This window comes from Nocardia puris (assembly GCF_003315035.1).
Lineage (GTDB): Bacteria > Actinomycetota > Actinomycetes > Mycobacteriales > Mycobacteriaceae > Nocardia > Nocardia puris.
In genome coordinates this window covers 1-45,360 of the sequence record NZ_QNRE01000025.1, presented here as the reverse complement: position 1 = coordinate 45,360, position 45,360 = coordinate 1, and the positions used below count along the sequence as shown (strand labels likewise).

The following is a 45,360-nucleotide window of genomic DNA, read 5'->3' as shown; positions in this document are numbered from 1 at the left end:
CAGAAGGTTGGGAGTTCGAGTCTCTCCGGGCGCACTTCACCCTCAGACCCCCCGTTCGGACCTCCCGGACGGGGGGTTTCGTCGTGTATGCCCAAGATCCAGGTGGCGGGGATGCGGGTCAGCATCTCGACTCGCTTGGCGAGTGCGATCGGGTCGCGCGGCTTGCTGCGGCCGGCCTCCCATCCCGCGTATGAGCCTGCGGTGACGCCGATCTTCTCGGCGAATGTCTTCTGGTCCATCCCCGTGGTCTGCCTCGCCTTGCGAAGGGTGTCGTGAAGCTCCCACGTGGGGATGAACTTCGCGCCGTCCACACGGTCTGCTGTAGCAGTCATGGGCAAAGTATGGCAGACCCACGCAAACCCAGCAACAGTGGCGAAGACCACATATTACCGACTAGTACAGGTTGACTGGGTTAATCCCAGCATGCTTGACTTGCTGCCATGAGAAACAAGCATACTGGGAGTAGTTACGAGGACACGGAAGTGCTGAGTGTCGGTCCGGCGGCCGCGATCCTCGGCGTCTCCCCCGACACCCTCAAGCGATACGAGCGCGACGGACTGATCGCCTCGCGCCGAACCCCCACCGGCCACCGCCGCTTCCTGCGCGCCGATGTGGAACAGCTCCGCGACTCCGCCGACCGGGCGTCCGCATAGAACAGCCCCCACCTGGTGCAACAGGTGAGGGCCTCGAACGAAAGGAAGCTCGTCGTGACCGACGATACCGTACCCGACCTCACTTCCGCCGCCGCGCGGTCGCAGCGCGACGCGCTGGCCGCCCGGGTCGACGTGCTCGACAAGCTAGGTGTGCTGCGAACACTGCCCGACGACATGCACGTCACCACCGACATGGTGGCCGAGTTCTACGAGGTGCCGAAAGAGACGGTCTTCACTCTGGTGCGGAACAACCGCGACGAGATTGAAGCCGACGGCTACCAAGTTCTCACACGCTCGGCATTCGAGGAGACTTTCGACACCAAAGTCCCCTCCTCGGCGAGCCGCATCGCCCTCTTCCCCCGCCGCGCGGTCCTCCGCGTCGGGATGCTACTGCGCGATTCCGCAGTCGCTCGCCGGGTACGGGACATGCTGCTCGACACCGAGACATCCGGCGTGCCGATGCCGACCGGGCCTGAGCTGCTGGCGCACGCCGTCCTCGAAGCGCAGAAAATGCTGAGCGACCGGGACCGCCAGATCGCGCAGCTCACCGAGAAGGTCGCCGAGGACGCACCGAAGGTGAACTACGTCGAGCTGTACGTGGCCGACTCCGATCTCCTGAAGCTGCGCACCGTCGCATCCGCCAACGAGGTGGGCGAGGAGTGGTTGCGAGACCTCCTCTTGGCGAAGGGCTGGATCTACGTCGAGACCGAGTCCCGGTGGTCGAACACCAAGGGCTGCATGGAGATTCGCCGCCGCTACTCCGCGTACTCGCATAAGCGGCAGTACTTCCGGCCCGTCGAGGTGCACGAGGCCCCGCGCTTCAAGGGCGAGGTCATGCACACCCTGAAGGCCACGCCCGCTGGCGCCGAGGCGATCGCGCGGCTCGTGAACCGGGAGCGTGTCGCATGAGCACGCCCGAGCTTCCGGCCGCGATTGAGGGCTACGACCAGCAAAGTCTCGACGCGATCGTGTGGCCGCGCATCGGCAAGCGCTTTCGCGAATGCACGCCAGCCGAACTAGATCGCGTCCTCGCGAAGATTCATGAGGAGATCGCGGAGGATCGCCGCGCTTCGCGCGCCGCCGAACTCAGGATCGCAGCGGGTCAGGCGGCGATCGATCAGTATCTCGCGGCGGTCGCCGACGGCATCCGCCGGGCCGAGAAGTGGGCGAATGGCGGTGTCGCATGAGCACTGCGTCCGCGAGCCAGTTCCTGTACTGGGGCGAGCCCACCCTGATCGACACCTACACCTCGTCCGTGGTCTCGGTCGGCGCGGGCGAGGTCCGCGCCCCCGACTCGCTTTCCCGCTGTCACCTGGTGGCGCTGACGGTCCACTGGGCGTTCACGTCCACACAGGTGCTGCTGACCTCCGAGCAGGCGGAGGCGCTGATCGCCGCGCTGACGCACGCGCAGTCGGAGCTGCCGGAATGACTTCCACAACCCCCCGTAAGAAGGCCCGCCGAGCAGCATCTCGACGGGCCACGAACACCCCAACAACAGGAGATATCAGGATGTTCACCCGCAAGAATACCGTCGCCGCCCTGGCCGCCATCGCGTTCGCGGTGCTCGGCGCGACCGCGTGCGAGCCCGTGGAGGGCAAGCCCACCCCCTCGACCACGACGGGGATCGACGCGCCCGGTCTGTGGATCGCGCCGACCACAACGCCGGTGGCGCCCAAGCCGACGCTGGACCCGTACTCGTCGAACGGCATGTGGACCGTGCCCGGCGACATCGGCTACGGCACCTACCGGGCGTACCCGACGGGTTACCTGGGGTCGGGCTACTACGAGCTGTGCCTGGACGTGGCCTGCTCGATCGGCGCCGGGATGATCGACAACAACTTCTTCGACGGCCCGGTGTTCGTGGAGATCACCACCGACGCGGCGTTCATCCGGCTCGACGACGTGCGGCTGGAGCCGGTCGGATGAGCGGCACGGAGGAGCAGTGGCGGCCGGCCGTCGGGTGGGAAGGCCTGTACGAGGTCTCAAACGTTGGCCACGTCCGGTCCGTGGCCAGGACGATAGTCCGGTCGAACGGCGCGCCTCAGTCGATTCGCGGGGGAGTCAAGGCGCAGTACCCCGATTCGGCGGGCTACATGCAGGTGACGCTGACGCGGGATTGCATCTCGCGCCGCAGCCGGGTGCATCGCCTTGTCGCCGAAGCTTTTCTGGATGGGTCTGGCCCAGTGGTCCGGCATTGGCCGGAACCGCAACGCGGCGAAGACGCACTGCCCTCGTGGCCACAGGCTCGCAGAGCCGAACCTGTCCTACGCCAATGGCTATCGCACGTGCCGATCGTGCACGTACGCCCGCGTTCATATCCACAAGGGTCGCGCCGGGGACATGCAGACCGTATCGGACGCGCAATACCTGCGATTCAGTCCCGACGCGGAGACGGCTCGAGGTGGTGCCGCATGACCGGATTCCTGGCGTTCGCTCTCGTGTGGACGATCGGCGCTGCGATCCTCTCCCCGCTGCTGGCGTGGCTGCTGTGGGGGTGGCGGCGATGAGCGAGAAGAAGCCGCCCGCGGCGCGCTGGAAGAACGGCGAACCGATCGGCGAGATCGAGGCCGACATGATCGCCAAGGCGTTCGGTTTCACCGGCGCTCAGCACATGAACGACGTGTCGGCGGGGCGGGTCCCGACCGCGTTCGGCCGGATCGTGAGGCGGTCGTGATGGCCTCCCTGCGTGCCCGTCAGCGCGCCTATCACGCCTCGGCGGGGTGGTGGCCGTTCCTGGCCGACCTGGTGCCGCCCGCGCTCGTCCTGCTGCTGATGCTCGCGCCGGCTGTGGGGTGGGTGCGGTGACGGCCGCCCTGCCGGAGCTGGCCGGCATCGAGCACCTGGACCACGAGCCCGCGTGCGAGCGCTCGGAGTACGGACGCCGCGTGCACGCCGATCCGCCGCGCGCGGACTACTGGGTGGTCATACATGGGTGCTGGGAGCGGTTCTGGTGCGCCAAGTGCCTGGAGTTCATGCGGGCATGCGAGAAGCGTTTTCTGTGCCTGGTCTGCTGGAAGACGTTCGCCGCGTTCGACCACGCCATCACCCGGGTGGTGCCGCTGCGATGACCGAAATCGTCCTGACCCCTGCCGATCTGGCACAGATCCTGTCCGGAGCGCTGAAGGCGGTGCTGCTCGCGGCCGCCGACGCGGATCCGGCGCACCAGACCGCGCTGACGCTGGCGGCGGTGGAGATCGAGACCGTCACGGATCTGCTGCCGCTGCTGTCGGGGGTCGCGACCCTGCCCATACCCGTCCCCGAGGGGACCTGAGCCCGCCCGGCCAGCGGTGCCCCTAGAGACCTGCTGGCCGGGCGTCACCAAACCCAATAGCCATCCCCGCCGAGTCGGTACTTCGGCGGGAACAGAGAAGGAGTCTACCTGTGACCGACACGAATCGGGCGATCGGTGAGTGGGCGGAGGGCCTGCGGGCCGCCACCACTCCCGCCGACGCCATCACCCCGCCGAACCCGGAGGCCGTGCAGGCGCGGCTGCTGGACCTGGCCCGCCAGCTGGAGTGGATGGGCGCGACCGAGCAGGCCGCCTCCGCCCGGTCCGTCGCCTCGGACCTGACCGAGCTGTTCGACAGCTACTCCCACCTGCGTGCCGACCTGGAGGTGATCGCCTCCTACGCGCCGGGGATCTCCGAGTTCGTGCGCACCGAGGCCGATCGGCACCTGAGGCGGTGGACCGCGTGATCGCCCTGGGCCACATCCTCCAGATCGTCTACGTCGGCATCCTGGGCGCGATCGCGTTCGGGATCTCCATCCACCACCGGCCCGACGACCCGGTCGCCGCCGCCTGCCCGTTCTGCGCCGCCGAGGGCTGCGAGCACTGCGCCTGGTCCGGGGAGATCGACGCCGCCGAGCTGGAGCACGAGGAGGCCGCATGACGGCGGAGTTCGTGGACGAGCTGCCGCCCACATCGGGCAGGCGACGGCTGGCCGAGTTCGCGACCGAGTTGCGTGAGCAGCCGGGCCGGTGGGCGCGTTGGCCGAACCCGATCTACGAGACCTCGGCAATCTCGATCGCGTCGAAGGTGCGGCGCGGCCAGTACCGGGCGTTCCCGGGCGGTGAGTTCGAGGCCGAGCACCGCGACGGCGTGGTGTACGCCCGCTATGTCGGGGGCGAGTCGTGAGCCGCTGCATCAGGACACAGCAGGAACTGGAGGCGCTGCCGCAGGGGACGGTGATCCACACCGGTGACGCGGTGTTCGAGCTGTGGTCGGTCGCTCGCGCGGGCGCGCCGATCCTGCGGTGGAAAACACCGGGGTCGGATCACGACTACGACGCCGTGTCGGTGGCGGCATATCTTCCCGGGCACGTGATTTGGGAGCCGCTGGCATGAGCGAAACGAAATGGTGGGAGCCGTACGAGCGTCCGGGCCGGTCGGGCCGCCTCGCGGAGATGACGGTGAAGCGGCCGCCGCGTGAGACCGCGATCGGCCGCGCCCTCGACGGTGACGAGGGCGACGAGGCGGTGCCGTTCGACCCGGACGCCGCGCGGGACCGGGATATCGCTGAGGGGGTGGGCGCATGGTGAGCGTGCGGGTGGCGGCGTGCGTGGAGTGCGGCGTCGAGTTCGGGCCGGCGGTGCGGCATTCGGGGCGTGGCCGCTGCAACGCCTGCTATCTGCGCCTCCGCCGCGCTTGCCGTGGCAGCGACGCGCCCTCGGACGGGCCGTGGGAGCAGCGCGGCGAGTGCCTGAAGTGGGAGCCGCACCTGTGGCACCCGGACGGACGCGCGTCGACCGAGGCGGAGAAGGCGGCCAAGGCAGAGCAGGAGAGGCTCGCCAAGGCGATCTGCCAGCGCTGCCCGGTGCTGGAGAAGTGCGGGCGGGCGGCGGCGCGCACGCGGGACGAGTTCGGCATCCGGGCCGGGTATCGGCTCGATGTCCCTGCCGAGCGTCGCGCGCTGCGCCGCGTGTACGGCGAGCCGACAGCGCCCAAGGTGTTCCAGGCGCCCACGCCGCGCGAATGCACGGCGTGCGGGACCGAGTTCGAGGCCGTAAAGGCGACGCGCTGCCAGCTGTGCCGCCGTGACTTGGTCTCCGCTGCGGCGGCACGCGCGGAGATAGAACGCCTCCTCGCGGCGGGGTGGGGTCTGACGCGGATCGCGGCGGCGTGCGGGTCGAACACGACCACGCTGGCGGGCATCCGGTCCGGGCAGTTGGTGAGGGTGCGGCGGGTCACCGAGCGCCGCATCCTCGGCGCGGCCGCCCAGCTCGAGGCGGTGAGCGCGTGATCCGCAACCTCGACGACCTGCGCCTGACGTTGCGGGATGGCCTGTCCTCCACACAGTTCCATCTCGACTTCAACCGGCGCTTGTACCTGACGGGCTACGACGGCGCGGACCCGATGCACTGCACGACCCACGGCCTGGAGCAGATCCGCCAGATCCATGACCTGACGGGCGCGATCATCGCCGCCCTGGAAGGGGAGAAATGACCGACATCGAGGCGTACACGAACGCCGACCTCGCCTACAAGATCGTGATGCTGAAGACGCTCGCCGATCTGGTGCTGGAGGAGTTCAAGCGGTCCAAGCAGGTGATGGGCGAGCAGATCGCGCGCGGTGACAGCGTGGCCGCGCGCACCGCCGATGACCGCAAGCTCGGGCGGGTCACCAAGTCCGATCCGAAACCCGAAGCGACCGTGACCGATCCGGACGCCTTGGATGATTGGCTGCGCACCGAGTACCCCGACAAGATCGAATCCCGCGTGGAACTGGGGCGCGTGGACGAGATCCTGCCGATCCTGATCGACGCCGGACGCAGCGACCTGTTCACCGAGGTGCATGTGGTTCCCGCCTACCTGGTCGGGCAGGCGAAAGCCGCCGCGGCGAGGGGACGCCCGATTCCCGGCATCACCGTGGCGCCCGGCAAGCCGGTGGTGTCGGCGACGAAGGAGATCACCGCCGAGTACGCGGTGCGCGAGCTGCTGGCGGGGGCGCGGGTACCGCTGCTGGGAATCGAGGCGTGAGCATGGAATTCGAGGACGCGACGAAGGAAGCAGCGAAGGCGCGGATCGCGCTCACCGGACCCGCGGGGGCGGGCAAGACGTACACCGCGCTGATGCTGGCGTTCGGCCTCGGTGAACAGGTCGCGGTGATCGATACCGAGCGCGGGTCCGCGTCGAAGTACGTGGGCCGCAACGGGTGGCGCTTCCAGACGATGAAGCCCGCGTCGTTCGCGCCGCTGTCGCTGGTGGAGCACCTCGGCAAAGCGGCCGGCCGGTTCGACGTGGTCGTGATCGACTCCCTGTCGCACTACTGGTCGGGCACCGACGGCATGTTGGAGCAGGTCGACCGCCGCTCCGGCGCGAACAAATTCGCCTCCGGCTGGAAGGTCGTCGGCCCGGAGGAGAAGAAGATGATCGACGCCATCCTCGCCTTCCCCGGCCACGTGATCGCCACCCTGCGCGTGAAGACCGAGTACGTGCTCGAAACCAACGACCGTGGCAAGCAGGAGCCCCGCCGAGTCGGGCTCAAACCGATTCAGCGCGACGGGATCGAGCACGAGTTCGACCTCGTCGGCGACCTGGACCTGTCCAACACACTGACGGTCAGCAAGTCCCGCATCGAGGGCGTGGACATCGGTGCCGCCTACACCAAGCCCGGCGTGGAGCTGGCGGTGAAGGTCGCCGAGTTCCTCGCTGACGGCGCACAGATCCCGCCGGTGATGGAGTACCGAGAGCGCGCGATCGAACTCGACTCCGTCGAGGCGCTCAAGGAGCTGTTCGACGAAGTGTCGGGCCATCAGCTCGACGGTGCGCCGATGCTGGACGAATCCGGATTCCCCACGGTGCTGGGCGATTTCATCCGCAAGCGCGCCACCCAGGTGAAGATGCGCACCCCGGAGGCCGGGAAGTGACCGACTACAACCCGGCCGATGTCGAAGCTGCTATCCGCCAGTGCGCCAACCAGATCGCCGAAGGAGTGCGGGTGTGCGGGGAGCGCTACGCCGCGTTCCTCGACGCGGACCGCCTGTACGACGCCGCCTACGCCCGTGCCTATCTCGACACCACCGGGCCGGTGCACGAACGCAAGTACGGCGCTGAACTGGTGACCCAGGATGAGCGCGCGGCGCGCGACGCCGCCGACGCGGCGTACAAGTACGCGGACCGCCGCGCCCGCGCGCTGGAGGCCGAACTCCGGGCGCTCCAGTCCGTGGGCGCCAGCATCCGCAGCATGTACGGGGTCGCTGGGCGTGGGGAGGGCGCATGACCTACTGGCCGAAATCCCGCCGTCGCTACACGGGTCCGTCCGCCGCGGTGCTGGATCTGGTGCGCGCCCGTTGCGGCGGCCGCTGCGAACGCTGCGCGACGCCGGTGACGAATGCTGATGTGCACCACCGCATCCCGCGCGGGATGGGCGGCACCCGCGAGCCACGCGTCAACCAGGCGTGCTCGCTGGTCGTCATCTGCCGCCCGTGTCACGACTGGATCGAGTCCCGTCGTGACGCCGCGCGGGTGGATGGGTGGCTGGTGTCTCGCGGCACCGACCCGGCCTCGGTGCCGGTGCGGTCCCGGCTGCACGGGCTGGTGCTGCTCGGCGAGGACGGCACCGTCACCGCGGTCGTGGCGACGGTGCTGGACACGGTGGCCGAGGCCACCCGCCTGAGTCGGGGGACCAATACGCACGGGAGGTGCCCTGATGGCACGTGAATACGCGCAGATCCGGCTGGCGATCTGGAACGACGACGACTTCCGAGCGCTGTCACCGGCCGCTCAGCACCTGTACTTCATGCTGCTCACCTCGCCGACGATGACGTATTGCGGTGTGGCGGACTGGCGTCCGGGCCGCATGGTGGCCAACGCCGGAGCGTGGACGGTGGGTCAGTTGCGCGCCGCCGCGGAGGAGTTGGCGTCGGGCTTGTACGTAGTGATCGACGAGAGCACCGAGGAGGTGCTGGTGCGCTCCTACATCCGGCACGACGGGCTGATGAAGAACCCGAAGACGGCGGTGTCGATGACGATCGCGTTCGCGGGCACGGCGTCGCCTGTGCTGCGCGGGGTGATCGTGCACGAGTTGCATCGGCTGCGGGATCGGGAGCCGAATCTGGGTAGCTGGGCGCTGGAGAAGGTCGGGGAGGTGATGGCGCGCAAGGCCATCGACCCCAAGGGTTTTCCCCTGCCTTTCGAGGTGGGTTACGGGGTGGATCAGGGCGCGGATCACCCCCTGGATTACCCCCAAGGTTTACCCGTGGATCACCCCGTAGCTTTCGGTGAAACCCAGGGGGTGGGTTTACCCCAGGGTTTCCTACCTGCTCCTGCTCCAGCTCCATTAACCAGCTCCATAGGTGGTTACGTAACTGGGGTACGTCACGTGCCCGAACCGGCCCCGGCGGCAGACGCCCCACCCCCGAAGTTCCATCCCGAGCACCCCGACGCTCACGTCGCCGACTGCGCCGACTGCGGCGCCACCGCCGAGCGGTACGAGGCATGGCTGCGCGGGCGCCTGGCCGCCACCGAGCCGCCCCGGTTCTGCCCCCGCCATCCCGGCGGCACCAGCGACCCGTGCCACGACTGCCGGACGCTCCGCGAGCTGCACGAGCGCTGGACCGCGAGCCGCAAGCGCGCCGCCGAAGTGGCGCACGCCGCCGAGCGCAAGGCGAAATCCGAAATCGAGCGCCGAGCCGTCGAGGCGTGCTCGCTGTGCGACGACGACGGCTACCGCGGCACGACGCTCTGCACGCACGAACCGCCGCGAACTCGCCCGACGCTGCGCGAGCAGTTCGAGGCCCTGCGCGCCGAAACCGCCCAGCCCGCAACCGAACCCGAGGACTCTCATGCCTGAGCACCGGCCGGTGATCCTGACCGACAACGAACGCGCCCTTCTCCGCGCCCGCCACCACGACCTCGGCGAGCTGCTCGCCGCGCCCGAGTTCGCGCTCGAACGCTGGCGCCAGGCCACCTACTCCGGAGGCGGAGGCGGGTTTTGGTACGACTTCACCAGAACCGCCCTCGTCGGCACCTGGCACGAATGGCACGTCATCGAGACATGGCCCGACGGCAGCGCCAAGCTCTGCAAGCCTGGCGCCCTCATCCGCGAAGTGCGGATCACCTACCGCCGCCTGCACGCCTGGCGCGACTCCCTGCCGCCCGAGGTGCTCGCGCAGGCCCGCACATGGTGGGCGACCTGGCCGCAGAACACCCGCCGCCTCGACCGCCTGGACGCTCTCGTCCTCGCGCAACTCGCCGACCCCGCCCCGCCAACCGAGCCGACCCTGTTCGACCTCCCGCAGGAGCCCGCCCATGCCTGAGATCACCGTCTACGGCCGCCCCGGCTGCGGCCAGTGCCTGGCCACTACCCGCGATTCCCTGCGCGAGGTGCGTGAGCGGCTCGCCGCACTCGAGGGCCGGGTGTGGTCGGATCTGGCCCCGCCCGGCGGGTGGGTGTGCGCGGTGTGCGGTGTGCCGGTGGAGTCCGAGCCGTGCTCCGAGCACGAGCCGCCCGCAGTCCGGCTCGAGCTGGCCGAGGCGTGGATCGCGCACCTGGAGAGCGCCTACGGCATCCCCGCCGACGCGCGAGAGCGGTGGATGCTCCAGCGGCGCGCTGGAGCCCTCGAAACCCCCTCTCCCTCACCCGAACCCACACCCGACCCCGAAAGTCGCTCCACGGGGCAGCTGGGCGGCAAAGCCGACGCCCCTGTGCTGACCGTCGCCGAGCTGGAACGGCTCCGGCGGGTGATGCTCGCCTCGTACGGCGGGATCGAACCCGGTCCGGACCCCGAACCGCGCCTCGCGCACTACGCGCTCGAGCCGGACGGCGGGCTGATCGACGTGATCGACCTCGCCACCACCCTGGCGCGCCGCGTCGAGGAGCTGGAGCAGCGGGCCCTGGACTCGATGCCCGCGGGCGTCGACCAGGCAGGCGAGCCGGAGGGGTGCAGCGGGTGCGCGCCCGCGCCGCTGCCGCCCGACATCGAGTCCGCGAAAGCCCGCATCGCCGAGCTGGAGGCGGCCTTGCGGGACTTCGCCGAGCACGGCACCCGCCATGACCTCACCCCGACCAACATCAGCAGCAGCCCGGAGCAGCGGCGGGCGCAGCTGGAGGGATACATCCGGTCGATGGACGCCTCGGTGCGGACCCGCGCACGCACGGCGCTGACCCAGGCTGGCGAGACAACCGCGCCGAAGGGCGAGCTGGGGGAGGTGCGCGGATGAGCTGGGCAGTCGGATACGACACCAACTGGCGCCGTGACATCGGCTACGGCGTACCTGCTACCTGTGATCACCCCGGGTGCGGCGAGGGGATCAATCGCGGCCTCTACTTCGTGTGCTGCGGCGAGGAGCCGCGCGGCGGTGAGCACGGCTGCGGCCTGTACTTCTGCGGACAGCATCTGCGCTACGGCGACGACGACTTGCCAGCGAGGTGTGAGCGGTGCCAGGCCGGTGCGGACCCCTTCGCACCGACACCCGACGTGCCGGAGTGGATCAACCACAAGCTCACCGACCCGTCATGGCAGCGGTGGCGCGACGAGCACCCCGACGAGGTTGCCGCGCTGGACGAGCGGGTTTGGCCGGACGCCGAGATCGCGGGCGACGCCGCAGACCGATCCGGTGGCACCGTCTACGAGCTGCGTGAGGTGGACGGCCGTGGCTGACACCTCTCCCGCGCCGCGTCGCGCCTATCACGCCGAGATCACCATCGGCGCTGACACCCTCACCGACCTGATCTACGAGCTGGAGGATCTGGCGAACCGCCTCCGTGACGGCTACACGAGCGGCGACCTCCTGTCCGGTAGCCCGTCGAGCGGGGCGGTCGCGCGGATCGCCCATAACCCGGATATGACCCACGACCGATATATGGCAGACACCCTGGCGTGGCTGCGCCGAGGAGACGAAACCCCATGAGTGACAACACCGATGCCGCGCATCACCCCGCCCGCGAGATCACCGATCAAGCAGGGGTCGATGCCCTGCCGATTGGTTCGGTCGTACTCGACGCCTTCGCAGCCGCGTGCACGCGTGTCCACTCCGATCCGCTCATGGGCTGGGTTCGGGCTACCAGCGCGGTCCCGATGGGGCGTCACTGTCACCGGCCGTACCTGCCGGTCACCGTCCTGTACGTCCCCACCGAGGAGGCCCGCAATGCCTGAGATCAACCCGCTCGATCGGCTCACGGTGACGATCGCCGACCTGAGCCGCGAGCCCGGCGAGAGCGGCGACGGTGCGACAACGCGAGAGGTCGCCGCGTCAATCCTCGCCGCCGGATGGCGTCCACCAGCCCGCGTGATCGCTGACCCGGCCGACCTGGATGCGCTGCCGGTCGGGTCGGTGATCCTGGCCGGAACGTGGGCGGCACAGTCCACTCGGGTGGACGACAGCGGGCACGTGGTCTGGTGCATCTCTGGGAGCGGGGCGCAGCGGTGGAGCGCCGAGCTGCTCCGCCTGCACCGCGACGTCACCGTTCTGTGGACACCCAAGGAGGTGGACTGATGCGCCCGCCGTTCCCGTACTTCGGCGGCAAGATGTCCACCGCGGCGCGCATCGTCGAACTGCTGCCCGCTCACCGGCACTACGTCGAGCCGTTCGCTGGGAGCCTGAGCGTGCTGCTCGCGAAGTCGCCAGCACGGTTCGAGACTGTCAACGACCTCCACCAGGAGCTGATGACGTTCTGGCGGGTGCTGCGCGACCGCCCGGCCGAACTCGCGCGCGCGTGTGCGCTGACCCCGCATTCGCGCGCCGAGTACGCCGCCGCGGCCGACCTCGACGTGCCAGACGAGCTGGAGGTTGCCCGGCGGGTATGGGTGCGGCTCAGCCAATCCCGATCCGGGGCGCTGCGCCGGACCGGGTGGCGGCACTACATCGACCCCGGCGGTAGCTCGTCGTCGATGCCGGACTACCTCGCCGGATACGTGCAGCGCCTCGGCGCTGCTGCGGAGCGCCTGCACGCGGTGAGCTTGGAGTGCCGCCCGGCGCTGGAGGTGATCGCCGCGTACGGCGCGCACCCGGCGGTGTGCCTGTACGTCGACCCGCCCTACCTCGGATCGACCCGCAACGGCACCAACTACGCCCACGAGATGGCCAGCGACGCCGATCACGAGGAACTGCTCGAGGCGCTGCTACGCGCCCGGGCCGGTGTAGCGGTGTCCGGATACGCCAGCGACCTGTACGACGGCGCGTTGACCGGATGGGCGCGGGTCGAGATTCCGACGTTCAACGGCAACGCGGTCGACGGCGCCCGGACCGAGATCGTGTGGACCAACCGGGAACTGCCGGATCAAGGCCTCGATTTCGGGGAGGCGTCATGACCCTCGACCGCACCGGCGACGACATCCCAGACCGCTGCCCGTACGACTGCCGCCGTGGCTGGCTCACCCCCGACGACGCCGACGTGATGCGCGCCTGCCCCATCCACCGGCCCCGCCCCGCCCAGGCCGACACCAGCACCGGCCACATCAGCGCACGCGCCGCCGAGGCGATCGCGCGCGCCGACCGAGAGGACGACCATGCCTGAGATCCCACCCGCCCGCATCACCATCGACCGGTACACCGCGTCCTGCCTGCCCGAGGACCACCCCGAGCACCGGCACTTCAGCATCCTCGTCATGCGCCGCCGACGCCGCGACACCACCGGCTACGCCGTCACCGACGGCACATGGTGGTACGGCGACACCGACGGCCCCGCCCACACCGAACCCGTGCTGCTGGCCGAGTCCACTGCACTGACCATCGCGCAGGCCCGCGCACCACGCGTCCAGGTCAACGGCTTCACAGTCGCCGACGTGCTGGGAGGTGGCAATGCCTGATCAGACCCCCGCCCGCTGCACCTGCACGCACCGCCGCGCCGCGCACCTCCACCGCATCGGAGCCTGCCAGGGCCGAGGACTGCTCGGCGGACAGTGCCGGTGCGAGGTGTACGAGCCCGCCGACCGCGAGGAGGCCGACCGGTGACCCGCTCCATCGTCGGCCTGGACCTGTCGCTCACCTCCACCGGCATCGCCGTCCTCCACCCCGGCCGGCCACCGTGGTGCGGCACCATCGAAACCCGAGGGAAGGCCGACGACACGTGGCCGGTCCGCTACCAGCGGCTCACCGACCTCGCCCGCCGCATCCTCCCGCCCATCCCGGACTGTGCGCTCGTCGTGATGGAAGGACCCGCCTACTCCCGCACCACCGGCTCCCAGTGGGATCGCGCGGGCTTGTGGTGGCTGATGTACGACCTGCTCGCCGGAACCACGCGGCAGGTCCTGGTCGTCCCGCCGAACACGCGCGCCATGTACGGCACCGGCCGAGGCAACGCGGGCAAAGACACCGTTCTCGCCGCGGCCGTCCGCCGCTACCCGGACATCGACATCGCCGGCCACGACACCGCCGACGCCGTCCTGCTCATGGCCATCGGCGCCCGCATGACCGGCGCGCCGATCGACGACCCCATGCCCGCCACCCACCTGCGGGCGCTGGCGAAACTCGCACTGCCTGGGGAGGAGTGACCGTGCACGAACCCTGGTTCCTGGCATACGAGCGGGCTGAGGCGCAACCTGGAACTGCCCGGCCGACGGCACAGCCGCGAGGATGGCCGCCACAGCCCGCTCAACCACCACCGGATCGGCTACCTCGTACTCGAAATCGACGTCGACGTATTCGCGCTCGCTCATCGGGCAGACGGTAGCGAACATCACCATTCTGCGGGCCGGTTCGGCGGCTCGAGATCGTTGCGGGACCGGCATAGACTCGTTACTCATGAGCTACCGGGAGGCTGGTCCCGAGCACGAATGCCGCGCGGCGCGGCGGTGCAAGGCCCGTGTACGAGACGACGAAGGCGCCTGGCACGGCGTCGGCGTCGAACGCCCGAACACCCTATGCCGGGCGTGCGAGGCCGACGCGTTCGCCGCGATTCGCGACCTCCCCGACGACTACCGGCTGCTCTCGGCGGCCCGGACGGGGCCACGGTCACGGCAGTTGCAGCAGCGGGTCGCGGGCACGATGGAACGACCGATCCCGATCCGCCTCCCCATCGACACCCTCCAATCGGATATCGACGTGGAGGCCACCCGGTGGGCTGCGCGGCTGCCTGGTGATGACCCGGCCGGGGTACTGGAGTGCCTGGCTCTGGTCGGGCGGACTTTGGGGACGTTGGTGGACCTGCCGCCGCAGGAGGTGACGGTGTGGGTTCCGCATCCTGATGGTGGGGATTCGTGGGGGCGGACCGTGCTGGACGGGGTGGACGCCGTCCAGCGCCTCGCCGCGCTGCATCGGCGGGCCGTGCGGCTGCTCGGCCTGGAACCCGACCGTGATGAGCGCCTGCATGACGCCTGCCACGTGTGCGGGTTGCAGGCGTTGACGGTGTCGGTGAGGACGAGGTTGATCACGTGTAGAGCGTGCCGGAACGTGTGGGACGAGACCGTGTTCGCGCGGCTGAACGATCCGCTGGCGGCATGAGGACCGGCACCGGCGGGCGCCCCTGGGTCGCCCTGGAGCAGCCGAAGCCCGCGCCGGTGGATGACCGTTACGCGTACTGGCTGAACGCCCCGCCCGAGCTGTCGGCGGCGTGTGTGTATTGGGTGCGTCAGATCGAGCGGGGGTGGCTGCCGAACCGCCGCATCTCCCAGCAGGGCTACGACAACTCGGCGGATTGGTACGGCGTGTGGATCTGGGAGTACCTGCATGTCCTGGCGCCGCTCATCGCGGCCGAGCGTGAGAGAGGATCGGGAGCATGAGCGACATCGAAGAAGCGGAACGCCGCCTCGCCGCCGCAAAGGAGGAACTGCGCGCTGCCGAATTGGCGCATCGGCAGGTCGTTCCGTGCCAGCACCCCAGTATGGTGATCACCTCCGGCGACCCGCAGTTCCGTTGCGGCGACTGCCACGCCGACCTCCCCGACCCGCGCGGCTGCCAGCACCAGCACATCGACAACGACACCGAGCGATGCTCGAGCTGCGGGGAGAAGATGGTCCAGTCTCACCGCCACGAGCGGAGGGTGCTCACCGCGCCGAACAAAGCGGCCTGCACCAGACCGGACTGTGGTGGCACGGACGATCCCAACTGCGAGAACCCGTCCGGCTTGTACATCCCGGACGTGAGCCAGCAGCGTGAGGTGGTGATCCAGGTGGACTGGACCTACGACTGCTCCCGCTGTCGGCACGACGGCGACATCTTCGTATCGGGCGAGGAGCCGATCTGGAGTTGCGGGCGGGATCACCGTGGTGGCAGCGTCCCCGTGCGGGAAGGTGTGCCAGCGTGACCGCGATCGAGGAGTTCATCCGCGCTCGACTCGACGAGGACGAGCAGATCGCGAGGGCGGCGGCCGAGCGCCGCGGCCAGTGGTGGACGGCGGTCGATCCGTTCTCCGGTGACGATCCCGACCGGGTAGAAGGATCAGGGTCGAGTGCGGTCGCCTACGACTCGGCTGCCGAACCTGCCCGGCACATCGCCCGCCACGACCCCGCCCGCGTGCTGCGGCAGGCGCCGGTCCTGCGGGCCGTGGTGGAGCTAATAGAGGGCATGGTGAGCGCGACTAAGCAGATCGAGGCCGAGGACGCGGTGCTGTACCCGCTCGCCGCGATCTGGGACCAGCACCCCGACTACCTAGAGGAGTGGAAGCCGTGACCATCGAGGAGTTCATCAAGGCCAGGCGATGAGTGGCGCGCAGCGGACGAGTCTGGAGTGGGCGCGGCAGATCGCTCACGCCTATCGCAACGCGCTCCGCGCTGTCGACCCGGACCGCTGCGCGAAACTCGACGCCCTCGCCCGTAAACGGGGGCAGCGCTGGATCGCCCCCACGAGCATCCCTGCGGCCGCCGCCGAGCATGGCCTTGACTCCGTCCTCCCGCCGAAGCTGATCGAGCAGACGTGGGGTATCCCAGCAGCGACCTTATACGGCTGGAAATCGAAAGGGCTGCTGGTCGACAGGGGGGAACGGCGCGCCCCCCGCTTCCTGGTTCGGGATGTGCTGGAGGTTCAGGCCCGCCGCCGCACCGCATAGCGTGGCGGCTGGACAACAGATGATCTTCCCGGAAGACTGGTCGAAGTGGCACACGTGTGCCCATTCCCCGGATGGACGTTCCGGCCCCCGAAACCTCGGTGAGGAGTCCATCCCATGCAGAACATCACCATCGGCCGATACCGCCACGACACCGTCATCCAGTGGGCCGGGTGGATCGAGGGAACCCGCGAGGACGGGTCGACCTGGATTCTGTGGCTGGACGACAACGGCAACCCGTGCGTGTACTTCCCGCACCGGGAACCGGACGGCGCGGTGACCGGTGAGCCTGTCCGGCTCGCCCCCTGATCTCGCAGCGTGCCGCTGTACCCCAGCCGGGCACGAGCACGCTGCGACCCTTCCCCCTCCGGAGGTTGTGATGGACCTGCTGGTGTTCGTGGCCGGTCTGCTGCGCTGCCAGGCCCCGGCTCGCACACTGGAGTGGCGCTACGACACCCCGATCGGGGTGTGGACGTGGTGACCGCCGCACTCATCGCGCTCTTGGCCGTGCAGTTCGTGGCCCTGGCCGCCACAATCCGGCATCGACCATGCCGCCGCCACCGTTGACCTGGTACGGCCGCGTCCGTCAGCGCGTCTCTGATCGCGCTGACACCGCCACCGTTGCCTTGGTTCGGCTGATACTTCGTGTGATCGGCTGGACCCCGTAAGCCTCGTAGCGCGTCAAACCGGCCCCGTACGACAGCCGTCCGGCAAGCGCCCCAACGCACCTCGAACCCTTCGGGAATTCCGGTAGGTTCGCGTGCCGCAAGCCCGGCCCGACCTTCTTCCGGGTGGTCACGCTGCGCGCTACGACACCCCTCATGTCTCACGAAAACGCTGGTCGCATCGAAAACGCCGGTATGTTTCGTCCGATTCGCCCGAATTTAGGAGCCTGCCATGCTGTCCACCCTGTCCGCCATCGCGAACGCCGTCGACCTCGGTGAGGTCGCCCGCGGCGTGCTCATCATCCTCGGCGCGATCGTCGACGGCCTGCTCTGATGCCTCCCCGCCCGGCCGAACGGGTCACCGTCGACCTGGCCACACGGAGGCTCCTCGTCGACGGCGAGGAGTTCCCGTACGCCATCACCGAGGATGATCTCGATGTCCTTGGTGAAGAACGTGAGGGTCACCGATCGCAGCTCGTTCCGCGCGATCAGGTTGTTGATCTGCGGACCGTCCCCGAACGCGCGGGCCTAATGCGACAGACCACCCTCGCCGACCTCGGCCTCGGCGACATAACACCCGAGGTGATGCCGTGCTCTACGTCGTCATCGGACCCCCAGCGGCCGGCAAGTCCACCTGGTGCCGCGAGCACGCCCGACCCGGCGACATCGTCATCGACTACGACCGCATCGCCCTCGCGCTGAACCCCGACCGCGACCCCGACAGCCACGACCACCCCAACACCATCAAGACGGTCACCAAGGCCGCACGACAGGCCGCGATCGACAAGGCGCTGACCCTCGCCCACCAGTGCGACGTGTTCATCATCCACTCCACCCCCTCGGCCCAGCTCCTGGCCCGCTACCGCACGGCTGGAGCGGACATCGTCACCATCGACCCCGGCAAGGCTGTGGTCATGGAGCGAGCCAAGGCCGAGCGGCCCTGGTGGATGCACGGAGCCATCAAGAAGTGGTACGACCAGCAGGACGACCAACCGCAGCAAACCCGCAGGTCAGAGCCTCGCACGGCGAAACGTCGGAGGACCACCGTCGAACGTGGGTACGGACAGCAACACCGCAAGCTCCGTGAAGCGCTCGCCCCAACGGTCCGAGCAGGCAAAGCGGTGTGCTGGCGATGCCAGGAACGTATCCACCCCACCGAGCCGTGGGACCTCGGCCACGACGACCACGACCGCAGGAAGTACCGCGGACCCGAGCACGTCACCTGCAACCGCGCGGCCGGCGCAAGATCTTCCGGCCGCCACCGTAAATCTTCCGGTCCCAAGCCGCGGTCGCGGGAGTGGTGAACACGGCCGATCGGGACCGGAAAATCTACGGCCGAGGCATCGGAAATTTTCCGGTGACCCCGGAAGTTTTACGGTCGCTAATTCATTGAAGTCCGACACCGGCTCATTAGGGCGCTCACTAATTGGTCGAAGTCAGACTTTGGCACGCTAAGGGGGGGAGGGGGGCCGCGCGGGGGGCGTGGCCAGCGGCGCGACTCCTTTCGGCCCTGTCGCCGCCTCTCTCCCTCACGCCCTGGGGCCGACCGTTAATGCATCAAAGGCGGAATGTCAAGCATTAGTGAGCAGAAATTCCCGGCAATCCACGATTCCGTAAGATTTACGGTGCCAAATGTCCGGTTTCGCTCACTAGCCGGGCCGTAAATCTTACGGTGCCGAAAACCCGCAGGTCAGAGGGGTGACCGTAAGATTTACGGTTGCGGCCGCGGGGCGCGCCAGGCCGATCGGAGGTGGTAGCGGTGAGGATCTGCGACCACTGCGCCGACGAGATACCGGCCAGCAAACACCGGAGCGCCAAGTACTGCTCGCTGCGGTGCCAGAAGGACGCCGCGAAGCTGCGCCAGCAACCGGCCGCCCCGGTGGTGAAACTGCCCATGGCCGCCGAGCCCGGCGACCCGCTGACCGATCGAGTTCGCGCCGAGCTGGAGGCGGCCGGCCGTCTGGACACGGTGCTGGGCCAGCAGGCTGCCGCCCTGGCGGCAGCGATGGCAGCCGCCGGCGGGCAGGCGATGGCGGCGCTGAGCAGGGAGCTGCGCTCGGTGATGGACGAGGCACTGCGCGGTGCGAAGGCGGAGGTGGACCCGATCGACGAGCTGAAGCTGCGCCGTGACCGCAAGTCTGGCTAAGCGCCGCCTGGACCCGGCCTACTTCACGCACCCCCCGTACGTGGAGTCGTACGGGCCGGAGGTCGCGGACCTGTGCGCCCTGGCGGGGTTCGTGCCGGATCCGGAGCAGGAACTCGGGCTGGACGTGCTGTTCGCGATCCATCCCGATGGTCGGCCGCTGGTGTTCGAGTTCGCCAACATCGCCCCCCGCCAGAACATGAAGTCCGGCCTGCTGAAAATGGCGGTGCTGGGCTGGCTGTACATCACCGAGCAGCGCACGATCGTGTGGTCGGCGCACGACATGACGCCCACCGAGGAAGCGTTTCGCGACCTGGTCGAGCTGATCGAGGGCTGCCCGGCGATGAGCAGGCGCCTGGCGCCCGGCCGGTCGAACGGGATCTACCGCGGCAACGGCGACGAGTCGATCGAGCTGGCGACCGGACAACGGGTGTTGTTCAAGGCCCGCACGACCAAGGGCGGCACTCGCGGCCTGGCGGGGGACAAGGTGATCCTCGACGAGGCGTTCGCGCTGCGGCCGACGCATATCGGCACGTTGCTGCCGACGCTGGCCGCGCGCCCGCATTCCCAGGTGGCGTACGGGTCCTCGGCGGGACATGCGGGTTCGGCGATGCTGCGGCGCCTCCGTGATCGTGGACGCAGGGGCGACAGCGTCTCGCTGGGGTATATGGAGTACTGCGCCCCGGAGGGCGGCTGCGCGGCCGAGGATTGCACGCACGAGTACGGCGAGGTCGAGGGCTGCGCCCTGGATGACCGCGAGAACTGGCGCGTGGCGAACTCTGCGCTGGGTCGGCGGATCACGGTCGAGAAGATGCAGGCGTTCCGCGAGTCCGAGCCGCCTGAGGAGTTCGCCCGCGAGCACATGGGCTGGTGGGAGGAACCACTGGAGGTGGACGAGGTCCCCCCGGTGTTCACCGAGGACCAGTGGACGGCGTGCAAGGACACGACCTCGGCCCCGGCGGATCCGGTGGCATTCGGGGTGTTCCTGGCCCCGGACCGGTCAGCGGCGGCCATCTCGGTGGCGGGGCGGCGCACGGACTGGCGGATCCACTCCGAGATCGTCCCGGCCCGTCGTGGCGGGGACACGCACACGCTGCCGGGCACGCGGTGGCTCGCGCCGCGGCTGAAGGAGCTCGCCGAGGATTTCGGCCCGTGCGCGGTGGCGGTGGCTGGCGCGGCGGACTCGCTGATCACCGCGATCACCGAGGCGCTCACAGAGGCGGGCGTCGAGGTGATCGTCGTGAACGGCATGGATCGCGGTCGCGCGTGCGGGCAATTCTTCGACGCGGTGACCGAGGACCAGCTGCGGCACCTCGGCGACGAGGCCGACCTGATCGCCGCAACGACCGCGACGAAGCGCGAGCTGCGCAACGGCTGGGTGTGGGCGGACGGCACCGACGAACGGCTGGAGGCCGCCACGGTGGCGGTGCACACGCTCATTGACCACGGGCCGAAAGAGCCCGCCGAGACAGAGGTTTGGGGGTTCTGGGAGTGACACAGGTGGCCCTGATCCTGCTGGCGATCGCCGTGTTCGGTGTGGTGTCGGTGGTGGCTGGTGTGGCGGTGCTGGCCGGTGCCGGGTGGGCGCTGGTCGCCGCCGGGGTGCTGGCTATCGCCGCGTCGGTGCTGCTGCTCGATCCGGCGGACCTGCGCAGCCCGCACGCCGCGGGTAAGCGCTGATGGGGTCGCTGATCGCCCGGATCAAGGGCGAGCGGGCGGTGCCGTCGATCACCACGATCGACGACTACGCCGAGCTACTGAACACGTTCAGTTTCAACGGGATTGGCTACGGCTACGGTGGTCTGACGCAGACGCTGGCCGGGCAGACGACCGAGCAGGCGGCGAACACGTTCGTCGGTCTGGCGGGCGCGTACGCGGGTAACAGCGTGGTGTTCTCGTGCATGCTGGTGCGCCAGCTCGTGTTCAGCAGCATTCGGTTCCGGTGGCAGCGGCTGCGCGACGGCAAGCCGTCGGATACGTTCGGTGTGCCGGATCTGGCGATCCTCGAGCGGCCCTGGCCGGGCGGCACCACGCAGGATCTGCTGTCGCGCACCATCCAGGACGCCGATCTGGCGGGCAACGCGTATTGGACGCGGGTGGGCACCGAGATGGTGCGCCTGCGGCCGGACTGGGTCGAGCTGGTGCTCGAGCCGCGGAAGATGGCCGACCGGCCGGGGCGGGTGGGGTACCGGCTGCTCGGCTACGTCTACACCGAGGGCGGGAAGAACTCCGGCGCCGAGCCGACGCCTTTCCTGGCGAACGAGGTCGCCCACTATGCACCGATCCCTGATCCGCTGGCGCGATACCGGGGGATGAGCTGGCTGACGCCGATCCTGCGCGAGATCCAGGCCGATCAGGCGATGAGCCGCCATCAGCGGGCGTTCTTCGACAACGGCGCGACACCGAACATGGTCGTCAAGCACGACGTCAACGCCAGCATGGAGAAGGTTCAGCGGTTCGCCGAGATGATGCAGGAGAAGCACGGCGGCCCGGCGAACGCGTACAAGACGTTGCACCTGTACCCCGGTGCTGACGCCACCGTGGTCGGCGCAAATCTCAAGGACATCGATTTCAAGGACGTGCGCGGCGGCGGGGAAACCCGGATCGCCGCGGCGGCCGGGGTGCCGCCGGTGATCGTCGGTCTGTCCGAGGGCCTCGCCGCCGCGACGTACAGCAACTACGGACAGGCGCGGCGCCGCCTGGCCGACGGCACCGCACATCCGTTGTGGCAGAACATCGCCGGGTCGATCGAGCCGATCATGCCGCGCCCCGGGCGAGACGGTGGGCTGGACGTGCGGCTGTGGTACGACGCGTCGAACGTGCCGTTCCTGCGGGAGGACGAGGCCGACGCCGCCACGATCGCCGAGACCCGGGCGCGCACGATCCGGTCCTACATCGACGCCGGCTACGAGCCCGACTCCGTCGTCGCCGCGGTGGAGGCCGACGACATTCGGTTGCTGGTGCACAGCGGCCTGTACTCCGTGCAACTCCAGAAGCCCGGCGCGGGCGAGAACGCGCCGGAGTCCGGCGACCAGGGTGGCCCCGACGACCCGAGCGAGGGAGATTCCGAATGAACGTCACCGAGATGCGCCGCGCCGAGCGGCCGCCGCTCGAGCAGGTTCTGAGGGAGGCCCCGTTCTCCCTGCGCGCCGCCGCCGATGCGGACGAGGATGACGGGCTCACCCTCGACGGCTACGGCGCGGTGTTCGACCGCGAGACGATCATCGACTCGTGGGAGGGCAAGTTCCGCGAGAAGATCGCCCCCGGCTCGATGAAGCGCAGCTTTCGGGAGACCCCGCCGAAGGTGCAGTTCGATCACGGCCATCACCCGCTGATCGGGTCGATCCCGATCGCGAGCCTGCGCTCGATCAGCGAGGACGTACACCCCGAGCTCGCGCCCGCTGGCGGCGCGCACGTGATCGCCCGGATCTTCGACAACTGGCTGATGCAGCCCGTGCGCGACGCCATCGCCGACGGCGCGATCAACGGCATGTCGTTCCGGTTCAGCGTGGTGCGTGAGGCGTGGGCCGATGCGGATGGCACCCCGATCCGCGACGAGGCGGTGCTCCGCGAGAAGCTGCGACAGACCTGGTACGAGGACATCCCAGACGAGGAACTACTCGTTCGCACCCTGAAGGAACTGAAGGTCCCCGAGGTCGGCCCCGTCGTGTGGCCGGCCTACGCCGAGACCTCGGTGTCCGTGCGGTCCAAGGTGATCGACCTGGGCCGCCTCGATGACCCCGAGCAGCGGCAGCTGCTCGCTCGCGCCGTGTTCCTGGCGGACATGACGCAACCCGATGCCGCGCAGCAACCCACCACGAAGCCGGTAGTCCCGGCTGCGGTAGGGGCGCGCCCGGCGACCGACGCGCAGCGATCCACAGCACCCGCTGTAGGTGAGCGCCCGTCGCCAACACGCGGACAGCGGCCCGTCGATCTGTGGGCCCGCAAGTCGCGTGACGTGCTGCTCGACATCGACCGGAAAGGCAAGAAGTGATGAGTATCGACAATCTGCCCCGTCACCCCGTGACGGGACTGCGTGCCCTCGGCATCGGCCGCCGTGGCCCGATCTGGCCCCAGCTCGGCGGCGACGGTACCGGGGACGGCAACACCGGTGACGACCGGCGCACCGCGCCCACTCTCACCCACTCGCAGAGCGTGAACCGCCTGCGCGAGATCCAGGCCGAGCTCGAGCGGCTCGCCGAGTTCGACGAACTCACCGCCGAGGACGAGCGGTACTTCGAGACGCTCACCGACGAGTTCGCCAACCTCGACAGCCACCGCAAGCGCCTCGAGCGCAGCGCGGAGCTGGCGCGGGTGCGCTCGGCGGCGACCTCGCTGTCGGCGACCGGACTGCGCACCGAGCGCGGCTCGATCGGCCCGGCCGTCGCGGGCAGCGGCGACTACGACCGCGACGCGATCCTCGAGCCCGACAGCGTCGAAGACGCCCGGTTCCGCAACCCGTGGGATCTGCGCGAGGTCCGCACCTTCGGCCGGTCGGTCGAAGAGGTCGGCGTCGAGCTGCGCGCCCGCGCGCTCTCGGCGATCGAGCGCATGCAGGGCGCCAACGATCACGTGCGCGAGGCCGCGACCCGCATCCTGGAGCGGTTCGACGACAAGCGCTCGACCCTGGCCCGGCAGGTGCTCGTCACCTCAAGCCCGGCCTACCTGCGCGCGTGGTCGAAGCTGGCTCGCAATCAGCAGCACCTGCTGACCGCCGACGAGCAGCAGGCCATCAACGAGGTCCGCGGTATGTCGCTGACCGACACCGCGGGCGGGTTCCTGGTGCCGTTCCAGCTCGACCCGGTGGTCATCAACACCGCGGCCGGGTCGAAGAACGACATCCGCCGTTTCGCCCGGCAGGTCGTCGCGACCGGCAACAAGTGGCACGGCGTCTCGGCGGGCAACGTGTCGTGGTCGTGGGACGGTGAAGGCGCCGAGGTGTCCGACGACGCCCCGACGTTCGCTCAGCCGACGATCGATATCTACAAGGCGCAGGGCTTCGTGCCGATCACCATCGAGGCGCTCGAGGACGAGCAGAACGTCACCGCCACGGTGGCCGAGCTGCTCGCGGGCGGCAAGGACGATCTCGAGGCGGTCGCGCTGATCACCGGCAACGGCACCACCCAGCCGAAGGGCATCATCACAGCCCTCGACGGGACGGCCGCCGAGATCGCGCCGGCGACCGCCGAGACGTTCGCCCTGGCGGACGTGTACGGCGTCTACGACGCACTGCCCGCGCGGTACCGGGCGCGTGCGGCGTGGCTGGCGAATAACCTGATCTACAGCCGCATTCGCCAGTTCGACACCGCTGGCGGCGCCGGCCTGTGGACCACGGTCGGCGAGGGCCGCCCCGACAACCTCAACGGCCGACCGGTCGGCGAGGCCGAGGCGATGGACGGCACGATCGACCCCGCGGCCACCGCGGACAACTTCGTGCTGCTGTGCGGCGACTTCAGTCACTACATCATCGCCGACCGCATCGGCATGACGGTGGAGTTCATCCCGCACCTGTTCCACACCGGCAACAACCGGCCGAGTGGTCAGCGTGGTTGGTACGCGCACGCCCGCATGGGTGCCGACATCTCCAACGCGAACGCGTTCCGTCTGCTGAACGTGGCCACCACCGCGTAATCCTTGCGCGTCGGGCGGGCTCCGGTCCGCCCGGTGCGTTGGATTCCAGCGAAGAGAGATGGAGAGATCATGATCCTGCGAGCGCGAGAAGCGTTCTCCTACACCGACCATCACGGCGTGCCGCGCATCGTGCGGCCCGGCGATCTGGTCGAAGACTCCGATCCGGGCGTGAAGGGTCGCGAGCACCTGTACGAGCCTGTCGAGGTCGCGGCCGCACGGTCGTCGGCCGTCGTCGAGCAGGCTACCGCCGCGCCGGGTGAGAAGCGGGCTGTCAGCACCCGCAAGACCGGCGGGACGCCGAAGTCCTGATGGCGCCGCTCGTCTCGGCCACCGAACTCGGGCAGTGGAAACAGCTCGACGCGCTCGATACCGACGCCGCGAACCTGGCGGTGGCGGGCGCGTCGGGCATGGTCCGCGCCTGGTGTGGGGGGTGGTCGATCAGTCAGGAAACCGTCACCGGTGCGGTGCTCGACGGGCCGGGCAGTCGGTCGCTGTGGCTGCCGACTCTGCGGCTGACCGCGGTCTCGTCGGTCGCGGTGAACGGCGAGACGCTCACGGTCGGCACCCAGTACGACTGGACCGGCTACGGCAAGCTGATCCACCGCGGCTGCTGGCCGAACACACCGCGGTCGATCACGATCACCTACACCCACGGCTGGAATCCCGTCCCTGACGAGGTGAAGACCGCGACCTTGATCATGGCCGGGATGCTGTACGACAACCCCGACCTGCTCGCCTCCTACTCGGAGGCGTGGGGCCCGTTCAACGAGTCCCGCAACTACGGCGGGTCGGGCGCGGGTTTGCCGGTGCCGGTGGCCGAGATGCTGGGCCGCTACCAACTGGAGCACGTCGGGTGAGAAGGTTCCGTCTGCGGCATACCGCTGGTCACCGTGTGCACTCCGAGTCCGGGACCGACGCGCACGGCAACCCCATCTCCACCTGGGCGGAACCGGTGCCGATCCAGGCGGTCTGGTGGCCCGCGTCCACCTCGGAACCGCAGGTGGCCGGGCATGACCGGGTGGTGGTGGACATGGTCGCTGTCGTGGCGTCCACGCTGGCGGTGTCCCCGCATGACCGGCTCGTGCTCGACGCCGCCGAGTTCGAGGTGATCGGCGCCGCCCAGAACTGGGACCGCGGTCCCGGCCGGCGGGCGGGCCGGAGGCTGCTGGACCTGAGGAGGGTCGATGGGTGACCGGGTCGACTGGAACCTCGAGGCGTTCCGCCAACTGCGCTCCGCACCTGGTGTGGTGGCAGACCTGGAGCGGCGCGGACGGGCGCTCATGAACGCCTGTGGAGGGGAGGCCGCAGGCTACGTGATGACCTCCGAGCAGGGCGCCCGCAACCCGCAGGGGCGCTGGCAGGTCTCGGTCATCGCAGCCAGCGAAGAGGCGCGGATCGACAACGGGCAGAACAACACTCTGATCCGCAATCTCGGGGCGGCGCGTGGCTGAGGTAGTCGCCCCGCCCGACACCGAGGCCGCCTACGTCGCCTACCTGCTGTCGGCGTTCTCCGGTCGCGGCGAGACCGCGACGGTGGCGACGAAGATGCCGCGCGCCCGCCCCGCGCGGATGGTGCGCGTCCAGCAGGTCGATGTCGACCGCACCACCCGAGGGCATTTCGCCGCCCGGCTGCTCGTGGAGTGCTGGGCGCCCGACGAGGTCGCCGCAGCCACTCTGGCCCGGCTCGCGTACGCGCTGACGGGTGCGCTCGAGGGAGAGGAGATCGGCGGCGTGTTCGTCGCTGATGTCGTCACCGTCGGCGGCCCAGCCAACCATCCGGAGCCCGACGTAGGGCCCCGGTATCAGTTCACCGTCGACCTGCTGGTGAGCGGCGACACCATCTGAAACTTCCCCCGGCAACGGGAGGAATCACGAAATCCATTCGGGGCCCGCGAATCTCCGAAAGGACATAGCCATGGCCGGAGCTTCCGTTGCCAAAATCGGTGTAGGCGCGCCGGACCGAGTCACCGGCGGCATCCTCGTCGCCCCGGCGGGGACCACGCTGCCCACCACCCCCTCGGCGTCGGTGTCGAGCTGGACGAAACTGGGATACGTCGGCGACGACGGCATCCGCCCGTCCGGCACCCGCACCTCCACGGACCTGTTCGACTGGGCAGGCGACCTCATCTACAGCCCGCAGGAGAACCACAGCGCCGCGTTCCAGTTCCGGCTGCTGTCGGCCTGGGACCCCGACGTGCTCGCCGAGGTGTTCGGCGAGGACAACGTGTCCACGGTCGGGTCCCTGACCACTGTGCACGAGACCGGCGAGCCGCTCTCGGTGCATCCGTGGCTGTTCGATGTCCGCGACGGCGGCAAGCGCGGCCGCCTGGTCATCCCCGAAGGGCAGATCACCGCAGTCACCGAAAGCCCGTTCGTCCGCAACGGGCTCAAGGCTTTCGACTGCACCCTGACCTGCTACAAGGACACCTCGGGCAAGAAGGTGTACCGGTACTACGACGACGGCAGCGCCCCCTTGGCGCCGACCATCGTGTCGGTCGATCCCGCCGCTTTCGCCGCCGCTGGTGGCGAGGTCGTCGAGGTCACGGGCACCGGCTTCGTCGGCACCACCGGGGTCACCATCGACGGTGCGGGTGTGGCGTTCAACGTCATCTCTGACACCAAGTTGGCGCTGGTCACCGCTGCGGAGTCGGCGGGCACCTACGACCTGGTCGTCACTAACGCGACCGGCGCGTCCGCGCCGTTCACCGTCACCTACGAGTGACCCCGAACCCCCACGGCGCGCTTACCTCGCGGGCCTCGGCGCGCCGTGGGGCCCTTCTCGCTGGCCCGCGATCACGAAAGGGGCCCGCAACCCATGGCCTGGAAGATCCCCCCACCGGCGGGTGACCTGCCGGAGAACCGGTTCGACTTCGAACTCCCTGACGGGACGGTGGCGAGTGTGCCCAAGTCGGGGTTCGCCTCGCCCGCCGCGCTGAAGTTCATGCGCGAGGTGCCGCCCGACAGGATGCGCGTGGACTACGTGCTCGGCCTGATCGAGGTGTACGACGGCGACGCCGCGCAGAAGCTGCGCGGCGCGGACCTGCACGAGGACCAGATTAACGCGCTGTTCGATGAGTGGGTTCGGGTGTCGAAGATGACGCCGGGGGAATCCTCGGCCTCCTCCAGTTCCTCGAAGGGCACGAGGAGGCGATAGCCGCCGACCTACTCGATCGGGGCCGCAGCATCCACGAGATCGGTCACACGATCTCGTGGATCGAGCTGCGCGCCTGGATCAAACATTCACCTCCGGACTCCCGGCTGACCGCCGAGCTGTGCGCGGAGCTGGCCGAGCAGGCCAAGGGCGAGGACGAACGCACGATTGGCGGGGGGGACGACTCGATGACCATCGCCGAAATGAACGCCTATTTGGGCTGGGATCGGGAGGAGGTGGCGGGTGGCGGTTGAGCTGGCAACCCAGTACGTCTCGCTCACGGTCGAGACCAGCGGTCTCGCCCGTGACGCCGCCCGCGCCTTCGGGCTCGTGGCCGACGACGCGCGCCGTCAGCTCCGCCGCGCCTGGGGCCAGTCCGCCGAGGACATGCGCCGCGCGTTCCAGACCGGCGCGTCGCAGACCTGGCAGAACCTCGGCCAGGACGCACGCCGCGAGTTCGCACGGTCCTGGGACCAGTCGGCCGACGACATGCGCCAGGCGATGCAGCGCGGCGCCAGCCAAGCCGCCGGGGCCGCCGCGGACGACATGCGCCGCGACTTCGGTCAGGCGTGGGGCCGATCCGCCAACGACATGCGCGACGCGTTCCGGCAGGCCGCCCAGCAGGCCGGCAACGACATGCAGGACGCCATGGGCCAGGCCGGCCAGCAGGGCGGTGGGGCAGCGGGCGACGCCGCCGGCCAGGGCTTCGCGGACCGGATCGGCGGCAAGGGCGGACCGATCGCGCAGGCGATCATCGGCGCCGTCACCATCGCCGGAATCGCCGCGGGCGGACTGCTGGTCAAGTCGATGGCCGATGCGATGGGCCGTGAGCGGGCACTCGACCTCACCCAGGCTCAGCTGGGTGTCGACGATGCCACGATGCGGCGCATCGGCGGCGCGGCGGCGCGGGCGTACACCGATGCGTTCGGGGAGTCCGTCGAGGAGAACGTCGACACCGCACGCCGGGCGATCCAGTCCGGCCTGATCGACCCGCACGCCACCGGTCCCGAAATTCAGCAGGTCATCTCGCAGCTGAACGGCGTCTCGGACATGCTCGGCGAGGAAGTGCCCGCTGTCGCGCGCGCGGCCGGTCAGGCGATCCGCACCGGCATGGCACAGGACGCCAAGGGCGCCATGGACCTGTTCGCGGCGGCGGCCCGCAACGGGCTCAATGTCAGCGAGGATTTCACCGACACGATCGTTGAATACGGCACTCAATTTCGTCAGCTTGGGTTGACGGGACCGGAGGCTATTGGCCTGATCAACCAGGCCGTCCGGGCGGGTGCCAGGGATGTCGACACCGCCGCGGATGCGTTGAAGGAGTTCGCGATCCGCACGATGGACGGATCGGACTCCAGCCGCAAGGCGTTCGAGGCGTTGAGCCTGTCCGCCGACGACATGACCGCCCGCTTCACCGCGGGCGGTGGCACGGCCCGCGAGGCGGTCGGCGAGCTGTTCGACGCGCTGCGCCGCCTTGAGGATCCGGTCAAACGCAACGAGGTCGCCGTCGCTTTGTTCGGCACCAAGTTCGAGGATCTCGGCCGCGCGTTCGAGGCGTTCGACGTCGACACCGCCGTCGCTGGTCTCGGGCAGGTGGAGGGGGCTGCCGCCAGTGCGATCGCGACCATGGGCGGCAACGCCGCAACGAGCCTCGAAAGCGCCAAGCGCTCAATGGAAGTCACGCTTCAGGAGCTGGGCGGTGCGCTCGCTCAGGCGTTCGGTCCGTCGCTGGCGAAGCTCGCCGATTGGGTCTCCACTCACCAGCCCGAGATCCTGGGGTTCCTGGGCAAGCTGGTCGACGCCGCTTTCGTGGCGGGCGACGCGATGTTCGCGTTCACCTCGACGAGCCTGCGCCAATTCGCCGCCTTCGCCGAGGGCGTGGGCGGCGCACTGGGTAGCGTACTGGACCCGATGGGAAAGGTGGCCGAAGTGTTCGGCCGCCTCACCGGCAACGACACCGTCGCGAACCTAGGGCGCTCACTCCAGGATCTCGACACCACATTCCAGGGCGCTGCCGACCGGGCGCGGGACATGGCCGATGGCATCGACAACCGTGCCCGCCCAGCGTGGGAGCGGATGCGGCAGAGCGTCGGCGACAGCATCGGGCAAGCCGTGCAGGCACAGCAGATGTTCCGCGCCCTCGGCGACGAGGTGGAGGCGGTGCCCACCGACAAGGGCATCCGCGTCAACACCAACAGCCCCGAGGTGATCGCGAACCTGGAAGCGCTGGGGCTCAAAGTGTCCACGCTGCCGGACGGGCAGATCGAGGTCACCGCGAACACCGCCCAGGGGCAGGCCACCCTCGACGCGTTCATCCAGTCGAATTGGGGCAAGCAGATCCCCGTCGAGATCATGGCGTCCCTGTCCGCGCAGTCGCGGGCGCTGAACGATCAGGTGCAGCGTTCCGGGCAGCAGACCTACTCGCAGGGCTACGTCAGCTATGCCGATGGCGGTATCCGCGAGCCTCAGATCTCCAGTGGCATTCCCGGCGGCATCCTCTGGGCCGAGGCTGGGCCCGAGGCATACATCTCGCTGTCGCCGTCGAAACGGGCTCGCTCCATCCCGATCTGGATGGAGGTCGGGCAGCGGCTCGGACTCATCGCGGCGATGGCCAACGGCGGTGTCGTGGACCGCGCGAAAGCGATGGCGTCCGGCGCGGCGGGCTCGCCGTATCAGTACGGCGGCGTAGGTAACCCCAGCTGGGATTGCTCAGGCATCCAGTCAGACCTGTTCGCGATACTCACCGGAAGACCCACGGGCGTAAGGCATTTCACCACAGAGAGCGACTTCGAGGCGCTGGGATTCCTGCCGGGCATCGGCGGCGAGGGCGACTACTCCATCGGCGTGATGCGCGGCGGCGGTGGCCCGAACAGCCACATGGCAGGAACCCTGCCAGGCGGGATGAACGTCGAGTCGTCCGGCACCGACGGCGTCGAAGCGGGCGCGGGCGCCCAGGGCGCGGCGGACTTCCCCCTGAAGTGGCACCTGCCACTCGGCGGCGATCCAGGCGGCATGCAGTCCCCGGGCGGAGGCGCGCCCAGCGTAGGTAGCCTCGGCGGCAGTGGCCTTGGCGGAGGAAGCGCGCCCGGCGGCGGTGGTGCAGCAGGTGGCGGCGGTGGCTACGGCGGCGGGCAGATCCCGCAGGGCGTGACCCCGGTGTGGGTGGTCAATCTCGGTGGCACCAGCCAGCTCGAGGCGGTCCCGCCCGAGACGAACGCACAGGCCTCTCCCGGCGTACCTGCGGTGGCGCAGCAGGAGGACTGGGGCGCGCGGGCAGCGGGTATCGGCAGCGACTTTCTGAACGCGAACGTGGACTCCCTGCTCGGAGATCTCGGGCTGCGCCGCCAGGGCGGCGCCGTGCAGGCGCTGGTCGCCCAGGTGTTCGACGCCGTCACCAAGGCCATCTCCGCCGAGATGGCCGCCCAGCAGCGCAAGCAGGCGGTCGGCGTGAGCCGGTATGCGGGGAGGCCGGTGTGAGCGGGTTGACGATCATCATCCACGGCTGCGACGGCTCGGTGTGGCACGTCCACGGCGAGGGCGCGGGTGCCGAGGGTGTGTGGTGCGGCAAGGATCAGATCCGGGGGCTGTTCGAGCCGCCGGTGCGTACCGCCTGGGAGTCCGGCGCCCGCCAGATCGGCGGGAAGATGCGCGGCCGCTGGTTCGACCCCCGCGATTTGGACTTGGGGTTCCATCTCGTCGCCGCCCGCGCGCCGGGCGGCGATCTCGAGGCCCTGATGTCGGCGTGGTGGAGCGCATTCGATTTCCGCGAGGACGACTACGACTGGGACGCGAAACTCACCCGTATCCAGGTGATCTCGCCGAAGACGGACCGGTTCCTGGAGGTGCAGCTCCGCCAGCAACGCGAGTTCAACCCCGGCGTCGACCCGCTGAGAAAGGGGCACGCCAACCCCGAGCTGCCGCTGCGGGCGGGGATGCCGTTCTGGCAGGAGCCCCCCGTCACCTCCTCCTGGTCGACCGAGTCGACGAGCGGCGAAGGCGAAGTGCCGGTGTCGAATCCGACGCCGCTGCCGATGTTCCAGAAATGGATCCTCACCCGCGGGGAGTGGACGCTGCCGGACTTCAGCATCGAGGGCCCGAAGTATCACCGGTTCTTCGGCCGCTCCAAGCGCACCGGTCGGGATGACTCCGAGCGCACCATTCTCATGCCGGAGCTGACCGAGCTGCACGGCGGCGCGACCGTCGATCTGGACCCCGACGAGCTGATGGTCCGCGACGCGCACGGCACGAACTTGCTCGGCCAAATGCCCGTGCCGGGAAGGTTTTTCGAGTACGAGATCCCGCCGCACACGCAGACTCTGATGCTTCCGGTGAGCGTCACCGGTGCGCCGGAGGGTGGGGCGATGGCGCAGCTGGTGCAGCCGCGCCTGTGGCCGTTGCCGATCGGGGGTTTCTGATGCCGATCACCGAGATCAACTTCGGGCTCACGCGCGAGGAACAGTGCGAACAGATCTGGCAGGCCACCCGCGAGCGCGCCCGCGCGCAGGAACGGATGCGCCAAGCCGACGTGACGGTGATGCTGTTCGACGCCGAGATGCGCCTCCAGCACCTTGTGCGCAACGAGTACGGCCTCGACCTCGTCCAGCCCTCCAACGACACCGGCACCATCGAGTTGCCGCTGCCCTTCGATTCCCCGGCCGGCCAGTGGCTGTTCGAGCAGCGCGAGCGCATCAACCGCGGCGAGGGCCGCAACGTCAACGTCGTCATCGAGTACTGCGGGTCGCGGATCGGTGCGCTCGCCGAGTACGTCGATCTCGATCTCGACGAGGACGGCGGGCAGGTCCTCACCGTGCGGTTTCTGACCGACATGGAGCGGCTGAAGTGGTATTCGTGCTGGAGTAACCCCTGGTTCCCCGAGTGGATCCAGTGGCCCCAGGTGTTCATGCTCCCGGGCCCGATCCCCTGGGTCCTGTCCGTGATGCTGGACCTCCAGATCCAGCGTGAGAACGCCTCGAGCTGGCTGGTGCCGTCGGACCCCATGGACCCGGACTCACGAGACGACCTCGACCAGTCCGGCTACAGCATGGTCGTCGCCCCGATCAGCTTCGTGGAAGCCATGGCGTCGGGAGCCCTTTGGGGACTTGCGATTTCGAGGTTCAAAAACTTCCACAAGCTCATGCAGCCGATGTGCGACGACGGCGAGATCGCCTGCCAGATCGACGTATATCTGGAGGGCGACCCCGAGCCGTGGCCAGGCGCGAACCTGCGCCACGGCACCCGGATCGTCCGGTTCATGGACCGGTCGGGCACCTACTCCGGTACCAGCCACGGCGGCACGATCTGGGATGGCCTGATCCGCACCGTCGCCGAATTCGTCGACGACATGATCGACGCCGAGCAGGTTCTCGGCGGCGACTTCTCGATCCCGCCCGAGTACTACGACCCCAGCCTGCCGCCCCGGACGCAGAAGCAGCTGCCGTTCGTCGTGTTCCGGGATGGCGAGATATCCGGGCTCGACCGATACAAGTACCGCCAGACCTACAGCAAGGGCGTCCAGGTCGTCACCGGCGGCCACTCGATGCCCGGCGTGAACGAGGGCATCTCGGCCTTCATCCAGATGGTCGGCGATCTGATCGCCGCCGCTGTCGTCATCCCCCCCATTGGCGGCACGGTGGACGCTCTGCTCGCCCCTATCTACACCGATGCGCTGTTGGCCTTCATGAAGGCAATTTCCTTGGCGCGCATGGCATCCCAGGGCTGGACTCGGTACTTCGAGCACTTCGCTGCGGGCGCCGGAAAGGCGTACACCCTCAGCGCGCTGATGGTGCTCCGGGCGGGATTCTGGAAGACCGCCGGCCGCGACAGCGTCCAGTTCGGATTCCGGGACGCCGCGCCGTTCATCATCGGGCAGGCCGGGCACGTGTGGCTCGACGACCGGTGCGGGTTCACCATCCGTGGCGACCGCACCGGCCGCATCTACATGGACCGCGTCTCCAAGGTCCAGCTCACCTGCTCGCGCACCCAGCGCCCGACCTGGACGGTCACGGTCGGCCGTGAGCGCGATATCCAAGACCCTCTCGCCCGCGCGTTCGAGCAGTGGGAAGAGGTGGCCGACGCTCTCCAGCAGCTCGGCGTGTTCTGAGAGGCCCCGCGATGCAACAGAATCCACCGCTCACCCGTCAGCAGCGGCGCGCCCGCGAGCGCGAGCGCGAGACGAAGAAGGCGCACGAGAACAAGGTCAAGTCCCGCCTGGTCGGCGGTCGTGTCGACGGCCGTACGTTCGAGGAGTGGGAGCCGTGGAACGGGACGGGCGTCCCGGTCCGCGAGAACTGCGACTCGGGGAATCCCCGGCAAGCGTTGCTGTGGATGTTCACCGCGATGCCCGGCATGTCCGGCGCACCGCTGATGCTGCCCACGGAGTACTGGGAGATGCAGTCGTGGCGGATGTGGGTGCTCGGCGCCCGCCCCGCTGAGGAGCCCACCCAGAAGTACCAGCCCCCGGCCAGCGTCACCGCGTCCGCGTGGCAGGCGTCGGGGAAGTGGGTGGACCTCGACACCCCCGACCCGGTGCGCAAGACGATGGCCGATCACGTGCGCGAACTGCCACAGCACGTACGCGCCGAGCTGCGCCGCGTCGTGCTCGAACAGTTCGGCGTCGACGATGGTGACCGGCCGGGCCCGCCCGCGATCACCTACACGGTGCGCACGCTCGCCGAGCGGCTGCGCGTCGAGGTGGACGACCTGCTCGAGGTGCTGGCGAACATCGGCGCGTCCGGGCTGCACGCCGACTCTCGCGTCTCGCGTGAGGTGGCCGAGCGGATCGCCGCACAGATGGGCGCGGCGTGAGCACGAGGTTCGATCCCCGCTACCACACCGCCGCCGAGGTGCTGGCCTACCTCGCCACCGCGGACCCGCGCGAGGTCGGACGCGTGCTCGCCGCCGAACGCACCGGCCGGGGCCGGGCCGCGATCCTGTCCCGTTTCCGCGAGCAGCGCGGCGGGCGACACCTGGAGGTGAACGATGGCTGATCCCCTGTGGCTCCCGGACGTGCTGCGCGCGGCCGGACTGGAAGTGCGCGAGCACCCCGGTTGGCGAGATCGTGGGCACGGTGACTTCGGGGCGATCTGGGGTGTGGTCGCGCACCACACCGGCAGTAACCCGCCGTCGAACAATCCGGCGTACATCGCCCAGCACCCATCCCTCGGCCTCGCCTCCCAGCTCCATCTGTCACGTGACGGCGTGTACACGGTGTGCGGCGCCGGGATCGCCTGGCACGCCGGGGCGGGATCGTATCCCGGCATCCCGGCCAACAACGCCAACGCCTGCACCATCGGCATCGAGGCGGAGAACAACGGCCGCGAGGGCTGGGGCAAGCCCCAGTACGACGCCTACGTGCGCGGCGTCGCCGCGATCCTCACGAAACTCGGCAAGGGCGCGGCCAACGTCATCGGCCACAAGGAGTGGGCCGGACCCAGTCAGGGGAAATGGGACCCGGGCGGGATGGACATGAACAAGTTCCGGGCCGACGTGGCGGGGGCGATGAAGGGCCAGCCGCCACAGAGAGGAGAGGGCACCGTGTGGGGCGAGATGTTCAAGAACTTCAAGGGGACTCAGGTCTCGTACGCGACCGCCGTGTACTACATCGACAAGCTCGTCAACGACATCGCCGACCAGGTGACGCGGGGCTGGAAACAGCTGGGCCTCAACGAGAAAGGCGAGCCCCTGACCCTGGTGGACGCCGTGGCCGAGCTGCGGTCCGACGTGGCCGAGATCAAGCGGCTGCTCGCGGAGCGTGAGTCGTGACCCGCCCAACGAACGTCGTGAACCTGGTTCGCGAGCAGGTGCTCGAGCAGATCGAGAGCCGGATCGCCGCCGTGGTCAGCGCCGCCGAGGCCGACGCCAGGCGGCGGCTGGAGACGTTCCTGGCGGACCTGCCCCGCCCGGGTGAGGAGCCGCCCGACCCGCGTGCGGACGCCCGCGAGCGCGCGACCCGTACCGCCCTCCAGGGCGCGCTCGCGACGGTCGTCGTCGCCGTGCTCCTCGCTGCGGGGACGGTGATCGCCGGGGATGGGTTCGATTTCACCTCGGGCGGCGACTGGAAGGCGGTGGCGGGCGCGGCCCTCGCCGCGGCGATCGCGGCGGGAACCGCCTACGTGCAGCGGCTCGTCGCACCTCCGGGCGGGGGTCGCTGATGGCGTGGCTGACCGCCGAAATCATCCAGGCCATCGGCGTCGCGTTCGCCACCGTGATCACCGCGTGGACCGCGCACCAGGCGCGCGAGGTGCGGCGCCTGCGTGAGCGCGTCGAGGAACTCGAGCAGCAGCAGCAGGACGAGCGGCAGCGGTTCCGCGCCGCGGCCAAGGTGATTCGGCAGCTGCGCCGGTACGCCGACGACCTGTGCGACGCGATGCGCCGCGCCGGGCTGGTTCCGCCACCGAGTCCCGTCGTGATCCCGCCCGAACTCGCCGAGGAGATCTGAGGAGATGACAACTCCGAACCTCCCCGGCGAAGACCCGCCCGAGGGCAGCCTCGGCGTCGGGCTGTTCCGCGACCTCCAGGAGATGGAGGTCGAGGAGATGAAGTCCATCATGTCCGGGGGTGTACTCGGCGCATTCGAGCACACCCAGGAGAAATTGCACGACGAGTACAACGTGCCGATCTCGGAGCGCCCGACTTTCACTCAGACGCCGATCAATACGGCGATGTGGACAACGATGGATCCGCGCGAACACGCTACCGTGCCGCGGTCCCAGCTCATCCATGGCACCGCATCGCAAACCGGGTCGTCGTCGTCATCCAGCACGCATGTGCACAACCTGAACCGCATCCCAGATTATCAGCCAGCCGGCAACAACGCGGATTGGGCGGAAATCGGATTCATTCGCATTCAACGGGATGCGGACCTGAGATACGTCGGATTCATGACGGGCGATTCGGCCACGTTCCTAGGGATAAACGCCGCCTATCTCGGCGTCTACTCCGTGAATCAGGATACCGGGCTGTTGACGCTGCTCACGCCAACTCTGGCGGCCATGGACATCCAGGACCTGGTGACCGACCAGAACACCGAGACCCGATTTGACCTGGGCATCACCATCGAGGCGTCGCAGGATGAGGTTTATGCCGTCGCGCTGCTCCAGGACACGACCGCAATCCAGACCGCCGCGAGCCTGATGTGCGTCCGAATAACGGACCTTAACCGGTACGACAGCGGGAAGTACCCGCGTCGGCCATACTGTTACGCGGGTCCGTCGCCCCTGTCGGCGCTGCCGTCGACGATTTCGGCGGCGAATCAGCACTGGGACAGCAGCACCAAGCTGCCATTCTTCTATCTGCGGGAATTGTGATGGCCGACAAACTCGCTCGCGTCAAGGAGTTCTTCTACGGCGTCGTCATGGACGGGTTCGGACAACGCCGTCATATCGGCATGGACGAGCAACCTGACGACGTGAAGTACATTCACAACAAACTGGTGCCCGCCCTGTACGCGGCGATCAAGGCCGACGATCCCGAATTCGATCCGCAGGCACAGTGGTTCGACCAGCCGCCCGCACCACCCAGCGAGGCGGGTGACACCGGCGCGGTGCGCTGGTTCGTGGAGATCCAGGAGGCGTTCAAGGCGCAGCTCGAGCTGACACCGGACGGCACCCGGTCGCCGCTCTACATCCGGCTGTTCAAATCGTCGGCCCAATACGGATGTTTCCTCGACGACCTCACCGCCGCTCTGCGTGCCGACGACCCAGACTGGAGGCCGTGATGACCGTGATCAGCGACTCGATCGAGTCGATCGGCGGAGCCGACGACACGACCTCGATCTCCATCGCCTCGCCGGTGCTGCGCGCCGGCCACGAGGGCGGCGTCATCACCCGGCGCCCGCTGGAGCTGCGGGCCGTCGACGGTGTCCTCACCACACCGGATCTCGATCCCGGCCCGGCCACAGTCCGGATCGGGGTGCGCACCTACCTGATCGACATCCCCGACAGCGGCACCCCGGTCGAGCTGTGGCCGTTGATCGAGGCAGGGCTCCCGGTCCCGCCCGAGGAGGAGGCGACTGCGGTGCGCAACGGCGGCGGGGTGGCGCGGATCCAGCGGCTCACCCAATCCGCCTATGAGTCGCTCGCGACTCCCGATCCCGAGACGCTCTACGTCGTCATCGAAGACTGAAAGGCCCCCCATGATCACCTATGTGTACCCCCGCTTCCAGCTGTCCGCACTGTCGGGAGAGGTCAATCTCGCCACCGACGATCTGCGGATGGTACTGCTCACCTCCAGCTACACCCCCGACCTGGATGCACACCAGCACTACGACGACTTGTCCGGCGAGCTGACCACAGCCGACGGGTACACCGCCGGCGGGCAGGCGCTGACCGGAGTGTCGCTCGCCTACGATTCCGCCACCGACACGGTATGGCTGGACGCGAACACTGTCGTGTGGGACCCGTCGTCGCTGACAGCGCGTTACGCCGCACTGGTAGACGCGGAGACCGGCGTGGCGGCGACCAGCCCGCTGATTCTGCTGTGGGACTTCGAGGAGAACAAAACCTCCGACAACAGTGAGTTCCGGCTCGACGTGCACGCGACGGGTCTGCTGCGGGTGGTAGCGAACCCGGCATGACCCTGTGGTCACGCGGGGAGGCCCCCGCGTTCATTCGCCTCGGCGAGCAGAGCGTGCTCCGTATGCACCTGGGCGAGGAGCTGGTGTACGACGGCACACGGCCGGTGGTGCTCGTCGCACTGCCCGGCGTCCTCGAGGCGCTGGCGCCGGTGTCCACCCTGCGTGCTGGTCTCGCGCTCACGCTCCCGCCGGGCGTCGCCGCGACGGACGCTCCGGCGAGCACTGTCGGTGCTGGGGTGGCCGCGTCACTGGGTGCCGCCGCAGTTGAGGCTGTCGCGCCGACAGCGAGTCTCAGCGCGGGCACCGCGCTGGAGCTGACGCCCGGCGGCGCTGAAGCGCTCGCGCCGAGGGGATCGTTCGGCGGCGTCGCGCTGGAGCTGACGCCGGGCGTCCTCGATGTTCGTGCGCCAGTCGGCGCGATGGGAGCCGGGTTCGCGCGGGAAATGCCGCTCGGCGCGGTTGAGGCTGTCGCGCCGACCGCGAGTCTCAGCGCGGGCGTCGCGTTCGAGCTGGCGCCCGGCCAGGCCGAGGCGATCGCCCCCATCGGATCTGTCGAGACGCCCACGTTCGACCCGTCCGGGATGAACAAGTCCGGAACCCAGTCCGTCACGACCTCCTACGCGCAAGTCAATAACTGGACCGCCGACACCGCCAACTACCCAGGGTCAACCGTCTCCGGCCACGCCCTCGTCGCGCAGGGCAGCAAAGCGGACGCGACCGTCGCGGCCAGCGTCGTGATCGCGAACAGTAACTTCTCGAATTTCACCGCGACCTTGCGTCTCTACCGCAACGGGGACCTGCTTCAACAGGGCTCACCGGTGACAGTGCCAGCGACCAAATCCGCGACCGTCACCGTCACCGCCACTCCGGTGGCGGTGACCTCCGGCGACCTCATCACCCTCCAGGTGATCGGCTCGGGCACCCCCATGACCCTCCAGGCGGGCGGATGGGTCCGCATCACCTGACCGCCGCACGAAACGCAAAGCGCCCCAGCCTTACTCGGCTGGGGCGCTTTCGTCGTTTCAGAACGGGTACTCCCATCCTCCGTCTTCGGTGGGATTGAACACCAGGACCCCGGTCGGGCTCGGCGAGTCGAGGGTGACGGAGAACCGGTACCTGCTCCCCGGCGCGAGGTCCTGCGGCCAGTCCGCGCCGTGGCAGATCAGCGCGGCCGAGGTGTCGACATCCTCGCGCGTGAAGCCCTCGGCGTCGATGACTTTCCAGTTGACGGGGTGGAATCCGTTGAGGACCAGGCCCGGTGGGTATGCCGGGGATGTTTCGGCCTCGATCGACGCGACGACGAAATGACCCGCCTCGGGCGGGTCGGTGAATTCTCGCGTGCAGGGTGCGTCGACGGTGATGCCGGTGACGGTCCAGGAGAGCACCGGCGCCTCGCCGGGCTTGCCCATCCCCGCCTCCTCGCCGATCTGCTTGACGAGGTTGCCGCGCGGCGACTTCGCGGGCGCCGCTGCTGTCGTCGTCGGGGCTGTGGTCGCCGCGGTCGTCGTCGGCGTGGCGGCGTCCGGCTCGGGCGATTCGTCACCTCCGCACCCAGTGAGCAGCAGCAAGACGGCGGCGAGGGGCGCGAGCGCGGCGCGAGTCATGGCTCCATGATCGCCCACCCTGCCCAGAGTGTTACGTCCGCCCAAGTGTGCCTCGCGCGTTGATCACGCGTCCGGCTCGGACGCGGGAGATTCCCCACAGCCGCGCCACCTCGGATTGGCTGGTCCGGTCGGCGATGGCCGTCCAGGTCGCGCGGCGGCAGGCGGCGGCAGTGGACGTGAGCGCGCGGATGCGTTCGTCCAGGATGGCGAGCTGGTCGGGCTGATCCTCGGTCGGGGCGAGGTCGACCGGGTCCAGGTCGGCTAGCCGGTCCGCCTGATCGGCGAGCCAGCGGGCCTGCTGGGCGAGGGATTCCCACGGGGTGGGGGTGGGCTCGGGTTCGGTGCCGAGCGCGGTCATGGGGTCGTGCATGGTGGCCTCTCAAGGGCAGAATGAGGGGCGGGGACCGGGGCGCTACCTTCGCTCCGGTCCCCGCCCGTGTCGGTCAGTTGCCGGTGAGGGCCAGGTCGTGGTCCTCGATGATGCCCCAGAACTCGCCCTCATCGAGGGCGTCGATGTCGTAGCCGCCGGTGGCCTCGTAGATGGCGTCGACGATGCCGTCGATGTCGTACTCGTCGCGGGTGGCGACGTCGGTTCCGGCGGATTCGATGGCGGTGATGACGGCTTCGCGGGCGGTGAGGTTGGTGTGCATCGGGGGGGCCTTTCGGGGGTGGTTGCTTGCTGACAACACTAGTGTAAACCCCCCCGTTTACATTACGCAAGTGGTTCCCCGAAAATTCCTATCCACGCAGCTCAGCCCCAGTCCGACGGCCAGAAGATCATGGCCACCACCACCGCGACTGGGATGGCGATCACCGCCGCGAGACCCACCGTCATCCAGCTCACCGCTGCACCCGCGACGGGCGGGTGTGCCCGGCGCCGTACCCGCTGTAGGGTGCGCGGCCCGAGGGCGTGATGAGGTCGGCGACGCCGCCGATCGACCGGCCGCTCTCCTGGATGTGCTTGAGCCCGGGTACCGCGACGGCGTGGACGCCGAGGGTGTGCACGGTCTCAAGGAGTCGCCAGCACCACCACGGGCGCTCCAGAATTCGGTAGGTCATCACGTCGACCAGGTCGAGCTTGTGATCGTCGGCGAGCCGACGGACGAGGTGCCGGTCGGCCTCCAGGTCCGTGGTCAGGTCCAGGCAGATCAGGCCGAGCGCGTCGCGTGTGCCCACGGCACCTCCTGTCGCTGGGCGGCGAGAGCGGCGGCCAGGGCGCCGAGGACTGTCGACATCGCCGGGCGGGTGGCGGTGCGGGGCGGGGCCGACCAGCCGGTCACCTCCGAGTGGCCGGGTAGCGGGAGCAAGGCGCCGGTGTCGAGGATGCGCGCGCCGGTCGCGGTGATCGCGGCGAGTGCGGTGTCGTCCAGGTCGGTGGGGTCGTGGGCGCCGGTGAGGATGGTGACCCGCTGGATGGGGTGCCACATGGTGGGGGCGGTGATCCGCCAGGACGACAGGCGGTCGCGGACGCGGTACCCCCAGTACTCGGGCATGGTGATGGCGCGGAGGTTGCCGCCGATGGTGGCGATGATGCGGCCCTGGCTGTCGGCGTGGACGGGCAGAGCAGCGACGGTGCGAAGGTAGTGGCAGGTGCCGAGCGCGTCGGCGGAAACAGCGGACATGTGGCCCCCTGGTCGCGGTCCGGTAGGACCCCGGCACCGGTCGCACGTCGGTGGGCGCACGCGGATGAGGGAGGCGCGTGACCCGGTGCCGGGGTGTCCCTCACGCTACGACCGTGTGAACAGGCGATTGTTCGATGTTTGTTCGATACGAACACAGGTAGTCTCAGGGGATGCAGTCCGGAGATTCTGTCGGCGCGCGGATCGCGCAGTGGCGCAAGACACGCGGCCTCACCCAACATCAGCTCGCGACGGCGGCGAACGTGTCGCGGTCGATGCTCGCACAGGTCGAGCGCGGCCACAGCTCGGCGTCCTCAGTCTGGATCGGCGCCGTCGCGCGCGCGCTCGGTGTGGACGCCTCGGTGCTGAACGGCGCGGAGCCGGAGCGGCGCGAGCTGGATGTGGTGCCGATCCTGCGCCGGACGCTGGCCGCGACCGACCTGATGGACCCGTCCCTGGAGCCGATGCCGCTGGATGAGCTGCGCAGGGTGTCGGCGCAGGTGGCGCAGTGGCGGCGCGACACCCAGTACCGCAAGATCGCGGCGGTGCTGCCGGACCTGGTGGACGGGCTGCTCGTCTCCGGGGCCGAGCACGGCGAGCCCGCCTACGCGCTGCTGACCGACGCCTACCGGGCGGCGAACACCGTCGCGCACAAGCTCGGGTACGCGGATCTGTCGCTGACGGCGACCGAGCGGATGGAGTGGGCGGCCACCCGCTCCGGGGATGCGCTGCTGCTGGCCACCACCCACTACGTGAAGGCCGCGACCCTCGCCAGGATCGGTGCCGTCCCGGCTGCGTTGCGGCTGCTGGTGCGGTCGATGGCCGACCTCGAGCCGATCGTGGACGACGACGCCACCGCTGCTGCCGTGTACTCCATCCTCCACATGCGGGCCGCGACGATCGCCGCGGCGACCGGGGACGCCGACACCGCCCGCACCCACCTGGCCGAGGCGCGGGTCCTCGCGAGAGGCGTACCGGACGGCACCGTGTACGGGACGCCGGTCGGGCCCGCGAACGTACGCCTGTACGAGCTGTGCGCGGAAGTGGACCTCGGGGAACCGGGGCGGGCGTTGGAGGTGGCGCGTGGGACGAGGCTGCCGGCGGGGATGGCGACCGAGCGGCAGGCACAGTACTGGCTGGACACAGCCCGGGCGCATCTGCTGGCGGGTGATCCGGATGCGGCGATCAGTGCGCTGGCCGAGTCCCGCATGGTGGCGCCGGAGCATTTCCGGGCATCGTCGGCAGTGCGGAACATCATCACGACGACAGCGACGCAACAGCGGCGGGCGTCGGACACGCTGCGCAGCCTGGCGAACGCGGCGGGTATCGCGGACTGAACCGACCGGGTGGTCGTATCGGTGAGAGGTATGCGGCGTTTCGCGACCAGCGGTGGCACGCCGATGCTATACAGGTTCGCTACCGACAGATCCCGATCTGGCTCGAAGGGATGCGTTGACCAGACCGAAACACCCTGATAAGGACCTCGAGAAGCTGATTCGTGACCTTGAGGCTGCACACTGGACAGTGCAGAAGAACACTTACTACCGCGCAAGCTGCCCATGCGGGCAGCACCTGAGATGGATACACTGCACACCTTCCGGTCCGAACTACGCCAAGAGGTGGAGGACGTGGCTGGAGAACCAAACATGCTGGGATGGGCAATGACTACTACTTGGTACGTAGAGTTCTCGGCTACGCCGCCGACGGGGGTAGATCGGCCTCAGCTGGAGGAGCACCTCGAAGCGGTGCTGGTTGAGCTGGACAAGCTGGACGGCGTCACCGACGCTGACGCGTTCGTGGACTACAGCGAGCCGCGCGTGGTGTTCTCGATGGCAGTGCGAGCGGCCGACCACACCGGCGTGGTCGGCCAGGTCGTCTCATCCATGCGGACCGCGATCCATGCGGCGGGTGGCGGCACGAAGGGATGGGAGAAGGTGGCCGAGAGGATGTCAGCCGTTTCTCGGTACGACATCCGCCGGGAGGACGTTCCTGTGTGACCCACACTCTCTAGGAAGACACCCGAGCCCTTTGACTTCCTCCCGGCCGTGAACGGCCGGGCTTGCGCCGGTAAGTGGTCGGTCAGGGTTGCCTACACTGTCCTCGGGGAATCCCCTGCTCGTGCAGGGGGCCCCGCACGGAAACACCCCCCGGCCTGATTCCAGCAGGCCGGGGGGTGTTTCCGTGCGGTCAGGCTGCGGCGATGACGGCGGCGCGCACGGCGTCGCGCTCGACGGCGCAGTAGACCTGGGTGGTAGCAACGCTGGTGTGCCGCAGGGCGTCCCGCACGGCGAGGATGTCGCGAGTCGCACGCAGCGCTCGGGTGCCGAACCGGTGCCGGCACTTGTGCACCGTAAACGGCTCCTCGCCCTCGTCCTGGTACGCCTGTAGCGCCTCCCCGCACAACTCCCCGACCCGGCGGGGGGACAGGTGGCCGTCGATGCGGCCGGGGAACAGCCACCCTGTGCGGGTGGCGTCAGGGTCGAGGGGCGAGTGCCCCTGGGCGCCCTGGGCGATTCGGCGGCCGAGGTCGTCGGGCACCGGGACGGGCGCGACCTTGCCGCCCTTGCCGTGGACGATCAGGGAGTAGCCCTCGTCGTCCTCTACGAGGTCGCGGCCGACGTGGATGCGGGCGATCTCCGCTCGGCGGAGCCCGAGTTCGCCTGCGAGCCGCAGCATCAGGGCGACGCGGGGGACGGCGGCGGCGACGGCGGGCCGGTAGATGCGGTCCGGGACGGGCCGGGGCTTCGGCCGGGCGGCGGAGATGTGGGGGAGCTTCGCGGCGGCGTCCTCGGTGACGACTCCGGCGGCGATTCCCCACCGCCAGAACGATCTTGCGGATGCACGCCTGCTGCGGCGTGTCTCTGTGGCCCACGCCTTTTCGCCCGCCCAGGACACCAGCGCATCGCCGGTTATTGTGGCGGGACCGTCCGGTCCGACCTCGCGGGCGATCTGCTCGAGGTCACCGACGCGGCGGGCGATGGTGGCCTCGCTGCATCCGGCCGCGCGGAGGTGCAGTTCGTACTGCGTCAGGGGTGCAATCCAACTAGATGGTACGGGTAATCTCATCCCACGATTTTTGCGGACTGTTTGCGGGCGCGTCCTCAAATCGATGCCCCCGCAACATGCCGGTTATCACCTTGTGACGGTTGGGTTTCGGGGACATTGGCGGACTCGAGACGCCACGTCCCCACCGCGACGAGGCTGCGCACCAATGTGAGGTTCATGCCGCTGCCACCCTCCGAGGCAGCGGGCGGCGGTGCAGCGGAACGATGTTCGCGCCGCTCCCGGACTCGGCCAGTATGGACCAGAAGGTTGGGAGTTCGAGTCTCTCCGGGCGCACTTCACCCTCAGACCCCCCGTTCGGACCTCCCGGACGGGGGGTTTCGTCGTGTATGCCCAA

Annotated in this window: 75 protein-coding genes and 1 pseudogene; 69 read left to right on the top strand and 7 right to left on the bottom strand. The window is 69.2% G+C overall.

Annotated elements, in window-relative coordinates:
• The coding region (locus DFR74_RS33555; protein ID WP_147266026.1) for a helix-turn-helix domain-containing protein at window positions 1-332 on the bottom strand (332 nt) is incomplete at its 3' end.
• Window positions 333-440: 108 nt separating this feature from the next.
• On the opposite strand from DFR74_RS33555, the gene DFR74_RS33550 reads away from it, so the two are divergent.
• From DFR74_RS33550 to DFR74_RS33225, 67 genes and pseudogenes are all read left to right on the top strand, one after another.
• On the top strand, window positions 441-653 hold the full coding sequence (locus DFR74_RS33550; RefSeq protein WP_084537515.1) for a MerR family transcriptional regulator: 213 nt from the start codon (window positions 441-443) through the stop codon (window positions 651-653).
• 54 nt (window positions 654-707) lie between these two features.
• Window positions 708-1,562 (top strand): phage antirepressor KilAC domain-containing protein, encoded by an 855-nt coding sequence (locus DFR74_RS33545; protein ID WP_067508048.1) that lies wholly within the window; start codon window positions 708-710, stop codon window positions 1,560-1,562.
• Window positions 1,559-1,840: a hypothetical protein gene (locus DFR74_RS33540; RefSeq protein WP_067508047.1), complete on the top strand. Its 282-nt coding sequence runs from the start codon at window positions 1,559-1,561 to the stop codon at window positions 1,838-1,840. The genes DFR74_RS33545 and DFR74_RS33540 overlap by 4 nt, the downstream gene beginning before the upstream one ends.
• On the top strand, window positions 1,837-2,082 hold the full coding sequence (locus tag DFR74_RS33535) for a hypothetical protein (protein ID WP_067508045.1): 246 nt from the start codon (window positions 1,837-1,839) through the stop codon (window positions 2,080-2,082). The genes DFR74_RS33540 and DFR74_RS33535 overlap by 4 nt, the downstream gene beginning before the upstream one ends.
• A gap of 80 nt (window positions 2,083-2,162) precedes the next feature.
• Window positions 2,163-2,579: a hypothetical protein gene (locus tag DFR74_RS33530; RefSeq protein ID WP_067508043.1), complete on the top strand. Its 417-nt coding sequence runs from the start codon at window positions 2,163-2,165 to the stop codon at window positions 2,577-2,579.
• Window positions 2,576-2,752 (top strand): annotated as a pseudogene (locus DFR74_RS38190) (NUMOD4 domain-containing protein); the annotation flags it as partial. The gene DFR74_RS33530 and the pseudogene DFR74_RS38190, both read left to right, overlap by 4 nt.
• A gap of 404 nt (window positions 2,753-3,156) precedes the next feature.
• Window positions 3,157-3,327, top strand: a complete 171-nt coding sequence (locus tag DFR74_RS36410; RefSeq protein ID WP_157115825.1) for a hypothetical protein — start codon at window positions 3,157-3,159, stop codon at window positions 3,325-3,327.
• A complete protein-coding gene (locus tag DFR74_RS37715) occupies window positions 3,327-3,458 on the top strand; it encodes a hypothetical protein (protein ID WP_267898931.1) in 132 nt (43 codons plus the stop codon). The genes DFR74_RS36410 and DFR74_RS37715 overlap by 1 nt, the downstream gene beginning before the upstream one ends.
• Window positions 3,455-3,721: a hypothetical protein gene (locus tag DFR74_RS33515; protein ID WP_147266025.1), complete on the top strand. Its 267-nt coding sequence runs from the start codon at window positions 3,455-3,457 to the stop codon at window positions 3,719-3,721. Before DFR74_RS37715 ends, DFR74_RS33515 begins: the two co-directional genes overlap by 4 nt.
• Window positions 3,718-3,924 carry a hypothetical protein gene (locus tag DFR74_RS33510; protein ID WP_067508037.1) on the top strand — a complete coding sequence of 69 codons (207 nt, stop codon included), beginning with the start codon at window positions 3,718-3,720 and terminating at the stop codon, window positions 3,922-3,924. Before DFR74_RS33515 ends, DFR74_RS33510 begins: the two co-directional genes overlap by 4 nt.
• Window positions 3,925-4,034: 110 nt before the next feature.
• Entirely contained in the window at window positions 4,035-4,349 is a 315-nt protein-coding gene (locus DFR74_RS33505; RefSeq protein ID WP_067508035.1) for a hypothetical protein, read from the top strand.
• A complete protein-coding gene (locus DFR74_RS33500; RefSeq protein WP_147266024.1) occupies window positions 4,346-4,543 on the top strand; it encodes a hypothetical protein in 198 nt (65 codons plus the stop codon). Before DFR74_RS33505 ends, DFR74_RS33500 begins: the two co-directional genes overlap by 4 nt.
• Window positions 4,540-4,788 carry a hypothetical protein gene (locus DFR74_RS33495; protein WP_067508032.1) on the top strand — a complete coding sequence of 83 codons (249 nt, stop codon included), beginning with the start codon at window positions 4,540-4,542 and terminating at the stop codon, window positions 4,786-4,788. Before DFR74_RS33500 ends, DFR74_RS33495 begins: the two co-directional genes overlap by 4 nt.
• Window positions 4,785-4,997 (top strand): hypothetical protein, encoded by a 213-nt coding sequence (locus tag DFR74_RS33490; RefSeq protein ID WP_067508029.1) that lies wholly within the window; start codon window positions 4,785-4,787, stop codon window positions 4,995-4,997. The genes DFR74_RS33495 and DFR74_RS33490 overlap by 4 nt, the downstream gene beginning before the upstream one ends.
• The gene (locus DFR74_RS33485) at window positions 4,994-5,191 is read left to right on the top strand and encodes a hypothetical protein (RefSeq protein WP_113975397.1); all 198 of its coding nucleotides are present in this window, start codon (window positions 4,994-4,996) and stop codon (window positions 5,189-5,191) included. The genes DFR74_RS33490 and DFR74_RS33485 overlap by 4 nt, the downstream gene beginning before the upstream one ends.
• Entirely contained in the window at window positions 5,185-5,892 is a 708-nt protein-coding gene (locus DFR74_RS33480; RefSeq protein ID WP_067508027.1) for a WhiB family transcriptional regulator, read from the top strand. Before DFR74_RS33485 ends, DFR74_RS33480 begins: the two co-directional genes overlap by 7 nt.
• On the top strand, window positions 5,889-6,095 hold the full coding sequence (locus DFR74_RS33475) for a hypothetical protein (RefSeq protein ID WP_067508025.1): 207 nt from the start codon (window positions 5,889-5,891) through the stop codon (window positions 6,093-6,095). The genes DFR74_RS33480 and DFR74_RS33475 overlap by 4 nt, the downstream gene beginning before the upstream one ends.
• Window positions 6,092-6,628, top strand: a complete 537-nt coding sequence (locus tag DFR74_RS33470) for a hypothetical protein (RefSeq protein ID WP_067508023.1) — start codon at window positions 6,092-6,094, stop codon at window positions 6,626-6,628. The genes DFR74_RS33475 and DFR74_RS33470 overlap by 4 nt, the downstream gene beginning before the upstream one ends.
• 2 nt (window positions 6,629-6,630) lie before the next feature.
• Window positions 6,631-7,518, top strand: a complete 888-nt coding sequence (locus tag DFR74_RS33465) for an ATP-binding protein (protein WP_067508021.1) — start codon at window positions 6,631-6,633, stop codon at window positions 7,516-7,518.
• A complete protein-coding gene (locus tag DFR74_RS33460; protein WP_067508019.1) occupies window positions 7,515-7,871 on the top strand; it encodes a hypothetical protein in 357 nt (118 codons plus the stop codon). Before DFR74_RS33465 ends, DFR74_RS33460 begins: the two co-directional genes overlap by 4 nt.
• Entirely contained in the window at window positions 7,868-8,311 is a 444-nt protein-coding gene (locus tag DFR74_RS33455; protein ID WP_067508017.1) for an HNH endonuclease, read from the top strand. The genes DFR74_RS33460 and DFR74_RS33455 overlap by 4 nt, the downstream gene beginning before the upstream one ends.
• Window positions 8,301-9,443, top strand: a complete 1,143-nt coding sequence (locus tag DFR74_RS33450; protein WP_067508015.1) for a hypothetical protein — start codon at window positions 8,301-8,303, stop codon at window positions 9,441-9,443. The genes DFR74_RS33455 and DFR74_RS33450 overlap by 11 nt, the downstream gene beginning before the upstream one ends.
• Window positions 9,436-9,909, top strand: a complete 474-nt coding sequence (locus tag DFR74_RS33445) for a CIA30 family protein (protein ID WP_067508013.1) — start codon at window positions 9,436-9,438, stop codon at window positions 9,907-9,909. Before DFR74_RS33450 ends, DFR74_RS33445 begins: the two co-directional genes overlap by 8 nt.
• On the top strand, window positions 9,902-10,813 hold the full coding sequence (locus DFR74_RS33440; protein WP_067508011.1) for a hypothetical protein: 912 nt from the start codon (window positions 9,902-9,904) through the stop codon (window positions 10,811-10,813). The genes DFR74_RS33445 and DFR74_RS33440 overlap by 8 nt, the downstream gene beginning before the upstream one ends.
• Window positions 10,810-11,253: a hypothetical protein gene (locus DFR74_RS33435; RefSeq protein WP_067508009.1), complete on the top strand. Its 444-nt coding sequence runs from the start codon at window positions 10,810-10,812 to the stop codon at window positions 11,251-11,253. Before DFR74_RS33440 ends, DFR74_RS33435 begins: the two co-directional genes overlap by 4 nt.
• On the top strand, window positions 11,246-11,503 hold the full coding sequence (locus tag DFR74_RS33430) for a hypothetical protein (protein WP_147266023.1): 258 nt from the start codon (window positions 11,246-11,248) through the stop codon (window positions 11,501-11,503). The genes DFR74_RS33435 and DFR74_RS33430 overlap by 8 nt, the downstream gene beginning before the upstream one ends.
• Window positions 11,500-11,748 (top strand): hypothetical protein, encoded by a 249-nt coding sequence (locus tag DFR74_RS33425; RefSeq protein WP_067508005.1) that lies wholly within the window; start codon window positions 11,500-11,502, stop codon window positions 11,746-11,748. The genes DFR74_RS33430 and DFR74_RS33425 overlap by 4 nt, the downstream gene beginning before the upstream one ends.
• Entirely contained in the window at window positions 11,741-12,088 is a 348-nt protein-coding gene (locus DFR74_RS33420) for a hypothetical protein (RefSeq protein ID WP_067508003.1), read from the top strand. Before DFR74_RS33425 ends, DFR74_RS33420 begins: the two co-directional genes overlap by 8 nt.
• Window positions 12,088-12,903, top strand: coding sequence for a DNA adenine methylase (locus tag DFR74_RS33415; RefSeq protein ID WP_067508001.1), 816 nt, complete (start codon window positions 12,088-12,090; stop codon window positions 12,901-12,903). The genes DFR74_RS33420 and DFR74_RS33415 overlap by 1 nt, the downstream gene beginning before the upstream one ends.
• Window positions 12,900-13,109 carry a hypothetical protein gene (locus DFR74_RS33410; RefSeq protein WP_067508000.1) on the top strand — a complete coding sequence of 70 codons (210 nt, stop codon included), beginning with the start codon at window positions 12,900-12,902 and terminating at the stop codon, window positions 13,107-13,109. Before DFR74_RS33415 ends, DFR74_RS33410 begins: the two co-directional genes overlap by 4 nt.
• Window positions 13,102-13,401: a hypothetical protein gene (locus DFR74_RS33405; protein WP_067507998.1), complete on the top strand. Its 300-nt coding sequence runs from the start codon at window positions 13,102-13,104 to the stop codon at window positions 13,399-13,401. Before DFR74_RS33410 ends, DFR74_RS33405 begins: the two co-directional genes overlap by 8 nt.
• Complete coding sequence (locus DFR74_RS36405) at window positions 13,394-13,546, top strand: hypothetical protein (protein WP_157115824.1); 153 nt, start codon at window positions 13,394-13,396, stop codon at window positions 13,544-13,546. The genes DFR74_RS33405 and DFR74_RS36405 overlap by 8 nt, the downstream gene beginning before the upstream one ends.
• Complete coding sequence (locus tag DFR74_RS33400) at window positions 13,543-14,085, top strand: hypothetical protein (RefSeq protein WP_084537513.1); 543 nt, start codon at window positions 13,543-13,545, stop codon at window positions 14,083-14,085. Before DFR74_RS36405 ends, DFR74_RS33400 begins: the two co-directional genes overlap by 4 nt.
• A 250-nt stretch (window positions 14,086-14,335) precedes the next feature.
• Window positions 14,336-15,034 carry a hypothetical protein gene (locus DFR74_RS33395; protein WP_067507996.1) on the top strand — a complete coding sequence of 233 codons (699 nt, stop codon included), beginning with the start codon at window positions 14,336-14,338 and terminating at the stop codon, window positions 15,032-15,034.
• Window positions 15,031-15,312: a hypothetical protein gene (locus tag DFR74_RS33390; protein WP_067507994.1), complete on the top strand. Its 282-nt coding sequence runs from the start codon at window positions 15,031-15,033 to the stop codon at window positions 15,310-15,312. Before DFR74_RS33395 ends, DFR74_RS33390 begins: the two co-directional genes overlap by 4 nt.
• Window positions 15,309-15,836 (top strand): DUF7459 domain-containing protein, encoded by a 528-nt coding sequence (locus DFR74_RS33385; RefSeq protein ID WP_084537512.1) that lies wholly within the window; start codon window positions 15,309-15,311, stop codon window positions 15,834-15,836. The genes DFR74_RS33390 and DFR74_RS33385 overlap by 4 nt, the downstream gene beginning before the upstream one ends.
• A complete protein-coding gene (locus DFR74_RS33380) occupies window positions 15,833-16,201 on the top strand; it encodes a DUF6221 family protein (RefSeq protein WP_067507992.1) in 369 nt (122 codons plus the stop codon). The genes DFR74_RS33385 and DFR74_RS33380 overlap by 4 nt, the downstream gene beginning before the upstream one ends.
• Before the next feature lie 28 nt (window positions 16,202-16,229).
• Window positions 16,230-16,577 (top strand): hypothetical protein, encoded by a 348-nt coding sequence (locus DFR74_RS33375; protein ID WP_067507990.1) that lies wholly within the window; start codon window positions 16,230-16,232, stop codon window positions 16,575-16,577.
• A gap of 114 nt (window positions 16,578-16,691) precedes the next feature.
• Complete coding sequence (locus tag DFR74_RS33370; RefSeq protein ID WP_067507988.1) at window positions 16,692-16,883, top strand: hypothetical protein; 192 nt, start codon at window positions 16,692-16,694, stop codon at window positions 16,881-16,883.
• Window positions 16,884-17,829: 946 nt separating this feature from the next.
• Window positions 17,830-18,543, top strand: a complete 714-nt coding sequence (locus DFR74_RS37515; protein WP_067507986.1) for an AAA family ATPase — start codon at window positions 17,830-17,832, stop codon at window positions 18,541-18,543.
• A 455-nt stretch (window positions 18,544-18,998) separates the two neighbouring features.
• Window positions 18,999-19,385 (top strand): hypothetical protein, encoded by a 387-nt coding sequence (locus DFR74_RS33355; RefSeq protein ID WP_067507984.1) that lies wholly within the window; start codon window positions 18,999-19,001, stop codon window positions 19,383-19,385.
• Window positions 19,366-20,877, top strand: coding sequence for a hypothetical protein (locus DFR74_RS33350; RefSeq protein ID WP_198161717.1), 1,512 nt, complete (start codon window positions 19,366-19,368; stop codon window positions 20,875-20,877). Before DFR74_RS33355 ends, DFR74_RS33350 begins: the two co-directional genes overlap by 20 nt.
• Window positions 20,874-21,062 (top strand): hypothetical protein, encoded by a 189-nt coding sequence (locus DFR74_RS33345; RefSeq protein ID WP_067507983.1) that lies wholly within the window; start codon window positions 20,874-20,876, stop codon window positions 21,060-21,062. The genes DFR74_RS33350 and DFR74_RS33345 overlap by 4 nt, the downstream gene beginning before the upstream one ends.
• On the top strand, window positions 21,062-22,456 hold the full coding sequence (locus tag DFR74_RS33340; RefSeq protein WP_067507981.1) for a phage portal protein: 1,395 nt from the start codon (window positions 21,062-21,064) through the stop codon (window positions 22,454-22,456). Before DFR74_RS33345 ends, DFR74_RS33340 begins: the two co-directional genes overlap by 1 nt.
• The gene (locus tag DFR74_RS33335; RefSeq protein WP_084537511.1) at window positions 22,453-23,376 is read left to right on the top strand and encodes an HK97 family phage prohead protease; all 924 of its coding nucleotides are present in this window, start codon (window positions 22,453-22,455) and stop codon (window positions 23,374-23,376) included. The genes DFR74_RS33340 and DFR74_RS33335 overlap by 4 nt, the downstream gene beginning before the upstream one ends.
• A complete protein-coding gene (locus DFR74_RS33330; protein ID WP_084537510.1) occupies window positions 23,376-25,013 on the top strand; it encodes a phage major capsid protein in 1,638 nt (545 codons plus the stop codon). The genes DFR74_RS33335 and DFR74_RS33330 overlap by 1 nt, the downstream gene beginning before the upstream one ends.
• Window positions 25,014-25,082: 69 nt before the next feature.
• Window positions 25,083-25,322: a hypothetical protein gene (locus tag DFR74_RS33325; RefSeq protein ID WP_067507979.1), complete on the top strand. Its 240-nt coding sequence runs from the start codon at window positions 25,083-25,085 to the stop codon at window positions 25,320-25,322.
• Window positions 25,322-25,870: a hypothetical protein gene (locus DFR74_RS33320; protein ID WP_067507977.1), complete on the top strand. Its 549-nt coding sequence runs from the start codon at window positions 25,322-25,324 to the stop codon at window positions 25,868-25,870. Before DFR74_RS33325 ends, DFR74_RS33320 begins: the two co-directional genes overlap by 1 nt.
• A 35-nt stretch (window positions 25,871-25,905) precedes the next feature.
• Window positions 25,906-26,205, top strand: coding sequence for a hypothetical protein (locus tag DFR74_RS33315; protein WP_067507975.1), 300 nt, complete (start codon window positions 25,906-25,908; stop codon window positions 26,203-26,205).
• Entirely contained in the window at window positions 26,198-26,464 is a 267-nt protein-coding gene (locus DFR74_RS33310; protein ID WP_067507974.1) for a hypothetical protein, read from the top strand. The genes DFR74_RS33315 and DFR74_RS33310 overlap by 8 nt, the downstream gene beginning before the upstream one ends.
• Complete coding sequence (locus tag DFR74_RS33305; RefSeq protein ID WP_067507971.1) at window positions 26,457-26,858, top strand: hypothetical protein; 402 nt, start codon at window positions 26,457-26,459, stop codon at window positions 26,856-26,858. The genes DFR74_RS33310 and DFR74_RS33305 overlap by 8 nt, the downstream gene beginning before the upstream one ends.
• A gap of 70 nt (window positions 26,859-26,928) precedes the next feature.
• The gene (locus DFR74_RS33300) at window positions 26,929-27,735 is read left to right on the top strand and encodes a phage tail tube protein (RefSeq protein ID WP_067507970.1); all 807 of its coding nucleotides are present in this window, start codon (window positions 26,929-26,931) and stop codon (window positions 27,733-27,735) included.
• A gap of 177 nt (window positions 27,736-27,912) precedes the next feature.
• Window positions 27,913-28,167, top strand: a complete 255-nt coding sequence (locus DFR74_RS33295; protein WP_170160847.1) for a hypothetical protein — start codon at window positions 27,913-27,915, stop codon at window positions 28,165-28,167.
• Window positions 28,089-28,418 carry a hypothetical protein gene (locus DFR74_RS33290; RefSeq protein ID WP_067507966.1) on the top strand — a complete coding sequence of 110 codons (330 nt, stop codon included), beginning with the start codon at window positions 28,089-28,091 and terminating at the stop codon, window positions 28,416-28,418. The genes DFR74_RS33295 and DFR74_RS33290 overlap by 79 nt, the downstream gene beginning before the upstream one ends.
• Window positions 28,408-31,641, top strand: coding sequence for a phage tail tape measure protein (locus DFR74_RS33285; RefSeq protein WP_067507964.1), 3,234 nt, complete (start codon window positions 28,408-28,410; stop codon window positions 31,639-31,641). Before DFR74_RS33290 ends, DFR74_RS33285 begins: the two co-directional genes overlap by 11 nt.
• Window positions 31,638-32,579 (top strand): hypothetical protein, encoded by a 942-nt coding sequence (locus DFR74_RS33280; RefSeq protein WP_067507962.1) that lies wholly within the window; start codon window positions 31,638-31,640, stop codon window positions 32,577-32,579. Before DFR74_RS33285 ends, DFR74_RS33280 begins: the two co-directional genes overlap by 4 nt.
• The gene (locus DFR74_RS33275; RefSeq protein ID WP_084537509.1) at window positions 32,579-34,264 is read left to right on the top strand and encodes a Gp37-like protein; all 1,686 of its coding nucleotides are present in this window, start codon (window positions 32,579-32,581) and stop codon (window positions 34,262-34,264) included. The genes DFR74_RS33280 and DFR74_RS33275 overlap by 1 nt, the downstream gene beginning before the upstream one ends.
• An 11-nt stretch (window positions 34,265-34,275) precedes the next feature.
• Window positions 34,276-34,968: a translation initiation factor IF-2 N-terminal domain-containing protein gene (locus tag DFR74_RS33270; protein WP_067507960.1), complete on the top strand. Its 693-nt coding sequence runs from the start codon at window positions 34,276-34,278 to the stop codon at window positions 34,966-34,968.
• A complete protein-coding gene (locus DFR74_RS33265) occupies window positions 34,965-35,150 on the top strand; it encodes a hypothetical protein (protein ID WP_067507958.1) in 186 nt (61 codons plus the stop codon). The genes DFR74_RS33270 and DFR74_RS33265 overlap by 4 nt, the downstream gene beginning before the upstream one ends.
• Window positions 35,143-35,925 carry a peptidoglycan recognition protein family protein gene (locus DFR74_RS33260; RefSeq protein ID WP_084537508.1) on the top strand — a complete coding sequence of 261 codons (783 nt, stop codon included), beginning with the start codon at window positions 35,143-35,145 and terminating at the stop codon, window positions 35,923-35,925. The genes DFR74_RS33265 and DFR74_RS33260 overlap by 8 nt, the downstream gene beginning before the upstream one ends.
• A complete protein-coding gene (locus tag DFR74_RS33255; protein ID WP_147266022.1) occupies window positions 35,922-36,314 on the top strand; it encodes a hypothetical protein in 393 nt (130 codons plus the stop codon). Before DFR74_RS33260 ends, DFR74_RS33255 begins: the two co-directional genes overlap by 4 nt.
• Window positions 36,314-36,601, top strand: a complete 288-nt coding sequence (locus DFR74_RS33250; RefSeq protein WP_067507954.1) for a hypothetical protein — start codon at window positions 36,314-36,316, stop codon at window positions 36,599-36,601. The genes DFR74_RS33255 and DFR74_RS33250 overlap by 1 nt, the downstream gene beginning before the upstream one ends.
• Before the next feature lie 4 nt (window positions 36,602-36,605).
• Window positions 36,606-37,469, top strand: coding sequence for a hypothetical protein (locus DFR74_RS33245; protein ID WP_067507952.1), 864 nt, complete (start codon window positions 36,606-36,608; stop codon window positions 37,467-37,469).
• Window positions 37,469-37,879, top strand: coding sequence for a hypothetical protein (locus DFR74_RS33240; protein WP_067507950.1), 411 nt, complete (start codon window positions 37,469-37,471; stop codon window positions 37,877-37,879). The genes DFR74_RS33245 and DFR74_RS33240 overlap by 1 nt, the downstream gene beginning before the upstream one ends.
• Window positions 37,879-38,286, top strand: a complete 408-nt coding sequence (locus tag DFR74_RS33235) for a phage upper tail fiber protein (protein WP_067507948.1) — start codon at window positions 37,879-37,881, stop codon at window positions 38,284-38,286. The genes DFR74_RS33240 and DFR74_RS33235 overlap by 1 nt, the downstream gene beginning before the upstream one ends.
• Before the next feature lie 10 nt (window positions 38,287-38,296).
• Complete coding sequence (locus DFR74_RS33230; RefSeq protein WP_067507946.1) at window positions 38,297-38,737, top strand: hypothetical protein; 441 nt, start codon at window positions 38,297-38,299, stop codon at window positions 38,735-38,737.
• The gene (locus DFR74_RS33225) at window positions 38,734-39,702 is read left to right on the top strand and encodes a hypothetical protein (protein ID WP_067507944.1); all 969 of its coding nucleotides are present in this window, start codon (window positions 38,734-38,736) and stop codon (window positions 39,700-39,702) included. The genes DFR74_RS33230 and DFR74_RS33225 overlap by 4 nt, the downstream gene beginning before the upstream one ends.
• 57 nt (window positions 39,703-39,759) lie before the next feature.
• On the opposite strand, the gene DFR74_RS33220 is transcribed toward DFR74_RS33225, so the two are convergent.
• The 5 genes from DFR74_RS33220 to DFR74_RS33200 all read right to left on the bottom strand — a co-directional run bounded on the left by DFR74_RS33220 (window position 39,760) and on the right by DFR74_RS33200 (window position 41,963).
• Window positions 39,760-40,341: a hypothetical protein gene (locus DFR74_RS33220; RefSeq protein WP_067507942.1), complete on the bottom strand. Its 582-nt coding sequence runs from the start codon at window positions 40,339-40,341 to the stop codon at window positions 39,760-39,762.
• Between the two features lie 31 nt (window positions 40,342-40,372).
• On the bottom strand, window positions 40,373-40,711 hold the full coding sequence (locus DFR74_RS33215) for a hypothetical protein (protein ID WP_067507941.1): 339 nt from the start codon (window positions 40,709-40,711) through the stop codon (window positions 40,373-40,375).
• Between the two features lie 73 nt (window positions 40,712-40,784).
• Window positions 40,785-40,991 (bottom strand): hypothetical protein, encoded by a 207-nt coding sequence (locus tag DFR74_RS33210; RefSeq protein ID WP_067507938.1) that lies wholly within the window; start codon window positions 40,989-40,991, stop codon window positions 40,785-40,787.
• A 190-nt stretch (window positions 40,992-41,181) separates the two neighbouring features.
• Window positions 41,182-41,517 (bottom strand): hypothetical protein, encoded by a 336-nt coding sequence (locus DFR74_RS33205; RefSeq protein ID WP_067507936.1) that lies wholly within the window; start codon window positions 41,515-41,517, stop codon window positions 41,182-41,184.
• Window positions 41,490-41,963, bottom strand: coding sequence for a hypothetical protein (locus DFR74_RS33200; protein WP_067507934.1), 474 nt, complete (start codon window positions 41,961-41,963; stop codon window positions 41,490-41,492). The genes DFR74_RS33205 and DFR74_RS33200 overlap by 28 nt, the downstream gene beginning before the upstream one ends.
• Before the next feature lie 170 nt (window positions 41,964-42,133).
• Here DFR74_RS33200 and DFR74_RS33195 point away from each other — a divergent pair, with 170 nt between their 5' ends.
• Complete coding sequence (locus DFR74_RS33195; protein WP_067507932.1) at window positions 42,134-43,297, top strand: helix-turn-helix domain-containing protein; 1,164 nt, start codon at window positions 42,134-42,136, stop codon at window positions 43,295-43,297.
• A gap of 324 nt (window positions 43,298-43,621) precedes the next feature.
• Complete coding sequence (locus tag DFR74_RS33190; RefSeq protein WP_113975396.1) at window positions 43,622-43,957, top strand: hypothetical protein; 336 nt, start codon at window positions 43,622-43,624, stop codon at window positions 43,955-43,957.
• A 190-nt stretch (window positions 43,958-44,147) separates the two neighbouring features.
• Here DFR74_RS33190 and DFR74_RS33185 read toward each other — a convergent pair whose 3' ends face one another.
• The gene (locus DFR74_RS33185; protein ID WP_067507928.1) at window positions 44,148-45,026 is read right to left on the bottom strand and encodes a tyrosine-type recombinase/integrase; all 879 of its coding nucleotides are present in this window, start codon (window positions 45,024-45,026) and stop codon (window positions 44,148-44,150) included.
• Window positions 45,027-45,360 lie beyond the last annotated feature (334 nt).

Coding starts and splice junctions, on each gene's coding strand:
- DFR74_RS33200 (WP_067507934.1), bottom strand. CDS start 41,963: ATGTCCGCTGTTTCCGCCGACGCGCTCGGCACCTGCCACTACCTTCGC.
- DFR74_RS33320 (WP_067507977.1), top strand. CDS start 25,322: ATGGCGCCGCTCGTCTCGGCCACCGAACTCGGGCAGTGGAAACAGCTC.
- DFR74_RS33415 (WP_067508001.1), top strand. CDS start 12,088: ATGCGCCCGCCGTTCCCGTACTTCGGCGGCAAGATGTCCACCGCGGCG.
- DFR74_RS33445 (WP_067508013.1), top strand. CDS start 9,436: ATGCCTGAGCACCGGCCGGTGATCCTGACCGACAACGAACGCGCCCTT.
- DFR74_RS33310 (WP_067507974.1), top strand. CDS start 26,198: ATGGGTGACCGGGTCGACTGGAACCTCGAGGCGTTCCGCCAACTGCGC.
- DFR74_RS33435 (WP_067508009.1), top strand. CDS start 10,810: ATGAGCTGGGCAGTCGGATACGACACCAACTGGCGCCGTGACATCGGC.
- DFR74_RS33235 (WP_067507948.1), top strand. CDS start 37,879: ATGACCGTGATCAGCGACTCGATCGAGTCGATCGGCGGAGCCGACGAC.
- DFR74_RS33210 (WP_067507938.1), bottom strand. CDS start 40,991: ATGCACACCAACCTCACCGCCCGCGAAGCCGTCATCACCGCCATCGAA.
- DFR74_RS33535 (WP_067508045.1), top strand. CDS start 1,837: ATGAGCACTGCGTCCGCGAGCCAGTTCCTGTACTGGGGCGAGCCCACC.
- DFR74_RS33190 (WP_113975396.1), top strand. CDS start 43,622: ATGACTACTACTTGGTACGTAGAGTTCTCGGCTACGCCGCCGACGGGG.
- DFR74_RS33230 (WP_067507946.1), top strand. CDS start 38,297: ATGATCACCTATGTGTACCCCCGCTTCCAGCTGTCCGCACTGTCGGGA.
- DFR74_RS33195 (WP_067507932.1), top strand. CDS start 42,134: ATGCAGTCCGGAGATTCTGTCGGCGCGCGGATCGCGCAGTGGCGCAAG.
- DFR74_RS33260 (WP_084537508.1), top strand. CDS start 35,143: ATGGCTGATCCCCTGTGGCTCCCGGACGTGCTGCGCGCGGCCGGACTG.
- DFR74_RS33325 (WP_067507979.1), top strand. CDS start 25,083: ATGATCCTGCGAGCGCGAGAAGCGTTCTCCTACACCGACCATCACGGC.
- DFR74_RS33465 (WP_067508021.1), top strand. CDS start 6,631: ATGGAATTCGAGGACGCGACGAAGGAAGCAGCGAAGGCGCGGATCGCG.
- DFR74_RS33470 (WP_067508023.1), top strand. CDS start 6,092: ATGACCGACATCGAGGCGTACACGAACGCCGACCTCGCCTACAAGATC.
- DFR74_RS33240 (WP_067507950.1), top strand. CDS start 37,469: ATGGCCGACAAACTCGCTCGCGTCAAGGAGTTCTTCTACGGCGTCGTC.
- DFR74_RS33420 (WP_067508003.1), top strand. CDS start 11,741: ATGCCTGAGATCAACCCGCTCGATCGGCTCACGGTGACGATCGCCGAC.
- DFR74_RS33480 (WP_067508027.1), top strand. CDS start 5,185: ATGGTGAGCGTGCGGGTGGCGGCGTGCGTGGAGTGCGGCGTCGAGTTC.
- DFR74_RS33335 (WP_084537511.1), top strand. CDS start 22,453: ATGAACGTCACCGAGATGCGCCGCGCCGAGCGGCCGCCGCTCGAGCAG.
- DFR74_RS33550 (WP_084537515.1), top strand. CDS start 441: ATGAGAAACAAGCATACTGGGAGTAGTTACGAGGACACGGAAGTGCTG.
- DFR74_RS33250 (WP_067507954.1), top strand. CDS start 36,314: ATGGCGTGGCTGACCGCCGAAATCATCCAGGCCATCGGCGTCGCGTTC.
- DFR74_RS33440 (WP_067508011.1), top strand. CDS start 9,902: ATGCCTGAGATCACCGTCTACGGCCGCCCCGGCTGCGGCCAGTGCCTG.
- DFR74_RS33375 (WP_067507990.1), top strand. CDS start 16,230: ATGAGTGGCGCGCAGCGGACGAGTCTGGAGTGGGCGCGGCAGATCGCT.
- DFR74_RS33390 (WP_067507994.1), top strand. CDS start 15,031: ATGAGGACCGGCACCGGCGGGCGCCCCTGGGTCGCCCTGGAGCAGCCG.
- DFR74_RS33245 (WP_067507952.1), top strand. CDS start 36,606: ATGACAACTCCGAACCTCCCCGGCGAAGACCCGCCCGAGGGCAGCCTC.
- DFR74_RS33485 (WP_113975397.1), top strand. CDS start 4,994: ATGAGCGAAACGAAATGGTGGGAGCCGTACGAGCGTCCGGGCCGGTCG.
- DFR74_RS33340 (WP_067507981.1), top strand. CDS start 21,062: ATGGGGTCGCTGATCGCCCGGATCAAGGGCGAGCGGGCGGTGCCGTCG.
- DFR74_RS33300 (WP_067507970.1), top strand. CDS start 26,929: ATGGCCGGAGCTTCCGTTGCCAAAATCGGTGTAGGCGCGCCGGACCGA.
- DFR74_RS33405 (WP_067507998.1), top strand. CDS start 13,102: ATGCCTGAGATCCCACCCGCCCGCATCACCATCGACCGGTACACCGCG.
- DFR74_RS33270 (WP_067507960.1), top strand. CDS start 34,276: ATGCAACAGAATCCACCGCTCACCCGTCAGCAGCGGCGCGCCCGCGAG.
- DFR74_RS36410 (WP_157115825.1), top strand. CDS start 3,157: ATGAGCGAGAAGAAGCCGCCCGCGGCGCGCTGGAAGAACGGCGAACCG.
- DFR74_RS33410 (WP_067508000.1), top strand. CDS start 12,900: ATGACCCTCGACCGCACCGGCGACGACATCCCAGACCGCTGCCCGTAC.
- DFR74_RS33425 (WP_067508005.1), top strand. CDS start 11,500: ATGAGTGACAACACCGATGCCGCGCATCACCCCGCCCGCGAGATCACC.
- DFR74_RS33530 (WP_067508043.1), top strand. CDS start 2,163: ATGTTCACCCGCAAGAATACCGTCGCCGCCCTGGCCGCCATCGCGTTC.
- DFR74_RS33220 (WP_067507942.1), bottom strand. CDS start 40,341: ATGACTCGCGCCGCGCTCGCGCCCCTCGCCGCCGTCTTGCTGCTGCTC.
- DFR74_RS33450 (WP_067508015.1), top strand. CDS start 8,301: ATGGCACGTGAATACGCGCAGATCCGGCTGGCGATCTGGAACGACGAC.
- DFR74_RS33215 (WP_067507941.1), bottom strand. CDS start 40,711: ATGCACGACCCCATGACCGCGCTCGGCACCGAACCCGAGCCCACCCCC.
- DFR74_RS37715 (WP_267898931.1), top strand. CDS start 3,327: ATGGCCTCCCTGCGTGCCCGTCAGCGCGCCTATCACGCCTCGGCGGGG.
- DFR74_RS33225 (WP_067507944.1), top strand. CDS start 38,734: ATGACCCTGTGGTCACGCGGGGAGGCCCCCGCGTTCATTCGCCTCGGC.
- DFR74_RS33385 (WP_084537512.1), top strand. CDS start 15,309: ATGAGCGACATCGAAGAAGCGGAACGCCGCCTCGCCGCCGCAAAGGAG.
- DFR74_RS33455 (WP_067508017.1), top strand. CDS start 7,868: ATGACCTACTGGCCGAAATCCCGCCGTCGCTACACGGGTCCGTCCGCC.
- DFR74_RS33185 (WP_067507928.1), bottom strand. CDS start 45,026: ATGAGATTACCCGTACCATCTAGTTGGATTGCACCCCTGACGCAGTAC.
- DFR74_RS33395 (WP_067507996.1), top strand. CDS start 14,336: ATGAGCTACCGGGAGGCTGGTCCCGAGCACGAATGCCGCGCGGCGCGG.
- DFR74_RS33540 (WP_067508047.1), top strand. CDS start 1,559: ATGAGCACGCCCGAGCTTCCGGCCGCGATTGAGGGCTACGACCAGCAA.
- DFR74_RS33330 (WP_084537510.1), top strand. CDS start 23,376: ATGAGTATCGACAATCTGCCCCGTCACCCCGTGACGGGACTGCGTGCC.
- DFR74_RS33275 (WP_084537509.1), top strand. CDS start 32,579: ATGCCGATCACCGAGATCAACTTCGGGCTCACGCGCGAGGAACAGTGC.
- DFR74_RS33510 (WP_067508037.1), top strand. CDS start 3,718: ATGACCGAAATCGTCCTGACCCCTGCCGATCTGGCACAGATCCTGTCC.
- DFR74_RS33495 (WP_067508032.1), top strand. CDS start 4,540: ATGACGGCGGAGTTCGTGGACGAGCTGCCGCCCACATCGGGCAGGCGA.
- DFR74_RS33370 (WP_067507988.1), top strand. CDS start 16,692: ATGCAGAACATCACCATCGGCCGATACCGCCACGACACCGTCATCCAG.
- DFR74_RS36405 (WP_157115824.1), top strand. CDS start 13,394: ATGCCTGATCAGACCCCCGCCCGCTGCACCTGCACGCACCGCCGCGCC.